This window comes from Pseudomonas citronellolis (assembly GCF_900112375.1).
GTDB lineage: Bacteria > Pseudomonadota > Gammaproteobacteria > Pseudomonadales > Pseudomonadaceae > Pseudomonas > Pseudomonas citronellolis.
Genome location: NZ_FOLS01000030.1, coordinates 29708 through 86825 on the forward strand (window position 1 = coordinate 29708; position 57118 = coordinate 86825).

At 67.9% G+C, this 57118-nt stretch carries 47 protein-coding genes (1 of these 47 only partly in view); 21 read left to right on the forward strand and 26 right to left on the reverse strand.

The features are described from left to right. Positions 1-483: 483 nt before the first annotated feature. From aldA to pedF, 8 genes are all read right to left on the reverse strand, one after another. Positions 484-1920, reverse strand: a complete 1437-nt coding sequence (gene aldA, locus BM060_RS24585; protein WP_074983969.1) for an aldehyde dehydrogenase — start codon at positions 1918-1920, stop codon at positions 484-486. A 23-nt stretch (positions 1921-1943) separates the two neighbouring features. Continuing rightward, positions 1944-4130, reverse strand: coding sequence for a PQQ-dependent dehydrogenase, methanol/ethanol family (locus BM060_RS24590; RefSeq protein WP_074983971.1), 2187 nt, complete (start codon positions 4128-4130; stop codon positions 1944-1946). Positions 4131-4786: 656 nt separating this feature from the next. Continuing rightward, positions 4787-6307: an acetaldehyde dehydrogenase ExaC gene (exaC, locus tag BM060_RS24595; RefSeq protein WP_043315552.1), complete on the reverse strand. Its 1521-nt coding sequence runs from the start codon at positions 6305-6307 to the stop codon at positions 4787-4789. 475 nt (positions 6308-6782) lie between these two features. After that, positions 6783-8561 carry a methanol/ethanol family PQQ-dependent dehydrogenase gene (locus BM060_RS24600; protein ID WP_074983974.1) on the reverse strand — a complete coding sequence of 593 codons (1779 nt, stop codon included), beginning with the start codon at positions 8559-8561 and terminating at the stop codon, positions 6783-6785. 382 nt (positions 8562-8943) lie between these two features. Continuing rightward, positions 8944-9873 (reverse strand): quinoprotein relay system zinc metallohydrolase 1, encoded by a 930-nt coding sequence (locus BM060_RS24605; protein ID WP_074983977.1) that lies wholly within the window; start codon positions 9871-9873, stop codon positions 8944-8946. Positions 9874-9900: 27 nt separating this feature from the next. After that, positions 9901-10647, reverse strand: a complete 747-nt coding sequence (locus BM060_RS24610; RefSeq protein WP_074983979.1) for a quinoprotein dehydrogenase-associated SoxYZ-like carrier — start codon at positions 10645-10647, stop codon at positions 9901-9903. A gap of 14 nt (positions 10648-10661) precedes the next feature. Next, positions 10662-11543 (reverse strand): substrate-binding periplasmic protein, encoded by an 882-nt coding sequence (locus BM060_RS24615; protein ID WP_074983981.1) that lies wholly within the window; start codon positions 11541-11543, stop codon positions 10662-10664. A gap of 7 nt (positions 11544-11550) precedes the next feature. Continuing rightward, positions 11551-11988 (reverse strand): cytochrome c-550 PedF, encoded by a 438-nt coding sequence (pedF, locus tag BM060_RS24620; RefSeq protein WP_009622924.1) that lies wholly within the window; start codon positions 11986-11988, stop codon positions 11551-11553. Between the two features lie 314 nt (positions 11989-12302). Between pedF and exaA the strand changes: the two genes are divergently transcribed. Further along, a complete protein-coding gene (gene exaA, locus BM060_RS24625) occupies positions 12303-14174 on the forward strand; it encodes a quinoprotein ethanol dehydrogenase (RefSeq protein ID WP_074983983.1) in 1872 nt (623 codons plus the stop codon). A 53-nt stretch (positions 14175-14227) separates the two neighbouring features. After that, positions 14228-14887 carry a pentapeptide repeat-containing protein gene (locus BM060_RS24630; protein ID WP_074983985.1) on the forward strand — a complete coding sequence of 220 codons (660 nt, stop codon included), beginning with the start codon at positions 14228-14230 and terminating at the stop codon, positions 14885-14887. Positions 14888-15062: 175 nt separating this feature from the next. Here the strand turns inward: BM060_RS24630 and BM060_RS32630 are convergent, their stop codons facing one another. The 3 genes from BM060_RS32630 to BM060_RS24640 form a co-directional block, all read right to left on the reverse strand. Continuing rightward, positions 15063-15350: a hypothetical protein gene (locus BM060_RS32630; protein WP_135500001.1), complete on the reverse strand. Its 288-nt coding sequence runs from the start codon at positions 15348-15350 to the stop codon at positions 15063-15065. Between the two features lie 12 nt (positions 15351-15362). Further along, positions 15363-16148 (reverse strand): hypothetical protein, encoded by a 786-nt coding sequence (locus BM060_RS32635; RefSeq protein WP_135500000.1) that lies wholly within the window; start codon positions 16146-16148, stop codon positions 15363-15365. Positions 16149-17518: 1370 nt separating this feature from the next. Continuing rightward, positions 17519-18211, reverse strand: coding sequence for a Crp/Fnr family transcriptional regulator (locus BM060_RS24640; RefSeq protein WP_074983987.1), 693 nt, complete (start codon positions 18209-18211; stop codon positions 17519-17521). Between the two features lie 109 nt (positions 18212-18320). Here BM060_RS24640 and BM060_RS24645 point away from each other — a divergent pair, with 109 nt between their 5' ends. From BM060_RS24645 to BM060_RS24675, 7 genes are all read left to right on the forward strand, one after another. Next, positions 18321-20438, forward strand: coding sequence for a TonB-dependent receptor (locus BM060_RS24645; protein WP_074984071.1), 2118 nt, complete (start codon positions 18321-18323; stop codon positions 20436-20438). Next, entirely contained in the window at positions 20438-21505 is a 1068-nt protein-coding gene (locus BM060_RS24650; protein WP_083426840.1) for an ABC transporter substrate-binding protein, read from the forward strand. The genes BM060_RS24645 and BM060_RS24650 overlap by 1 nt, the downstream gene beginning before the upstream one ends. Continuing rightward, positions 21502-22518 carry a FecCD family ABC transporter permease gene (locus BM060_RS24655; protein WP_074983990.1) on the forward strand — a complete coding sequence of 339 codons (1017 nt, stop codon included), beginning with the start codon at positions 21502-21504 and terminating at the stop codon, positions 22516-22518. The genes BM060_RS24650 and BM060_RS24655 overlap by 4 nt, the downstream gene beginning before the upstream one ends. Next, positions 22511-23287, forward strand: coding sequence for an ABC transporter ATP-binding protein (locus BM060_RS24660; RefSeq protein WP_074983992.1), 777 nt, complete (start codon positions 22511-22513; stop codon positions 23285-23287). Before BM060_RS24655 ends, BM060_RS24660 begins: the two co-directional genes overlap by 8 nt. Next, a complete protein-coding gene (locus BM060_RS24665) occupies positions 23284-23910 on the forward strand; it encodes a hypothetical protein (RefSeq protein WP_074983994.1) in 627 nt (208 codons plus the stop codon). The genes BM060_RS24660 and BM060_RS24665 overlap by 4 nt, the downstream gene beginning before the upstream one ends. 4 nt (positions 23911-23914) lie before the next feature. After that, complete coding sequence (locus tag BM060_RS24670; RefSeq protein ID WP_074983996.1) at positions 23915-24535, forward strand: hypothetical protein; 621 nt, start codon at positions 23915-23917, stop codon at positions 24533-24535. A 349-nt stretch (positions 24536-24884) separates the two neighbouring features. Beyond that, on the forward strand, positions 24885-25574 hold the full coding sequence (locus BM060_RS24675) for a GNAT family N-acetyltransferase (protein ID WP_074983999.1): 690 nt from the start codon (positions 24885-24887) through the stop codon (positions 25572-25574). 350 nt (positions 25575-25924) lie between these two features. Here BM060_RS24675 and BM060_RS24680 read toward each other — a convergent pair whose 3' ends face one another. The 5 genes from BM060_RS24680 to BM060_RS24700 form a co-directional block, all read right to left on the reverse strand. Next, positions 25925-28396 carry a TonB-dependent siderophore receptor gene (locus BM060_RS24680; RefSeq protein ID WP_074984002.1) on the reverse strand — a complete coding sequence of 824 codons (2472 nt, stop codon included), beginning with the start codon at positions 28394-28396 and terminating at the stop codon, positions 25925-25927. 107 nt (positions 28397-28503) lie between these two features. Next, a complete protein-coding gene (locus BM060_RS24685; protein WP_074984004.1) occupies positions 28504-29457 on the reverse strand; it encodes a FecR domain-containing protein in 954 nt (317 codons plus the stop codon). After that, the gene (locus BM060_RS24690; protein WP_074984006.1) at positions 29454-29984 is read right to left on the reverse strand and encodes a sigma-70 family RNA polymerase sigma factor; all 531 of its coding nucleotides are present in this window, start codon (positions 29982-29984) and stop codon (positions 29454-29456) included. Before BM060_RS24690 ends, BM060_RS24685 begins: the two co-directional genes overlap by 4 nt. Positions 29985-30466: 482 nt before the next feature. Further along, on the reverse strand, positions 30467-31207 hold the full coding sequence (locus tag BM060_RS24695) for an SDR family oxidoreductase (protein ID WP_135499998.1): 741 nt from the start codon (positions 31205-31207) through the stop codon (positions 30467-30469). A 40-nt stretch (positions 31208-31247) separates the two neighbouring features. Then, on the reverse strand, positions 31248-31541 hold the full coding sequence (locus BM060_RS24700; protein WP_074984009.1) for a hypothetical protein: 294 nt from the start codon (positions 31539-31541) through the stop codon (positions 31248-31250). Positions 31542-32126: 585 nt separating this feature from the next. Here BM060_RS24700 and BM060_RS24705 point away from each other — a divergent pair. Further along, on the forward strand, positions 32127-32366 hold the full coding sequence (locus BM060_RS24705) for a hypothetical protein (RefSeq protein ID WP_074984011.1): 240 nt from the start codon (positions 32127-32129) through the stop codon (positions 32364-32366). 221 nt (positions 32367-32587) lie between these two features. Here BM060_RS24705 and BM060_RS24710 read toward each other — a convergent pair whose 3' ends face one another. After that, positions 32588-33514 (reverse strand): LysR family transcriptional regulator, encoded by a 927-nt coding sequence (locus tag BM060_RS24710; protein ID WP_074984014.1) that lies wholly within the window; start codon positions 33512-33514, stop codon positions 32588-32590. A 101-nt stretch (positions 33515-33615) separates the two neighbouring features. Here BM060_RS24710 and BM060_RS24715 point away from each other — a divergent pair, with 101 nt between their 5' ends. Then, on the forward strand, positions 33616-34917 hold the full coding sequence (locus BM060_RS24715) for an MFS transporter (RefSeq protein WP_245323043.1): 1302 nt from the start codon (positions 33616-33618) through the stop codon (positions 34915-34917). A 29-nt stretch (positions 34918-34946) separates the two neighbouring features. Continuing rightward, a complete protein-coding gene (locus BM060_RS24720) occupies positions 34947-35876 on the forward strand; it encodes a carbon-nitrogen hydrolase family protein (RefSeq protein ID WP_074984020.1) in 930 nt (309 codons plus the stop codon). 311 nt (positions 35877-36187) lie between these two features. On the opposite strand, the gene BM060_RS24725 is transcribed toward BM060_RS24720, so the two are convergent. The 3 genes from BM060_RS24725 to BM060_RS33045 are packed head-to-tail and all read right to left on the reverse strand — an operon-like array spanning position 36188 to position 38259. Then, positions 36188-36844, reverse strand: a complete 657-nt coding sequence (locus tag BM060_RS24725) for a response regulator transcription factor (protein WP_061562022.1) — start codon at positions 36842-36844, stop codon at positions 36188-36190. Between the two features lie 14 nt (positions 36845-36858). Next, the gene (locus BM060_RS24730) at positions 36859-38109 is read right to left on the reverse strand and encodes a sensor histidine kinase (protein WP_074984022.1); all 1251 of its coding nucleotides are present in this window, start codon (positions 38107-38109) and stop codon (positions 36859-36861) included. Between the two features lie 9 nt (positions 38110-38118). Then, positions 38119-38259 carry a hypothetical protein gene (locus BM060_RS33045; RefSeq protein WP_009622964.1) on the reverse strand — a complete coding sequence of 47 codons (141 nt, stop codon included), beginning with the start codon at positions 38257-38259 and terminating at the stop codon, positions 38119-38121. Between the two features lie 158 nt (positions 38260-38417). Between BM060_RS33045 and BM060_RS24735 the strand changes: the two genes are divergently transcribed. The 7 genes from BM060_RS24735 to BM060_RS24765 all read left to right on the forward strand — a co-directional run bounded on the left by BM060_RS24735 (position 38418) and on the right by BM060_RS24765 (position 44396). Beyond that, positions 38418-39623: an ABC transporter substrate-binding protein gene (locus BM060_RS24735; protein WP_074984024.1), complete on the forward strand. Its 1206-nt coding sequence runs from the start codon at positions 38418-38420 to the stop codon at positions 39621-39623. Positions 39624-39637: 14 nt separating this feature from the next. After that, entirely contained in the window at positions 39638-40624 is a 987-nt protein-coding gene (locus BM060_RS24740; RefSeq protein ID WP_074984027.1) for a YVTN family beta-propeller repeat protein, read from the forward strand. Next, complete coding sequence (locus BM060_RS24745; RefSeq protein WP_074984029.1) at positions 40621-41352, forward strand: ABC transporter ATP-binding protein; 732 nt, start codon at positions 40621-40623, stop codon at positions 41350-41352. Before BM060_RS24740 ends, BM060_RS24745 begins: the two co-directional genes overlap by 4 nt. After that, positions 41349-42164: an ABC transporter permease gene (locus BM060_RS24750; RefSeq protein WP_074984032.1), complete on the forward strand. Its 816-nt coding sequence runs from the start codon at positions 41349-41351 to the stop codon at positions 42162-42164. Before BM060_RS24745 ends, BM060_RS24750 begins: the two co-directional genes overlap by 4 nt. Positions 42165-42268: 104 nt before the next feature. After that, entirely contained in the window at positions 42269-42805 is a 537-nt protein-coding gene (locus tag BM060_RS24755; RefSeq protein WP_074984034.1) for a PQQ-dependent catabolism-associated CXXCW motif protein, read from the forward strand. A gap of 55 nt (positions 42806-42860) precedes the next feature. After that, entirely contained in the window at positions 42861-43526 is a 666-nt protein-coding gene (gene agmR, locus BM060_RS24760) for a response regulator AgmR (RefSeq protein ID WP_058070436.1), read from the forward strand. A gap of 9 nt (positions 43527-43535) precedes the next feature. Then, positions 43536-44396: a DMT family transporter gene (locus BM060_RS24765; protein ID WP_074984037.1), complete on the forward strand. Its 861-nt coding sequence runs from the start codon at positions 43536-43538 to the stop codon at positions 44394-44396. A gap of 417 nt (positions 44397-44813) precedes the next feature. Here BM060_RS24765 and nahK read toward each other — a convergent pair whose 3' ends face one another. The 5 genes from nahK to BM060_RS24790 form a co-directional block, all read right to left on the reverse strand. Beyond that, positions 44814-47441 carry a hybrid sensor histidine kinase/response regulator NahK/ErcS' gene (gene nahK, locus BM060_RS24770; RefSeq protein WP_083426841.1) on the reverse strand — a complete coding sequence of 876 codons (2628 nt, stop codon included), beginning with the start codon at positions 47439-47441 and terminating at the stop codon, positions 44814-44816. After that, on the reverse strand, positions 47374-48534 hold the full coding sequence (nosP, locus tag BM060_RS24775; protein ID WP_043316467.1) for a nitric oxide-sensing protein NosP: 1161 nt from the start codon (positions 48532-48534) through the stop codon (positions 47374-47376). Before nosP ends, nahK begins: the two co-directional genes overlap by 68 nt. Before the next feature lie 653 nt (positions 48535-49187). Beyond that, positions 49188-50384 (reverse strand): porin, encoded by a 1197-nt coding sequence (locus tag BM060_RS24780; protein WP_043316469.1) that lies wholly within the window; start codon positions 50382-50384, stop codon positions 49188-49190. Between the two features lie 289 nt (positions 50385-50673). Continuing rightward, positions 50674-52962 (reverse strand): pyrroloquinoline quinone biosynthesis protein PqqF, encoded by a 2289-nt coding sequence (pqqF, locus tag BM060_RS24785; protein WP_074984039.1) that lies wholly within the window; start codon positions 52960-52962, stop codon positions 50674-50676. Between the two features lie 70 nt (positions 52963-53032). Next, entirely contained in the window at positions 53033-53257 is a 225-nt protein-coding gene (locus tag BM060_RS24790; protein ID WP_058070440.1) for a hypothetical protein, read from the reverse strand. A gap of 220 nt (positions 53258-53477) precedes the next feature. Here BM060_RS24790 and BM060_RS24795 point away from each other — a divergent pair, with 220 nt between their 5' ends. Then, the gene (locus BM060_RS24795; protein WP_074984081.1) at positions 53478-53888 is read left to right on the forward strand and encodes a MerR family transcriptional regulator; all 411 of its coding nucleotides are present in this window, start codon (positions 53478-53480) and stop codon (positions 53886-53888) included. Next, the gene (locus tag BM060_RS24800) at positions 53888-54637 is read left to right on the forward strand and encodes an SDR family NAD(P)-dependent oxidoreductase (RefSeq protein WP_074984041.1); all 750 of its coding nucleotides are present in this window, start codon (positions 53888-53890) and stop codon (positions 54635-54637) included. Before BM060_RS24795 ends, BM060_RS24800 begins: the two co-directional genes overlap by 1 nt. On the opposite strand, the gene BM060_RS24805 is transcribed toward BM060_RS24800, so the two are convergent. After that, positions 54623-57118: the 3' portion of a trifunctional serine/threonine-protein kinase/ATP-binding protein/sensor histidine kinase gene (locus BM060_RS24805; RefSeq protein ID WP_074984043.1), read on the reverse strand. The gene runs 2631 nt beyond the window's last position; only the last 2496 of its 5127 coding nucleotides appear in the window; the start codon falls outside the window, past its right edge; it ends in the stop codon at positions 54623-54625. The genes BM060_RS24800 and BM060_RS24805 overlap by 15 nt on opposite strands.

Genomic DNA, 57118 nt, shown 5'->3' on the forward strand with positions numbered 1-57118 from the left:
GCACCGCGTTTGTTCGCGAGCAAGCTCGCTCCTACGAAGAGCACCTCGGCGCAGTCCCGTAGGATGGATTGAGCGAAGCGATACCCATCGCCACGACTCTGCGCTCGGACTCTCGCGGGCATGGCCCGTTTCCCACATCACCGGCTGGCGGCGTTTTTCGTAGGAGCGAGCTTGCTCGCGAACCGCATGACACCGTGTTTGTTCGCGAGCAAGCTCGCTCCTACGAAGAGCAACTCGGCACAGTCCCGTAGGATGGGTTGAGCGAAGTGATACCCATCGCCACGACTCTGCGCTCGGGCTGTCACAGGCATGGCCCGTTTCCCACATCACCGACTGGCGGCGTTTTTTGTAGGAGCGAGCTTGCTCGCGAACCGCATGACACCGTGTTTGTTCGCGAGCAAGCTCGCTCCTACGAAGAGCAGTTCGGCGCAGGGAAAAAGGGGCGGCGCGCGCCTGGCAAGCACGCGCCGCCCAAGGAGGCACCTATTCCTGCACGTACACCACGTGGGTATGGGTGTACTCGTACAGCCCGTGCTTGCCGTCGGCGCCGCCGATGCCGGACTTGCGCGTGCCGGCGTGGAAGCCCTGCATGGCCTCGAAGTTCTCGCGGTTGATGTACGTCTCGCCGAAGTCCAGCTCGCGGCTGGCCTTGAGCGCGGCGCCCAGGTCGCGGGTGTAGATGGACGAGGTCAGGCCGTACTCGCTGGCGTTGGCCTGCGCGATGGCCTCGTCCAGGTCGTCCACCACCTGGATCGGCAGCACCGGGCCGAAGATTTCCTTGCGCATGATCTCCATCTCGCCCGAGCAGCCGGCCAGCACCGTGGGCTGGTAGTGGAAGCCACGGCCGAGGTCGGCCACGGCGCCGCCGGTGATCACCTGGGCGCCCTGGCCCTGGGCCGTGCGGACCATCTGCGCGACCTTGTCCAGGCCGGCCTGGTTGACCAGCGGGCCCATGTCCAGATCGGCCTGGGTGCCCGGGTCGCCATAGCGGGTGGCGGCCATGGCGGCGGCGACCTTCTCGATGAAGGCGTCGGCCACCCGGCGCTGCACGTACACGCGCTCGGCGCAGTTGCACACCTGCCCGCTGTTGATCACCCGCGAGGCCTTGATGGCGTTCACCGCCAGGTCCAGGTCGGCGTCGGCCAGGACGATGGCCGGCGCCTTGCCGCCCAGCTCCAGGTTCAGCTTGGTGATGTTCGGCGCCGCCGCGGCCATGATCCGCGAGCCGGTGGCCACCGAGCCGGTGAAGCTGATCAGGTCCACCCCAGCGTGGCCGGTCAGCGCCTGCCCGGCCCCGCCGCCGGTGCCGCCGACCACGTTGAACACGCCGCGCGGCAGGTCGGTCTCGGCCACCAGGGCGGCGAACTCGAAGCAGTTGATCGGGGTTTCCTCGCTGGGCTTGACGACGATGGTGTTGCCGGTCAGCAGCGCCGGCGCCATCTTCCGCGCGATGAGGAAGAACGGGAAGTTCCACGGCAGGATGCCGGCCACCACGCCCAGCGGCTTGCGCAGCAGGAAGATGTGCTCGCCGGCGCGGTCGCTGGTCAGCACCTCGCCTTCCAGGCGCCTCGCCCACTCGGCCATGTAGTCCAGGTAGTCGGCGGTGAAGGCCACTTCCACCTCGGCCAGCGCCGGCACCTTGCCCTGCTCGGCGGTGATGATGCGCGCCAGGCGCTCGGCGTTGGCGCGGACCTTCCCGGCGATGCGCCGCAGGTAGCCGGCGCGCTCGATGGCGGGCTTGGCCGCCCAGCCCTTCTGGGCCATGCGCGCCGCGCCCAAGGCGGCGTCCACCTGCTCGGCGCTGGCCTCGGGGACGCGCGCCAGCAGCTCGCCGTTGGCCGGGTTGCGCACCTCGATCAGCGCCTCGCCGGCGACGAAGCGGTTGTCGATGTAGTGCTGGTAGGTCGTGACGTCGGTCATCGGGGTTCTCCTGTGGGGGTCGATCACTTGCCGGCGGTCTTCTGCGCGGCGGCCAGCTGTTCCTGGAGGTCGTAGGCGCGCTTGATCAGGTACTGGTGCACCGCCTCGGCCTGCTGCAGGTCGAGGTGGCCCTGGAACGACGGCATGCCGTCGGGGATGCGCCCGCCGTAGACGATGCCGAGGAAGCGCTGGTGGTTCTCGGCGCTGAGGGTGCGCAGGTCGGGCAGTACGCCGCCGCTGATGGCGTTGATGCCGTGGCACTGCGAGCAGCTGGCGTTGAACAGCTCACGGCCCTGGTCGATCTGCGCGGTGGTGCCGGTCAGCTTCGGCGGCTCGGGCTTGCGTCCGGCCCACTTGTACTTGGCCTCGGGCAGCCTGGCGCTGCCGCCGAGCTTGTAGGTCAGCACCTGGGCGTTGGGCTTGACCCCGGCGCGCAGCGACAGGGCGCCGGCGAAGGTGGAGAAGGCGCCGCCCCAGCCGGCCATGAAGGTCACGTACTGCTCGCCGTCCACCTCGTAGGTCACCGGCGCGGCCATCACCCCGGTGTTGGCCGGCGATTCCCAGAGCTTCTTCCCGCTGTCGGCGGCGTAGGCCACCACGCGGCCGTCGGCGGTGCCCTCGAACACCAGGTTGCCGGCGGTGCTCAGGGTGCCGCCGTTGAAGATGGTGCTGTAGGGCACTTCCCAGGCGGCCTTCTGCTTGAGCGGGTCCCAGGCGATCAGCTTGCCGGACCAGCTGTCGGCGACCTTGCGCAGGCCCTCCGGGTCCTCGGGCATCATCCCGGTGTTGACGTCCAGCTGGTAGATGCTCTTGAACTTCGAGCGCGGCGGCGCGCCCTCCACGTCCTGGTAGTAGGCCGACATGATGTGCGCCGGGATGTACACCAGGCCGGTGGCCGGGTTGTAGGACATCGGCTGCCAGTCGTGGGCGCCCCAGAACGCCGGCTGGATCAGCAGCGCCTTGCGCTCGGGGTCCTTCCAGTAGGCCGCGGCCTTGTCGTCGACGATGGGCCGGCCGGTCTTCATGTCGATGCCCTTGGCCCAGTTCACCGGGATGATGTTCTTCGCCGAGAGCAGCTCGCCGGTGGCGCGGTCGATGACGTAGAAGAAGCCGTTCTTCGGCGACTGCATCAGCACCTTGCGCACCTTCCCGTCGATGGGCAGGTCGGCCAGCATGATGTGCGCGGTGGCGGTGAAGTCCCAGGCGTCGCCCGGGGTGGTCTGGTAGTGCCAGACGTACTCGCCGTTGTCCGGGTTGATGGCGACGATGGACGAGAGGAACAGGTTGTCGCCCTTGCCCTCGCTGCGGATGCGCGGGTTCCACGAGGAGGCGTTGCCCACGCCGATGTACAGCAGGTTCAGCTCGGGGTCGTAGGACATGGAGTCCCACACGGTGCCGCCACCGCCCTGCTCGGGGTACTTGTCGCCGAACCAGGTCTTGCTGGCGATCTCCATGGCCTTGTTCTCCGGCGCCTGCTTGGGGTCGCCGGGCACGGTGAAGAAGCGCCAGTCCTGCTTGCCGGTCTCGGCGTCGTAGGCGGTGATGTAGCCGCGCACGCCGAACTCGGCGCCGCCGTTGCCGATGATCACCTTGCCCTTCACGATGCGCGGCGCGCCGGTGATGGTGATGCTGCGCGAGGGGTCGGTGCGGGTGTCGACGCTCCACACGCGCTTGCCGGTCCTGGCGTCGATGGCCTCCAGGCGGCCATCCAGCACGCCGACGTAGACCTTGCCCTTCCACACCGCCACGCCGCGGTTCACCGCGTCGCAGCAGGCCTCGCCGGCGCGGCTGCGGTCGGACTGCGGGTCGTACTTCCACAGCAGCTTGCCGTTGCGCGCGTCCAGCGCGTAGACGATGGAGAACGGCCCGGTGGTGTACATCACCCCGTCGACCACGATGGGCGTGGCCTCCACGCCGCGGTCGATGTCCAGCTTGTAGCTCCAGGCCAGGCCGAGCTTGTCGACGTTGCCCTGGTCGATCTGCTTGAGCGGGCTGTAGCGCTGCTCGTCGTAGGTGCGCCCGGTGCTCATCCAGTTGCCCGGCTCCTGGTCGGCGGCGGCGATGCGCGCGCCATCGACGTCGGCCGGGGCATCGGCGGCATGCAGGGGTGGGCAGAGGCCGGCCAGCAGGGCGGCGGCGAGTGCGCTGCGGCGCAGGCGCGCGGTGGGATGCGGGTGGGCGTCAGGCAAGGTGAGGCCGGTCGAGCTCATGGAGGGTCTCCGATTCTTGTTGGTGCCACGGATCGGACGCCGTGGCTTGGAGAGGGCTTGAGCAATGGCTGTGCCAAGGGGCGGGGGAATGGCTGTGGGGCAGGAATGGTGGGGGTTTCGGGGGGATCGGTGGTGGTGGCTGGAGGTGGGTGGGGCGCTACAGGTGTTGCGGGTGGGTGGGGCAGGTGTTGCGGGGGTGGGACGGTTTTTTTGGGGGTGGTGCCTCCCGGATATCGTGGTGTTCGCGTCCGGCTCCGCTCCCTCTCCCCAGCCCTCTCCCTGAAGGGAGAGGGGGCTTGTCCGTGCCGAGAGAAGGCATGGTTTCAGCCGGCAACTCGGTACAAGCCGGCTAACGCGGAAACATCAGCACACGCCGAATGGTCCCCTCTCCCTTCAGGGAGAGGGTTAGGGAGAGGGAACGGCCTCAGCACTTGCACCACTGCAACCGGGAGGCCCTTTAGAAACAAAAAAACGCGGCCAAAGCCGCGCTCGACAGCCCCGCCGCGCCCGGAAGTGGGAGGGGCGCACGGGTCGCCCACGCTCGGGCGCATCGAAAAAAGGTGGCCCGGTGGAGCGCCGGGCGCGGGTGTTGAACACGCTTGCCGGAACCAGCCCGCGCCCCGGATGGGGACGGGCGCGCGGGCGGCCGGTCTACCTCAGAAGAACCCCAGCGGGTTGACGTCGTAGCTCACCAGCAGGTTCTTGGTCTGCTGGTAGTGGTCGAGCATCATCTTGTGCGTCTCGCGGCCGACGCCGGACTTCTTGTAGCCACCGAACGCGGCGTGCGCCGGGTACAGGTGGTAGCAGTTGGTCCATACGCGGCCGGCCTTGATGCCGCGGCCCATGCGCCAGGCGCGGTTGATGTCGCGGGTCCAGACGCCGGCGCCCAGGCCGAACTCGGTGTCGTTGGCAATCGCCAGGGCCTCGGCCTCGTCCTTGAAGGTGGTCACGCCGACCACCGGGCCGAAGATTTCCTCCTGGAACACGCGCATGCCGTTGTGGCCCTTCAGCAGCGTGGGCTGGATGTAGTAGCCGCTGGCGAGGTCGCCGGACAGGCGCTCGCTCTGGCCGCCGGCCAGCAGCTGGGCGCCTTCGTTCTGGGCGATGTCCAGGTACGACAGGATCTTCTCGTACTGCTGCTGCGAGGCCTGGGCGCCGACCATGGTCTCGGTGTCCAGCGGGTTGCCGCGCTTGATCTGGGCGATCTTCTTCTGCACCTCGGCCATGAACGGCTCGAAGATCGACTCCTGCACCAGCGCCCGCGACGGGCAGGTGCACACCTCGCCCTGGTTGAAGAAGGCCAGCACCAGGCCCTCGGCGGCCTTCTCGATGAAGCTCGGCTCGGCGCGCATGATGTCGTCGAAGAAGATGTTCGGGCTCTTGCCGCCCAGCTCCACGGTGGACGGGATGATGTTCTCCGCCGCGCAGTGGAGGATGTGCGCGCCCACCGGGGTGGAGCCGGTGAAGGCGATCTTGGCGATGCGCTTGCTGGTGGCCAGCGCCTGCCCCGCTTCCTTGCCGAAGCCCTGGACGATGTTCAGCACGCCCGGCGGCAGCAGGTCGTTGACGATCTCGGCCAGCAGCATGATCGACAGAGGCGTCTGCTCGGCCGGCTTGAGCACCACGCAGTTGCCGGCGGCCAGGGCCGGGGCGAGTTTCCAGGCGGCCATCAGCAGCGGGAAGTTCCACGGGATGATCTGCCCGACCACGCCCAGCGGCTCGTGGATGTGGTAGGCCACGGTGCTGTCGTTGATCTCGGCGGCGCCGCCTTCCTGGGCGCGGATGCAGCCGGCGAAGTAGCGGAAGTGGTCGGCGGCCAGGGGCACGTCGGCGTTCAGCGTCTCGCGCACGGCCTTGCCGTTGTCCCAGGTCTCGGCCACGGCCAGTTGTTCCAGGTGCTGCTCGATGCGGTCGGCGATCTTCAGCAGGACCAGCGAGCGCTCCTGCACCGAAGTGCGGCCCCAGGCATCGGCGGCGGCATGGGCGGCGTCCAGCGCGCGCTCCACGTCCTCGGCGGTGGAACGGGGGAATTCGGCGATCGGCTGGCCGTTCACCGGGGAAGTGTTGGTGAAGTACTGGCCGAGCACCGGCGGCACGAACTCACCGCCAATGTAGTTGCCGTAGCGCGGCTTGAGGGTGACGACGGCACCGGGGGTTCCGGGTGGGGCGTAGATCATGGCGAAGCTCTCCTGTGGCGTCCCGGCGCACCAAGCCCGGGCCTTGCGGCGATCTTAGGCAGCGCCCGCGCCGGCCAGGAATGCGCCCATGGGCGTGGGGGGGTAGTTATTTGGTAGTAGAGGGGGGTGTTCGTGGGGGCGAGCTTGCTTGCGAATGGAGTCTGCCGGCGATTCCAGTGCAGGCTCGAATCTCGCCCCCTCTCCCCAGCCCTCTCCCTGAAGGGAGAGGGGGCTTGTCCGTGCCGAGAGAGGACTTGGTGTCAGCCGGCCACTCGGTGCAAGCCGGCTAACGCCGAAGCATCAGCGCACGCCGAACGGTCCCCTCTCCCTTCAGGGAGAGGGTTAGGGAGAGGGAACGGCGTCCGTGCTTGCACCACAGCCGCCGGGAGACACCGTTCGCGAGCAAGCTCGCTCCTACGAAAAGCAAAAAGCAAAGGGCCGGCACCAGCCAGCCCCCTGCCCTACCCCTGCGAACTCAACGCTTGCTCACCAGGTCCTTCGGCAGCTTGAAGGTCCAGATCATCCCGCCCTGGTCCAGGTCCTTGATGCGCTTGGCCACCTCGCCGCCCCACAGCGGCACGGCGCCGCCCCAGCCGGAGAGCACGGTGACGTACTGCTCGCCGTCCATCTCCCAGGTGATCGGCGAGGCGATCACGCCCGAGCCGGTGTTGAACTCGTAGAGCTTCTTGCCGCTCTTGGCGTCGAAGGCCATCAGGTAGCCCTCGGGGTTGCCGGTGAACACCAGGTTGCCGTGGGTGGCCAGCACGCCGCCCCACAGCGGCGCGTAGTTCTCGTAGCGCCACACCTGCTTGCCGGTCTTCGGGTCGATGGCGCGCAGCACGCCGATGTACTTCTCGTTCAGCGGCTTGATGGTGAAGCCGGCGCCCAGGTAGGCCGCGCCCTTCTTGTAGGTCACGTGCTCGTTCCACATGTCCATGCCCCACTCGTTGGAGGGCACGTAGAACAGGCCGGTGTCCTGGCTGTAGGCCATGGGCATCCAGTTCTTGCCGCCAAGGAAGGACGGCGAGACGAACACCGAGTTGCCCTTGGCGCCCTCGCCCGGCGCGCCGGGGCGGTGGGCGTCGTCGTAGATCGGCCGGCCGTTCGGGTCCAGGCCCTTGGCCCAGGTGACCTTGTCGACGAAGGGGAAGCCGCGGATGAACTTGCCGTTGGTGCGGTCCAGCACGTAGAAGAAGCCGTTGCGGTCGGCGGTGGCCGCGGCCTTGATGGTCTTGCCGGCATCCTTGTAGTCGAAGGACACCAGCTCGTTCACGCCGTCGAAGTCCCAGCCGTCGTGGGGGGTGGTCTGGAAGTGCCACTTGATCGAGCCGTCCTCCGGGTTCAGCGCCAGGCGCGAGGAGGAGAACAGGTTGTCGCCCGGGCGCAGGTGCGAGTTCCACGGCGACGGGTTGCCGGTGCCGATGAACAGCGAGTCGGTGCTCGGGTCGTAGTAGCCGCCCAGCCAGGGCGCGGCGCCGCCGGTCTTCCACAGGTCGCCCGGCCAGGTCTTGCCGGCCTCGCCGCCGGAGATGCCGTTCTCGATGGCCTTGCCGTCCTTGTACACGTAGCCCATGTGGCCTTCGACGGTCGGGCGGCTCCACAGCAGCTCGCCGTTAGTGGGGTCGTACGCCTCGATCTTGCCGACCACGCCGAACTCGCCGCCGGCCACCCCGGTGATCAGCTTGCCCTTGGCGATCAGCGGCGCGGCGGAGATGGAGTAGCCGGCCTTGTAGTCGGCCACGGTCTTCTTCCACACCACCTTGCCGGTGTCCTTGTTCAGCGCCACCAGCTTGGCGTCCAGGGTGCCGAAGATCACCAGGTCGCCGTACAGCGCCACGCCGCGGTTGATCACGTCGCAGCAGGGCATGATGCCGTCGGGCAGGCGCGCGTCGTACTGCCAGAGCTTGCGCCCGGTGCGCGCGTCCACGGCGAACACCCGCGAGTAGGAGGCGCTGACGTACATCACCCCGTCCTTGACCAGCGGCTGGGCCTGCTGGCCGCGCTGCTTCTCGCCGCCGAACGACAGCGCCCACACCGGGCGCAGTTCCTTGACGTTGCCGCTGTTGAGGGTCTTCAGCGGGCTGAAGCGCTGGCCCTGCTGGTTGATGCCGTTGACCACGATCTGGTCGGTGCGCTTGGCGCTGTCGCTGATGTCCTGGTCGGTAACCGCGGCCTGGGCGCCCAGGCTGGCCAGGGCGAGTGCGGCGAAGAGCGCGCTGCGCGCGAAGGAAGGGGTGGGACCTGCATGTCTCATTGCGGCTACCTCTGCGGATTTGTTGTTGTACCCGGGAAGTTTTCCCGGTCTGCCGCAGATTCTTGGCCCGGTGCGGTGGGCCAACAATTGACCGCTTTGCCGAATTCCCTAGTTCCTTGGTAGCAATACCCGGCTTTGTGATCGCTGTTTTCTGGATTCCCGCGAACGCGGGAACCCAATAGACAACTCCGTGACGTGCGGAAGACCTGTAGGAGCGGGCCCTGCCCGCGATTCGCGCGCAGGGCGCGCTCCTACATGGGAACGGCCACGCGGCCCGTTACAGGTGAACACGGCCTTTCGTAGGAGCGAGCTTGCTCGCGAACATGCCCCGCTGCGGAATCGGTTCGCGAGCGAGCTCGCTCCTACGAAGAGCCGGGGCGGCTCACTGCTGGTCGATACGCGGCAACGCCTGCTGTTCGTAGCGCGGGTACAGGTGGGTGACGCTGCGGATCAGCTCGTAGCGCGTCAGGCTGATGCCGGCGAAGCGTTCGGGGATGGGGGTGCGCAGCAAGTCGTTCATGTCCGCGCCTTCGCGGGTGCCTTCGCGCATCACGCTGTCGAGCCAGCCGAGGTAGTCGCGCATCTGGGCGAAGGGCCTGGCGTCGGTGGCGATGGGCCCGTGGCCGGGGACGATCAGCTTCCAGGGCAGCGCCTGCAGGGTATCGAGATCGGCCAGCCAGACATCCAGCCCCGGGCTGTTGGGCGTGGTCAAAGCGCGCTCGTAGAACACCAGGTCACCGGCGAACAACACCCCGCTGGTCTCGTCGAGGATCGCCAGGTCCGCCCCGGTGTGCCCGCGCAGGCCGAGCAGACGGAAACGGTGCGTGCCGACCTGCAGCTCGCCCGGCTCCACCGTCTGCGTCGGCAGCACCACCTCGGTGCCGCGCATCCAGTCGCCCACCAGGCGGTACATGTTCTCCGCCATGGCGTTGCCCTGCTCCTTCAGCAGCTTGCTGGTGCCGGCCAGGGCGCCGATGGGCACGTCGGCGAAGGCCTGGTTGCCCAGCACGTGGTCGGGGTGGTGGTGGGTCAGCAGCACCTGCTTCACAGGCTTGCCGGTGGTCTGCTGGATCACCGCGCGCAGCGCCTCGCCGTAGCGCCGCGAGGGGCCGGTGTCGATCACCAGGATGCCGTCGCCGGTGTCGACGAAGGCGACGTTGACGATGTTGCCGCCGTTGTCCTTGGCGAAGTTGTCGGTGCTGCCCTCCACCAGCCAGGTGCCCTCGGCGATCTGCCGGGGTTGCAGGTGGTACTGCAGGTCGGCGAGGACCTGGGTGCAGAGCAGCAGCAGGAAGGTCAGCAGGTAACGCATGGGCACCTCGCGGGCGGGCCGGCCGCCTCAGAGGGCGGCCTCGAATTCGTTGCCGTTGTTGTCGTGCAGGAACAGCTTCGCGTGGGGGTGGCCGCGCAGTTCGAAGCTGAAGCTGGGGTTCTCGCTCACCGCCGGGAACAGGTCCAGGCGCGCCAGCACCTCGCCCTCGGGCGTGCGCAGCTCGGCGTGGTCGAGGTAGAACTCGGGGATGCCGCCGACCAGGCCGTTGTCCATCGGGTGGTCCACCTTCAGCCGCAGCCGGGTGTTCGGCCCGCGCGAGAAAGCCCCGCCATGCACCTGGCCCAGGCGCTGTTCCCAGCCGGCCTGGGCGCGCACCACGCTGGGCGCGGTGCAGCCGCCGCCGGCGGCGTCGATCCAGGCCGAGCCCACGTGCCACACGCCATCTTCACCACGCAGCGCGGCGCGGATGGCGGTGGCCTGCTCGATGCGGATGCGCACCGCCAGCAGCGCCTCCAGGTCCTTGCCCGGGTAGAGCGTCAGCACGTGGGGGATGGGGTTCAGCTCGGCCCACAGCACCAGGCGCTCGAAGCGCCCGGGCAGTTGCCGCGCGTCCACCTCCACCGGCACCTGCCGCGCGTCCTCGGCGAAGGGCGGCACGCCCAGCTTCACCCGCTCGTCGAAGACGAAGGGCTCGCCGCCGAGCAGGCGTTTGTGGTGGTAGTCCCACATCACCGAGGGCACCGGGTCGCCCTCCACCGCCGCGGCCAGCAGCGGCAGGCCGCACAGGCCCAACAGCAGGCTACGTCTATGCATCCCTCCTCCTCGTGCTATTGCACGTCCTGGTACAGCCCCGGCAACTCGTAGCGCACGCCGTAGCCGGCGTAGAGCCTGGCCAGCTCGCCGCTGCGCACCAGTTCCTCCAGCTCGCCGTCGAGGGCGTTGGACAGTTGGCGGTTGCTCTCGTGCACCGCCATGCCGATGTCCCAGTCCGGCTGGCCGAGGCTGGGGTAGGTATTCTCGGCGTTCTTCAGCTGGTCGTCGTGGGCCTGGGCGCGCATCCAGTCCAGCTCGCCGCGCAGCGCCATCACCGCGTCCACCTTGCCGGCGCGCATGGCGTCGAAGGCCACCTGGGTGCTGGGGAAGTGCACGGTCATGGCGCTGAGCTGGCCGCCCAGCACCGAGGTCAGGTAGAACGAGGGCACGCTGTCCAGTTCCACGCCGATGCGGTGCTCGCGGAACGCCGCGATGGTGTCCACCTGCGGCAGCCGGCGGGCGTCGTTGACCACCTGCCAGCGCTCGCGCTGGTAGGGGCCGAACATCACCACCTGGTCGTTGGCCAGCTCGCCGACGTCGTTGCGCTTGTTCGAATAGTCGCGGTCGTAGGGCACCCGCAGCATCACGTCGGCGACCACGCCCGGGCGCAGGTAGTGGCCCTTCCAGATGAAGTTGCGCAGGTCGTCGTCCAGGCGCTCGCCAGGAATCACCCAGAGGAACTCCGCGCGCAGCCCCAGGCCCTGGGCCAGGCGCGTGGCCAGGTCGACGTCGATGCCGTGGGGCTGGCCGTCCTGCATGAAGCTGTAGGGCGGGAAGTTCTGGTAGACCGCCACCCGCAACACGCCGGAAGCGACCATGTCTTCGTAGGGCCGGACCTTGGCCTCGGCCTGCCCCAGCAACAGGAGCAGGCCGCACAGCAGGCTGAGCAGGCGCATGGCGGCGTCACTCGTCCACGTGGACGCTTTCCAGGTAGCTGCGGATGGCCCACAGGCCTTCCTGGCTGATGAAGTCGGCCATCTTCGGCATGTACACGGCGCCGTCGCGCACCGCGCCGTTGATCACCCGCTCCTTGAACCACTCGTCGCCCTCGGCGCCCAGGTCGAGCTTGCGCAGGTCGGGGGCGATGCCGCCGGACTTGGCCTCCAGGCCATGGCAGCGCGCGCAGTTCTGGTTGTAGGCGGAGGAGCCGATCTCCACCGCCAGCTTGTGGTTGGCGTAGGGCTCGCGGTACGGGTTGGTGTCGCGCCACTCCTTGCCCAGGGGCTCCAGGCCCTTGGTATCCACCGCTTGCGGGGTCACGTTGCCATGGGCCAGGGCCAGGGCCGAGACGCTGAGGCCGGCCAGCACCAGCAGGCCGCGCAAGGAGTTCTTCTTGTTCATCACTTCATTCCTCTGGGGGTAGGACAAGGCACGGGCGCCACCGGGGGCGCTCCTCGACCATGTTAGGAAGCCCCGCCCCCGCCCCGAATGCTGCTTTGGATGCCCCCGCCTACTCCCTTCGTACTAGGGCGCAGGGCTGCCGCTCCAGGGCCTTCGGCAGCAAGCCCAAGTCATGCCCCGACCGGGAACTTGTCCCGGCCGATGCGGGAGCTTTTCCGTTTCCGCCACGGCCGCCGGCTCCCACCATGGAACCGCCGCGGCCCGAGCAGCGGCCCACCGTTTCTCGACCCAACATCAAAAACGGGAACCCGAAGATGACAACAAGAACCTCCCTCGCCTCTGCCGGCCCCCTGCGCCTCGCCCTGCACAGTCTGACCCTCGCCATCGCCCTGGGCGCCAGCGGCGCGGCGCTGGCCAAGGACGTCAGCTGGGACGACATCGCCAACGACCACAAGACCACCAGCGACGTGCTGCAGTACGGCATGGGCACCAACGCCCAGCGCTGGAGCCCGCTCAAGCAGGTCAACGCCGACAACGTGTTCAAGCTGACGCCGGCCTGGTCCTACTCCTTCGGCGACGAGAAGCAGCGCGGCCAGGAATCCCAGGCCATCGTCAGCGACGGGGTGATCTACGTCACCGCCTCCTACTCGCGGCTGTTCGCCCTCGACGCCAAGACCGGCAAGCGCCTGTGGACCTACAACCACCGCCTGCCCGACGACATCCGCCCGTGCTGCGACGTGGTCAACCGCGGCGCCGCCATCTACGGCGACAAGATCTTCTTCGGCACCCTCGACGCCTCGGTCGTGGCGCTGAACAAGAACACCGGCAAGGTGGTATGGAAGAAGAAGTTCGGCGAACACGGCGCCGGCTACACCATGACCGGCGCGCCGACCATCGTGAAGGACCAGAAGACCGGCAAGGTGCTGCTCATCCACGGCAGCTCGGGCGACGAGTTCGGCGTGGTCGGCCGCCTGTTCGCCCGCGACCCGGACACCGGCGAGGAAATCTGGATGCGGCCCTTCATCGAAGGCCACATGGGCCGCCTCAACGGCAAGGACAGCAGCGTCACCGGCAACGTCAAGGCGCCATCCTGGCCGGACGACCCCAGCTCGCCCACCGGCAAGGTCGAATCCTGGAACCACGGCGGCGGCGCGCCCTGGCAGAGCGCCAGCTTCGACGCCGAGACCAACACCATCATCGTCGGCGCCGGCAACCCCGGCCCGTGGAACACCTGGGCGCGCACCGCCAAGGGCGGCAACCCGCACGACTACGACAGCCTGTACACCTCAGGGCAAGTGGGCGTGGACCCGAGCACCGGCGAGGTGAAGTGGTTCTACCAGCACACCCCGAACGACGCCTGGGACTTCTCCGGCAACAACGAACTGGTGCTGTTCGACTACAAGGCCAAGGACGGCAAGATCGTCAAGGCCACCGCCCACGCCGACCGCAACGGCTTCTTCTACGTGGTCGACCGCAGCAACGGCAAGCTGCAGAACGCCTTCCCCTTCGTCGACAACATCACCTGGGCCAGCCACATCGACCTGAAGACCGGCCGCCCGGTCGAGCGTGAAGGCCAGCGCCCGCCGCTGCCGGAACCGGGGCAGAAGCACGGCAAGGCGGTGGAAGTCTCGCCGCCCTTCCTCGGCGGCAAGAACTGGAACCCCATGGCCTACAGCCAGGACACCGGCCTGTTCTACGTGCCGGCCAACCACTGGAAGGAGGACTACTGGACCGAGGAAGTCAGCTACACCAAGGGCAGCGCTTACCTGGGCATGGGCTTCCGCATCAAGCGCATGTACGACGACCACGTCGGCAGCCTGCGCGCCATGGACCCCACCAGCGGCAAGGTGGTGTGGGAACACAAGGAGCACCTGCCGCTGTGGGCCGGCGTGCTGGCCACCGCCGGCAACCTGGTGTTCACCGGCACCGGCGACGGCTTCCTCAAGGCCTTCGACGCGAAGAACGGCAAGGAACTGTGGAAGTTCCAGACCGGCAGCGGCATCGTCTCCCCGCCCATCACCTGGGAACAGGACGGCGAGCAGTACATCGGCGTGACCGTCGGCTACGGCGGCGCCGTGCCGCTGTGGGGCGGCGACATGGCCGACCTGACGCGCCCGGTGGCCCAGGGCGGATCCTTCTGGGTGTTCAAGCTGCCCAGCTGGGACAACAAGACCGCCAGCCGCTGAGCCCACCGACCGCGCCCCCTGGGGCGCGGTTTTCCATGCCCCGGGAGAAAGCCATGAAAACCACCACCCTGCTCGCCGCCCTGCTGCTGGCCGGCCTGGCCCACGCCAGCGACGAATCCGTCGACACCGACAACGACGCCACCGTCATCGCCCACTGCCGCATCGCCCCCGGCAGCCAATGCCCCGGCGCCGACCTGCGCGGCGCCGATCTGAAAGGCCAGGACCTCAGCCACATGAACCTCGCCGGCGCGGACCTTTCAGGCGCCGACCTGCGCCACGCCACCCTCGACCTGGCCAACCTGGAAAAAGCCAACCTGCGCGGCGCCAACCTCACCCGCGCCAGCCTGCAACAAGCCAACCTGCGCGCCGCCGACCTCTCCGGCGCCAGCCTGGTGGCCATCCAGGCCTGGGGCCTGTTCGCCCAGGGCGCCCAATGGCAAGGCGCCGACCTGACCGCCGCCTACCTCGAATTCGCCCGCCTGAGCGGCGGCAAACTGCACCAGGCCAACCTGCGCGCGGCGGATTTGGAGATGACCTGGTTGTCCCGCGCGGACCTCAAGGGAGCGGATTTGCGCGATGCGAATCTGCAGGAAGTGAAGCTGGCGGAGGCGAATCTGGAGGATGCGGATTTGCGGGGGAGCAAGCCGAGGTTCGGGAATTTCCAGGGGACGAATATGCAGGGGTGCAAGGGGTGTCCCGGCGGCTGGGATTGAGTACCTGGCACGGGGTGGCATGAACTGTAGGAGCGAGCTTGCTCGCGAATGGGATGTCCCGGGTAACGCGTAGGGCGCATAACACCCCAAGCGTTATCCGCCATCAGCCCCTGTACCGAGGCCACCGGCGGATAACCGCGAACGGTTATGCGCCCTACGAACCTAAAATGACATTTCACATTATATACAATGGCTTAAGGTAAAACGCTCCAGTAGGACTGCTCCCAACAATATTATTTCGATCATCCGGACTTAGAAAAGCCTCTCTGTCGCGATCAATATAGATACTTTCATAGACACCTTCATTTAAAAATCTTATACACTGCGCAGTGTCGTAATCCTTGTACGCACCATCACCGTTATACAACTCAGGGTGTACAAACAGACGCTGCTCGCCGCTCCCCGGTGCCCCACCCCTAGCGTCTTCCATAACTGCTGCATCCTTATCGTTCGCGTTACTCATAACATCTACCCCTTAGCATTTAGGTTTAAATGCAAACCCAACCAAACTCTCAACATCCTCTTGCAACATAGAAGCCTCCCCCTCCTTACCTCCATCTCCGAGCAGGCTGCAGTATTTGGCCTCTTCTCCAGACGCAGCAAAAGCCATTAAGCTCATCAATTTTTGAGACTTTATATCGCCCCCTCTACGGGGCTCTAATCTAGCGTCCAATTTCAAAATAGAAGCGCTCCTGGCTTTATTTATCTCGCGATAAACTGACACTCCATCCGATAGCAAGTCATAAGCCAGTGAGTAGTCAATATCCCTGCTCAAGAATTTGGAATAGCTTCTATAGGTAATTTTTGTCGCGATCTGCCTGGAATCCACCTCCATTTCGATAGGCCCGTTAAGGAAATCAATTGCAGACACAAAGCCAAAGCCTGGCTTGTAGAACCTTACTGTTTTGTGTTCCCCACCACTCGATCCACAAAACATAATATATTTCTGCATCTGCCCTGTTTCTGCGTATCGAACAGCCTTTACAGGAATATCTATTCTCTTAACTGGATAAGCGCCTTCCGTACACCCAGGTGACTGGCCATAATGAGTGAATGACAACAACTTTCCAGAGCTGTCTATAACTCTGACCTCTCCAGCATTGAGCATGAGAGCATTGTTACTATCGTTAACGGGCACGGAGCTGAATTCATATGTGACCCCGTCATCAGTTAATTTATAGCTACTCTCCCCTTGAGCGACTGAAACTCCAAGACCGAGAAAACCACTCATCACGACGCCAAGTGTCCACTTGCTGCTCATGCAACCACCTCTAAATTAGATATGACCACGCTGATTGACAGCTACGCCTATAGATAATTTCAGGACGAACCAAAGAGTGATTTCTCACTAGACGAATCCCAAGAGGGATTTTTCACTAGAGACGTGGTCGAACGCCTACCTTTCACCGCATGAGTGGCCGCCAGAGCAGAGCCTGCGCGCTCCTTGCGTCTTTGTAACAAATGGAAAAAGGGATAGATTTATTTTCCCGATTCTCAATGCCCGCTATTGGCAGATAACTGTCTGCCGCGAGGGGCTACCTTGGGTTGGAAGCCACCGTCACCAACGACTGCAATGCAAACCGCCTGTGCGGTCAGCCCTCCTTATCCTCCCTTTCAATTGACAGCCCCACGACAACTCCCTAACGTGGCCCGGCCGCCCAACAGGGCGGTTCGGGATTGGCGTCCCGACCCTGGATTCAGGTGCCTGAGCGAGTGTTCGGGCACTTAGCATGGCTACACCTGTGTTATGGGCGGGCCGTGCGGGGCATCTTCGGATGCGCCGGAACTCTAGGCCGGTACGCCAACCTGTACGGTCCGCCCTCCCTGCAGCCCAAGTTCCCATCCCCTCAAGAACACCGCCCCGTCGGAGCTTTACGACGCCGCCCAATCCCGCCAATCGGCCCTGGTCAACCTGCTGCGCCTGCTGGCCGGCGCGCCGGACCTGGGGGCGCCCGGCGAGGATGTGCTGGATGGCACTTTCAGTTCGCTGGAGTACCTGGCGGCCGATGCAGAGCGGTTGTATGCCTCGGCTGAGAAGGGCGGCCGGGCGTAGGGAACGTGATGCGAAGCGTCAGCCGCTGGTGGTGGGTGGCGCTTCGCTTCATATCGGTCCTGTAGGAGCAACTGGCCAGGCGGCACCGAGGCGCTCTTCGTAGGAGCGAGCTTGCTCGCGAATGGTGCCTCCCGGGGGTCGTTGGTGTTTGGATGAACCCCGTCCCCTCTCCCCAACCCTCTCCCTGAAGGGAGAGGGGGCCGTTCGGAGCGTTTGGCAAGCTCAGTGTCATCCTGATACGCCTAGCCGCGAACGCGGAAATCCAATAGACAGCCCCACACCTTGCCTCTTTGTAGGAGCGCGCCCTGCGCGCGAAATCGCGGGCAGGGCCCGCTCCTACAGGTTGACGCCGAACCTCCCGGCCATGCCGGACAGCCCCTCTCCCGCTTGCGGGAGAGGGGGCCGTTTGGAGCATTTGGCGAACTCAGTGTCATCCTGGTACGCCTAGCTATCCTCGTCATTCCCGCGAACGGCAGCCTCACACCGTGCCTCTTGTAGGAGCGCGCCCTGCGCGCGAATCGCGGACAAAGTCCGCTCCAGGTTGACGCCGAACCTCCCGGCCACGCCGGACAGCTCCCTCAACTCCGCGCCTGCGCCTCCAGCGCCTCGATCTCGGCGATCCGCCATTGCCGCCTTTTGCCCTCCAGCACACCCTGCCGCTGCCATTCGGCCAGCAGGCGGTTCAGGGTTTCTGCGCGCACGCCCAGCTTGGCGGCCAGTTGGCGCTGGCTCAGCGGCAGTTCGATGCTCTGCCCGGGGCGGCGTGGCAGGCGCAGCAGGTAGGTCGCCAGGCGTTGCGGCGCGTTGAAGCCGGCGAGGCTGTCGACGTCGTCGATCCTCGAACTCAGCGCCTGGCCGGCTATGTCCAGCATGTCCAGCGCCAGGGGCGGGTGTTCCAGGCAGGCGCGGCGCAGGTTCTCCCGGTGCAGGCGGCACAGCAGGCTGGGCATGGCCGCGCGGGTGCCCACCGGGTATTGGCGCTGCGGCATGAACATCACGATGGGCGCCAGCAACTGGCCGCGGCCCACGTGCTGGATCACCCGCTCCTCGCCGTCCATGCCGTAGCGCAGGGTGTCGATGCGGCCCTCCAGCACCACGTACCAGAACAGCGCCGGCTGGCCCTGGTTGAACACCGCCGCGCCCTCCTCCAGCGCGCACAGGCTGGCGTCCACCAGCAGGCTTTCGCGCAGCGCCTCCGGCTGCGCGCCCAGCAGCGGGTGGCCGGCGAGCAGTTCGCGGGCCAGCGCCAGACCATTCTTGACATTTCTCATTTGATACAAGCCCGCAAAGGTGGATTATTCGCAAATGATAATTCATGTCATTTACAGCGTGCAGCTCTTTTGCTAAGGGCGCACACCATCCTTGGGGGAGGCATTGATCGTGGTTCTGAAGTCCTATCGTGCAGTGTTGCTGGCACCGGCCCTGAGCGGCCTGTTCACCCTGAGCCCGCTGGCCCAGGCGGAAGACAATAAAGAGCTGGAAAGCCTGACGGTGACCGCCACCCGCTCCTCGGCGGCGGCCGAGGATTCGCCGCGCACCCTGACCGTGATCAGCGGCGAGCAGGTCCGCGAGCGCGTCGGCAGCGGCGGCATCCAGAGCCTGCTGGCGGAAATCCCCGGCATCGAGTTCGCCCGCAGCGGCGGCCTTGGCGGCCAGCTGGTGGTACGCGGCTTCAACAGCAACTCGGGGCGCTCGATCCTGGCCATCGACGGCGACCGCTACCGCGGCCGCAGCACCCTGGAATTCAACATGATCGACCCGGACTCGATCGAACGCATCGAGATCATCCGCGGCCCCGCCTCGGCGCTCTATGGCTCCGACGCCATGAACGGCGTGGTCAACATCGTCACCCGGCGGGCCAAGGTCGACCCATCGCAGAGCTTCGAACTGACGCCGAAGCTGCGCGCCCTGGAATGGAACAGCAGCAACAGCATGTTCGGCGGGCGCGCCGAGATGGTCGGTGGCGGCAACGGCTTCGACGTGCTGCTGGGCGTCAACCAGCGCAGCGCCAGCGACTACTCCACCCCCATCGGCGACGCCAGCAACAGCGGCTACAGCTCGCTCGGCGGCGACTTCGCCATCGGCTACAGCCCCGACAGCGACTCGCGCTGGGAACTCTCCGGGCGCTACCAGCGGGTGGTCAGCAAGCGCGCCGGCGGCCTCGGCGCGGCGCCGGGCGAGCCCTTCATGGACGTGCGCGAAGACCCGATCACCGAGCGCTACCTGCGCCTGGGCTACCAGAACTACAACGTCGGCGCCTGGGCCGACAGCCTGGACAGCAGCCTCTACGTGCGCGACTTCGAGACCGACATCTACCAGCGCAACAGCACCGCCGCCACGGTCGACGCCTTCGCCCACATCAAGGTCTACACCCCCACCGTCTGGGGCGGCCACCTGACCGCCATGAAGCAGCTGGGCGAACACAACCTCAGCTACGGCGGCGACTTCTTCAACGAGCGCTTCGACGGCCGCGAGAACAACGCCCGGCGCTACAACCGCAGCACCGGCGCGCTGCTCTCCGACAGCGGCTGGAATCAGATGGAGCGCGACTCCGAGCAGACCAACCTGGGCCTGTTCGTCAACGACGACTGGCGCTTCGACGAGCGCTGGTCGTTCACCGGCGCGCTGCGCGGCGACGTGGTCGACGTGGACATCGGCGACACCTTCGCCGGCGAGGCCGCGAGCCTGGCCAACGCCTACCGCGGCAACACCGACCAGCGCCACTACGCCGTCACCGGCAGCCTGGGCGCTGTGTACCGGCTGACCCCGGCCTGGCACCTGGTGGGCAACCTCAGCCGCGGCTTCCGCGCGCCCTCGGGCAACGAGCTGACCATCTCCAGCACCGCCGGCACCCAGCCGACGCTGCCCTCGCCGGACCTCGACCCGGAAACCAACGTCACCGCCGAGGCCGGCGTGCGCTGGTACGGCGAGCGCAGCCAGCTGAACCTCACCGCCTACCAGAGCAAGTACAAGGACCTGATCAGCCTGGTGCGCCTGGACTCCACCCTCTACCAGCGGCAGAACGTGTCCAAGGCCACCATCCGCGGCCTGGAGCTGGACGGCCGCACGCAACTGGCCGAGCGCTGGAGCCTGGGCTACGCCGCCACCCTGACCCGCGGCCGCGACGACAAGACCGACCAGGACCTGCCCTACATCGCCCCGCTCACCGGCAACCTCAAGCTGCGCTACGACACCGGCCACTGGTACGGCGAGGGTGTGGTGCGCGCCTACCAGGGCAAGCACCACATCGACGAGAAGCAGGAACGCGAGACCTCCAGCTACGCCATGGTCGACCTGTACGCCGGCATCGACCTGGACCGCGTGCTCGGCAACGGCTGGCAGGACTGGAAGCTAATGGGCGGGGTGGAAAACCTGTTCGACCGCGTGGGCCGCAACCCCACGGTGGCGGAGAACCTGGCCTACCCCAACGACCTGGTGGGCAACCCGCTGGTGGAGCCGGGCCGCGCCCTGGTGGTCAAGCTGTCGGTGGACTACTGATGCGGCGCCCCATCGCACTGCTGCTGGCCCTGCTCGGCGCCGCCCCGGCGCTGGCCGCCCAGGTCGTCGACCAGAGCGGCCGCAGCGTGGAACTGCCGGCGCGGGTCGAGCACCTGGTGGCCATCCCCATCCCGCTGGCGTCGATGATCATGGCCGTGGACGGCGGCCCGCAACGCCTGGCCGGGATGAACTCGGCCAGCCGCGCCGACTTCGAGCACGGCCTGCTCGGGCGCATGTATCCGCAGGCGCGGCAGGTGCCCTCGCAGGTGGCCGGCGAAGGCTTCGTGCCCAACGTCGAGGCGCTGGCCGCCACCGGCGCGGACCTGGTGTTCCAGTGGGGCGACCGCGGCGACGACATCGTCCGCCCGATCAGCGCGCTGGGCATCCCGGTGATCACCCTGCGCTACGGCGACAGCGCCCTGGCCGCCGGCTGGCTGCGGCTGGTCGGCGCCGCCCTCGGCAAGCCCGAGCGCGGCGAACGCCTGGCGCAGTGGTTCGAGGCGCGGCGCCAGGCCATCGCCATGCGTGCAGCGAGCATCCCCGCGGCGCAGCGGCCGCGGGTGCTCTACCTGCAGCGCACGCGCTCGGGGCTGATCGCCGCCGGCGCCGGCACCAGCATGGACGGCGACATCCGCCTGGCCGGGGGCAGCAACGTCGCCGCCGGCATCCCCGGCTTCGCCCCGGTGGACGTCGAGCAGTTGCTGGTGTGGGACCCGCAGGTGGTGCTGCTGAACAACTTCGAACCGGGCCTGGCCCCGGCCGAACTCTATGGCGACAGCCGCCTCGCCGGCCTGGCCGCGGTGCGCGAGCGGCGCGTCTACAGCTACCCCCACGGCGGCTTCCGCTGGGACCCGCCGAGCCAGGAAACGCCCCTGGCGCTGGACTGGCTGGCCAGCCTGTTCCACCCCGAACGGGCCGAACCCGGCCTGCGCCAGCGCATCACCGAGGCCTACCAGTTGCTCTACGGCTACGCCATGAGCCCGGCCGACCTCGACGACCTGCTCAAGCTCGCCGGCAACGGCGACAGCGCCCACTACCGCGCGCTGTTCGCCGGGGAGGCCCGATGAACCTGCGCCAACGCCTGGCCACGCCGCTGTTGCTGCTCGCCCTGCTGCTGGCCGCGGTGCTCGCCCTGGGTGCCGGGCGCTACGCCATCGAGCCCTGGACCGTGCTGCGCATCCTCTTCGCGCCGCTGTTCGGCGAAGGCGACTGGAACGCCATGCAGCAACGCGTGGTGGAAGGCGTGCGCCTGCCGCGGGTGCTGCTGGCGGCGGTGGTCGGCGCCGGCCTGGCCGGGGCCGGGGCGGCGCTGCAGGCGCTGTTCCGCAACCCGCTGGCCGAGCCGCAACTGCTCGGCGTGTCGTCCGGCGCGGCGTTCGGCGGCGTGCTGGCCTTCCTGCTCGCCGGCGACGGCTGGCCGGTGGTCACCGGCGCGCTGGTCTGGGGCCTGCTGGCGCTGCTGGCGGTCTACTGGCTGGCCGGCGGGCGCGGCAGCCGTGGCAGCAGTACGGTGCTGCTGGTGCTGGCCGGCATCGTGGTCAGCGCCGTGTTCGCCTCCGGCGTGTCGCTGATCAAGCTGGTGGCCGACCCGCAGAACCAGCTGCCGGCCATCGTCTTCTGGCTGATGGGCAGCCTGTCCGCGGCCGACACCGGCAAGCTGCTGATCGCCCTGCCCTGCATCGGCCTCAGCCTGGCCGTGCTCTACGGCCTGCGCTTCCACCTGATGGCGCTGTCGGTCGGCGACAGCGACGCGCGCAGCCTCGGCGTGCCGGTGCAGCGCGTGCGCCTGCTGGCCCTGCTCGCCGTCGGCGTGATCGCCGCCTCCAGCGTGGCGGTGTGCGGCGTGGTCGGCTGGGTCGGCCTGGTGGTGCCGCACCTGGTGCGCATGGGCTGCGGCAGCGACCACCGCGGCTTCCTGCTCAACACCGCGCTGGCCGGCGCCACCTACCTGATCCTGGTGGACACCCTGGCGCGCACCCTCACCCAGCTGGAAGTGCCCCTGGGCGTGCTCACCGCACTGCTCGGCGCACCGCTGTTCGCCTTCCTCATCCGCCGCCTGGGGGGAACCCTGCATGGCTGAAATCGCCCTGCGTTGCCACGACCTGTACCACGCCTACGACAGCCGCCCGCTGTTGCGCGGCCTCGACCTTGCGCTGCCGCGCGGCGCCCTTTGCGCGCTGCTGGGCGGCAACGGCGCCGGCAAGTCCACCCTGCTGAAAATCCTGGCCGGCAGCCTCGCGCCCAGCCGTGGCCACGTCGAACGCCGCGGCCGCCTGGGCTTCGTGCCCCAGGAAGTGCACCCGGCGCTGCCGATGAGCGCCCTGGAGATGGTCCTGCTCGGGCGCTCCGCGAGCATCTCCCTGTTGCGCGCCGCCGGCCGCGACGACTACGCCGCCGCCCACCGCGCCCTGGAGCGCGTGGAGGCGGCGCACCTGGCGGACCGCGCCTTCGCCTCGCTGTCCGGCGGCGAGCGCCAACTGGTGCTGCTGGCCCGCGCCCTGGCCGCCGAGGCCGACATCCTGCTGCTGGACGAACCCACCGCGGCCATGGACTGGCACAACCAGGCCCTGACCCTGCGCCTGCTGGCGGAACTGGCCGGCGCCGGCATCACCCTGGTGTTCAGCACCCACGCCCCGCAACACGCGCTGGAGTTCGCCAGCCACGCCCTGCTGCTGTTCAGCGAAGGCGCCCATGCCTTCGGCGAACCGGCGCAGGTGATGGACGAAACGGCGCTGTCGCGCCTGTACCGCATCCCCGTACGCCGGGTCCGCCTGGACGAGCTGCCGCAGAGCGGCACGGCGGTCCCGATCTTTTCCCAACTCCCACAGGAGAACCGTGAACAGCCATGAGCAGCATCCTCCACATCCGCGCCGTCTCCCATGAACTGCCGGCCTTCGCCGCGCGCCTGGAAGCGCTCGGCATCGACTCCCTGTCGCTGCGCCAGATGACCGACGAGCACTTCGCCGGGCGCAGCGCCATCCTCGTCGAGGGCCACGTCGACCAGCGCGCCCTCCTCGCCCACCGCGAAGCCCTGCGCCGCCACCTGGACGCCGGCGGCACCCTGGTGTTCAACGGCCACCTGGTCTACCCGATCTTCGACGGCCTGGCGGACTTCGTCGTGGCGCCACGGCGCGGCGTGAAGGAGCTGGAAGTGGAACGCGTGAACCCGCACCCGGTGTTCGACGGCGTGGACTGCCACGACCTCAGCTACCGCCGCGGCGTGGCCGGCTTCTACGCCCGCGGCGCCAACCCGCCGCCGCCCGGCGCCGTGGTGCTGCACCGCCTGCGCGTCGACGGCTCGCCCATCGACTGGGTATGGCAGCGGCCGGATGGCGGCCAGGTGTTCATGCACAGCGGCAACAACCTGTGGATGTACATCAACGACGACACCAGCGCGGCGCGCATCGCCCCGCAGCTGCTGGACTGGGTGCGCGCCGGCGCGCCCGCCGCCATCTACCAGGAACAGGAGTGAAAGCATGCGAATCGCCTTCGTCGACGGTGGCACCTACTACCACCACGCCACCTACAACGACCCGCAGCTGCGCCCCTACTTCCACAGCAACCTCTACGCCCCGGAGCTGCCCGGCGCCGACCTCGACGACATCGACTGCCTGTACGTCGCCAGCCGGCAGAACCCCGAGGACCTGATAGCCGCGCAAGACACCATCGCCGCCTTCCTCGCCGCCGGAAAGCTGGTGGTGGCCCTGGGCGAAAGCCGCGCCGACCTGTGGCTGCAAGGCGTGCGCTGGCGCCCCTGCGAAACCAACTTCTGGTGGTGGCTGCAACCTGGCGCCGACTCCGGCCTGCGCCTGGGCGCCGCCGACCACGGCCTGTTCGCCCACCTCGACCTGGCCGCCGCCACCTGGCACCGCCACGGCGAACTGCAGCCGCCGGAAGGCGCGATCTCCCTGGTGAACACCGTGGACGGCGGCTCGGTGCTCTACGACGACAGCGTCACCACGGCGGGGCGGATGATCGTCTCCACCCTGGACCCGTGCTACCACCACGGTAGCTACTTCATGCCGGCGACCACGCGCTTCCTGCATGGGTTCCTGCCATGGTTGAAGGCGGGGGCCAAGGTCAGACGGGAGGGTTGAGGCGACTGTCTCGCCGACTGCTCCGAGGTGCTCTTCGTAGGAGCGAGCTTGCTCGCGAATGAACCCCCGCGGCGGAATCTGTTCGCGAGCAAGCTCGCTCCTACGAGAAGCCAGAAGCCGTGCCCGCCCCACCACACCCACGCCATTCCCCCTGTAGGAGCGCGCCCTGCGCGCGAATCGCGGGCAGGGCCCGCTCCTACGACGGACCGGGCGTAGGGCGGATAACTCTTCGCGTTATCCGCCCTACGCGCTGAACTCCGCCGACGGCGGCAACGCTCGGCACGCATGGGCGCTACAATGGCGCCCGCGCCGATCTCCCCCGATCGGGCACGCCCGGAGCCAGCTTCAGATGTTCACCCTCGTAACCCTGGACGCACCGCCGCCCGAGTCCCTGAAGAATCAGGTTCTGCAAATGGTGGTGGACTACTTCAGCGACATCAGCCCGGTGCCGCTGACGCCCAGCAACCCGCTCTATCAGCTGTACCAGTACGTGATCGGCTACGAGGTGCACCTGTATCTGCAGGCCATGGACCGCGCCGTGGACAGCAGCGCGCGGTTGGTCCTGGCGCTGGACGACGAGGATCCCTCCCAGGTCTTGGGTTTTGCCCTGTACCTGCCGAGCCAGGATGATGCCCAGGCCTGCACGCTGGCCTACCTGGCCGTCACGGCCAGCCATCGCCGGCACGGCATCGCGCGGGCCATGCTGCGACAGGTGGCCGACCATCGGCCCCACGTCGAACTCGCCTGCACGGCGAGCAAGGTGCCGGCCTTCGAGTCGATGGGCTTTAAGGTCCTGGCCGCACAAGGGCCGCACGTACTGCTCAACACCCGCGATCACCGCTCCGACGGCATGGTCGCGGTGCAGGACCTGGCCCCGATCTACCAATCCAAGGAAGTGCGGCAGATCCACGCCTACCTGGTGCAGCAACACGGCCGGAAGGCCATGGCCGATGCCGAGAAAAAACGCGACCGCCTGCTTGACCAGATGGCCCATCAGGCCCAGGTGCTGGTGAAAGAGCGCTTCCCCACGCTGCACTGACAGCCAGCGGAAACGGATTCGGCTTTGAGTGTCTGCTAACGGCCCAGGCTGTGTGAAAACCTCCGGATCGGTCCAGTTGGTTAAAAAACAACCTGGATTTCGCGTTTCTACGCGGATTCTGGCTTGTGGCTGAACAGCCAAGCCTTTTCAGATTTCACGTAGGAACGCGCTCTTCGAAGAGCCGCTCGGGTTTTCACACAGCCTGGGCCGAAAGCAGACCTCGGTAATCGTCAGCTTCCGCCCCCATGGCAGCCATACCGCCGCGATGCCAAGCGCTAAGCCGGCTGATGCCAGGCGTCCATAGGCCTCCTGTGCTTCTCCACACGGTCAGGCCTGCGCCCGCGGCCGCTTCAAAAACTGTACTTCACCGACAACATCAGATTCCGCGGCTCCCCATACACATTGCTCGGCACCGTGACAGACGAACTCAAGGAGTTGTAGTACTTCTTGTCGAACGCATTGTTCAGGTTCAACTGCGCATCGATATGGGCAGTCGGCTTGAACCCCAGCATGAAGTCCACCAGCGTGTAGGCGTCCTGCTCGATCATGTAGGTGGTGCCTTTGTTGTAGATGCGGTTCTGCCGGTACAGGGAACTACCAATGCGCCATTGGTCGAGCGCGCCTGGCAGGGTGTAGGTGGTGCTCATCTTGAACAGGTGTCGCGGGATGTCGGTATCGAACAGGCGTCCTTCGTTGGCCTTGTTCGCATCCTTGCGGTATTTGGCTTCGGTGAAGGTGTAGCCGGCGCCCAGCTGCCAGTTGGGCGTAAGCTGCCCTTGCAGTTCCAGTTCGATGCCTTTGCTGCGCACCTCGCCGGCCGCCTCGTAGCAGGAAGTGGTGGGATAGCTGGGGCAAAGGCTCTGGTCGGTGATGGCCTTGGCGCGGTTTTCCTGGTCCAGTTGGAAGATGGCGGCCGAAGCGTTCAGCGCGCCGTCGAAATACTCGCCCTTGATGCCCAGCTCGTAGTTCTTGCCGGTGATGGGTTCGATGACCGAGCCTGAGGTGTCGAAGTAACTCTGCGGCTTGAAGATGTCGGTGTAGCTGACATACACCGAGTGATGCGCGTCCAGGTCATAGATCAGGCCGGCGTACTTGGTGACGTGGCGGTTGACCTTGAGTTCGGTCTCGGTGCCTTTGTAGGGGGCGCTGGTATCGTTTTCGTACCAGTCCAGGCGGCTGCCCAGAATCAGTTTCAGTGGGTCGGCCAGGCTCAGGCGGGTGGTGGCGTAAACGCTGTTGAGCTTGGCGTTGGTGTTCTGCCAGCCGTATTTGGTCTGGCTGGCGATTTTCGGGGTGTCGCCGTTCCAGTTGTAGATATCGATATTGCTGTGCAGCAGCACGTTTACCGGCACGTCGCCATTGAACACCACGCGGCGATGGCTGGCACCGAACACCAGTTCGTGGTCGCGGTCCATCAGGCGGAACGGGCCGCTGGCGTAGGCATCGAAGCTGTTCTGGCTTTCCCGATAGTGGCCGGCGCCGACGTATTGGTCATAGGTCTGGGTGGCGGTGCGCCCCAGTATGTAGGTGCCCAGCATGTCCAGGTCGGCCCAGGTCTTGGTGGCCGACAGGTTGAGTTTCCAGCCGTTGTCCAGGGCGTGTTCGATGGCGGCATATGCGGAGGTGCTGGTCTTGTTCCAGTACTCCCAGTCATTGCTCAGGGAAGTGGAGCGCGACAGCTTCAGGTCGCTGCCGTCGAAGCCCACCGGCAGGCCGGTCCAGCCGTTGCCGTTGTAGTCGTCCTGCTGGCGCGAAGCGCTGAACGTCAGGGTGGTGCTGTCGTTCAGGTCGGCCTCTACGATCCCGTAGAACAGGTTCCGCTGGTTATCCAGCGAGTCGCGGAAGCTGCCCTGGGTCTGGTAGGCGGTAACCAGGCGACCGCGCACAGCACCGTTGTCGGTCAGCGGGCCGGACAGGTCGACGTCGGTGCGGTAGCGGTCCCAGGTGCCGGCGCTGCCCTGGATGCTGGCCTGGAACGTTGGCGTAGGACGTTTGCGAACCAGGTTGATGGCCGCGGCCGGGTTTCCGGCGCCCTGCATCAGGCCGGTGGCGCCGCGCACCACCTCCACCCGGTCGTACATGGCCATGTCTGCGGAAAGCAGGTCCTGGGACAGCTGGGAACTGTCGAGGCTGGTGGGCAGGCCGTCGTACATGATGTTGTCGAGCGCAAAGCCGCGGGCGTAGTAGGTGGAACGCTCCGGCCCCGTGCGCCGGATGACCATGCCCGGGGTGTTCTGCACGACGTCGTTGAGGTCGGCCAGGGCCTGGTCGTCGAGGCGCTGGCGAGTCATCACCGTGACCGACTGCGGCGTTTCACGCAGCGAGAGGTTCAGCTTGGTGGCGGTCTGCATGGCACCGGTCGTATAGGAGCCCGTTCCCTCGGTCAGGCCATCCTGGCGAACGCCCATGATTTCGCTGCTGTCCATCTTCAGTGGCTGCTCGGCCTCGGCTACCGGACGCAGAACATAGAGGCCGTCGCCCTGCCGTGAGGCGCGCAGCCCAGTCCCCTCGAGCAGCCGGCTCAGGCCGGTGTCGACGTCGGCATCGCCGCTCAGGCCTCGACTCCTCAGCCCCTGCACCCGCTGCGGCTGCAGCGGCAGTGTGATGCCCGCCTGGCTCGCGAACTCCGCCAGCGCAGCGCCCAGCGGGCCGGGGGCTATCTCGAAGTGGCGTTGCCGACTGGCCTGATCGACGGTGTCGGCCTGCGCGCAGGCGACGAAGCCGATCGAACCCAGGCACAGCCCGAGCGCAGCGGCGCGCAATGCCTGGGCGAGTTCGCTGGGTCGTGCTGCGCGGCGCGAAGCGAAGGGGTGAAGCTGCATGAATGACTCCCTGTGTCGAGCATGTTTTTTCGTTGTGTGCTCGGGTGACACGCGAGAGACGAAAAAGACGACAGAAAGAATTCGGCAGCGCCAATCAGCTGGGCCGATCAGCTGGAAATGGGCGCGATGGTGACCCAGTAACGGGTGCGATAGCGGATTTCCACCGGCAGCACCTGGGTCAACGCATGGAGCGCCTGGTCGGTATCGTGCAGTTGAAACGCTCCGGAGACTTCCAGCTGCGCAACCTCGGGGTCGCAGCGCAACAGGCCGGGTCGGTATCGCCCCAGTTCGGCGGCGAAGCTTGCCAGGCTCATACGCTCAGCCTTGATCACGCCGCGGGTCCAATCGGCGATGCGCGCATCGAGCGGCTCGACGTCGCCCACATGCCGGGCATTGAATCTCGCCTGTTCACCGGCCTTCAGCAGCTGGGATTCTCCAGCCCGCGAGTTCAGCTTCACCGCGCCTTCGAGCACCGCAACCTGGCTGTCCTCGGGCCATTGCCGCACCAGGAAGCGCGTGCCGATGGGTTCGACCTCGCCCTGGGCAGTTTCCACAATGAAGGGTCTGCCGGCGGGGTCCTTGGCGGTGATGATCAGCACCTCGCCTGCAACCAGCCGTACCCGCCGGCTCGCACCGTCGAAGGCCACATCGACGGCACTGTCGGTATTGAGATGAATCTGCGTGCCGTCGGCCAGAGACATCTGGCGCTGCTCGCCTACCCCGCTGCGAACATCGGCATTGAGCTGCTGCCAGGACTGCGTACGGCGAATCAGCAAGGCTGCAGGCGCCGTTGCCAGCAGCAGCGCGAGCAACTTGAGGGCCTGTCGGCGCGTAGCGGCGTGGGAACGATCCAGCGTTTCAAGCCCCAGCTGAGGCGGGATCAGCCCCAGTCGCTGGTTGAAGCCTTCCGCCAACTGCCAGGCGCGCTCGTGCTCCGGGTCGGCTGCGCGCCAGCGCTCGCAATCGCGACGTTGCGCCTCGCTGACGCGCGGCCCCTGAAGGCGCACATACCAGCGCGCGGCCTGGCGAGCGATATCACGGTCGATGGGTTGCGCGCTCACGGGTGCTCCGGCACTTCCGCCGCCAGCACGATGCACTCTTCGAAAGCCAGCGCGAGATAGCGCTGAACGCTACGTACGCTCACGCCCAACCGCTGGGCGATGGCATCCTGGGTGAGCCCTTCGAGCTGGTACAGGAGGAACGCCTGACGTGCCTTGCTCGGCAGCCGAGCCAGTACCGCATCGACCTCGTGCAGGGCTTCGAGCACCAGAGCCTGATGTTCCAGTGAAGGCGTGCACGCCTCCGGCAGGCTGGCCAGGACTTCCAGATACGCCTGCTCCAGCGAGCGCCGACGGTAGAGATTGATCACCAGCCGCCGTGCGATGGTCAGCAGGTAGGCTCGCGGCGTCGCGATGGGCTGCTGCAGCGCAGCGGGCGAAACGAGCAAGCGGACGAAGGTATCCTGGGCCAGGTCGGCCGCATCGCAGCGGTTGCCCAATCGACGATTGAGCCATCCGCGCAGCCATCCGTGGTGGTCCTGGTACAGCCGGCCGAGCAGCTGATCCTCTGTAGCGGCAGTAGCGTGCATGGAGTGGCATTCCATCATATGCGAATGACTCGCATTATATTTTTATGCCACCTCTTCCATCAAGGCATTCGGGCCGGGATCAGCGCGCCTTATCGTGGATGCCCGCCATGGGGGCCGTGTGGGGCATCTTCGGATGCGCCGGTCCGAGTCCGGTACGCCACCTGCACAGCCCGCCCTGGTGCCGTAAGAGCGACTCTCTTACCGGCCGTGCGGGGGCTCTTCGTAGGATCGAGGGGGGACGCCTGGTTCTTGCTCGCGAATGAGCCCGCAGCGGAGCCTGTTCGCGAGCAAGCTCGCTCCTACGAGAAGCCGTGCCCACCGGTATGGTGTCCGTGCAAGACAGGTTTATTTTCAGCACTCTAGTCTCGTCCATCCGGACAGCTTTAGAGCAGAAGGAATAAATCTGTTCCTCTTCCACAATGGGGCGTCTGCGTCATTGCCGTTCAAGCCCTTGAGCGTCGCAGCCCCCGGCGTTTCTGGCGTTACAGGGCATAGCCGCCATCCAGCGTCAGGCTCGCCCCGGTCATGTGGGCCGCTGCCGGGCTGGCGAGGTACGCGACCAGGCCGGCGATCTCCATGGGCTGGGCGACGCGTCCGAGTGGGACGAGTTCCGCCAGCGCGTCCAGGTGCGATTGCGTCATGTCGGTCGCGGTCGGGCCGGGCTGGATATTGTTGACGGTGATCCGGCGCGCCGCGAGATCCAGCGCGAGCCCTTGCACCAGGCGCGCAACGGCGGCCTTGGTCATCGCATACACCGCGCCTTCGACCGAAGTGCGCCCAGAGGCCGAATTGCTGCCGATGGTGATCACTCGCCCGCCGTCGCGCATGCTGGCCACGGCGGCCTGGATCGAGAGAATGACGCCACGGATGTTCACGTCGAGCATCAGGTCGAGGTCCTCGACGCCAAGGGCATCGATGCGGGCGAGCCGCAGCACGCCGGCATTGACCACCGCCACGTCGATCGCGCCAAAGCGCTCGACCGCCGCCGCCACCGCATTCCGGATGGCAGCGGCATCCTTGCTGTCGGCCTGGATCGCAAGGGCACGGCCGCCACCCGCCTCGATCTCGTCGGTCAGCGCTTTGGCGCTGGCCGGCCGGGACACGTAGGTCAGCGCCACCGAGAAACCGTCGGCGGCGAGTTGCCTCGCCGCTGCCGCGCCGATGCCCCGGGAGCCACCAAAAACAATGGCGACCTTGTCATTCCCTGCTTCGTCTCGCTTCATCGCCTCACCTTCATTGACTGAAAACGTGAAAGCCCGGGAATCAGACGGTTGCCGATTCATGGGACGACGCCACGCGCTTGCCCAACGGCGTCCGGCTGTAGCCATCTGCGGCAATGGTCTGTTGCGCAGGCGCTGCCGTGTTCACGCGCATGCCCAGGGGCGTCCTGCTGAAGCCATCTTCCGCCAGTTGCGGGGTTGCGCCTTCTTCAGCCAGGGGCGTCAGTTGGAAACAGACGGTGCCGTGGGAGCAGCGTGCTTCGGCCGCATTCGCATGCACCGCCACGCCGGCCAGCGAAAAGGTAATGGCGGTCACGAGAGTCTTCAGAGTGTTCATGGCATTGTTCCTCAAGGGTTAGGGGGAACAGTCCATCGGAGTGGGAAAGAGCGCTCTGGAGGAGCGCTGGCTCTACCGCGCACCGATGTCCTGTTGGAGTGAATTAAAAGCCCTTGGGGTATCTGCGCCGTGTCGAGAAAAGGCGTGGCCATCTCTGCGAATGTCAAAACGGTCTGCGGACACACTGGAATACAAAGCGCCTCCGAGAAAGTGCGGATGAGCAGGCACCGAGCTTCCGTCGTCATTGCCGGGCGGGCGCGAAAGTAGTCATTCACCTATGGCTGCCATGCAGGTCAACTGCGCTTCCCGCCACGCGCCTTGCCACACCCAATTGACAGCCTCGCGGCAACTCCCTAACGTTGCTCAGCCGCTCAACAGAGCGGTGCGGGATTGGCGTCCCGGAATTCTGGAAGGTGTCTGGGGTCAATCTCCGGCACCTTGCATGGCTGTACCCATGTTATGGGCGGGCCGTGCGGGGCATCTTCGGATGCGCCGGTTCCCAGATTCCGGTACGCCAACCTGTACGGTCCGCCCTCCCCGATTGGCGTCGGGAGGCGGAAGACTGAATCAATCTGGGAGATTTTCATGAGCCTTTCTGCCCAAGTTCTACCCCATCCCCTCAAGCACGCTGCCCCATCGGACTTCTACGACGCTGCCCAATCCCGTCAATCCGCCCTGATCAATCTGCTGCGCCTGCTGGCCGGCGCGCCGGACCTGGGAGCGCCTGCCGAGGATGTGTTGGACGGCACCTTCAGCGCACTGGAGTACCTGGCGGCCGATGCCGAGCGGTTGTATGCCGCAGCTGAGGAGCATGGGCGGGCGTAGGGCGCATAACCGTTCGCGGTTATCCGCCGTCGGCCGTGCCACCGAGGCGTCCGGCGTGGCCGGTGAATCCAATCGCGGACAGAGTCCGCTCCTACGACCGTGCCTCCCTGGTGCCATAGTGCCGGCCGCGCCGGGGCGCTCTTCGTAGGAGCGCGCCCTGCGCGCGATATCGCGGGCAGGGCCCGCTACAGGTTGATGCCGAATGGACGGCCCTCTCGCGGCTAGCCGAGCTTCTGCGCCAGTTCGCCGATGAACTGGCGCAGCCATTCGTGGTGCGGTTTGCTGTGCTTGGCGATGTCCCAGACCATGAAGCAGCGGAAGGACGGCACCGGCAGCGGCGCCGGGCTTACGCGCAGCTGGGTCATGGCCGCGTAGCTCTCGGCGGCGAAGGTCGGGAGCGTGGCGATGGCTTCGCTGCTCGTCAGCGTGGTCAAGGCGCCGCTGAAGTGGGTGAAGGAGGCGATGACGCGGCGGGCGTGGCCGGCGGACTCGAACATGTCGTCGATGAAGCCGCGGCGGCCGTCGTAGGAGATGCGCACGTGGTCGGCGGCGAAGTACTCCTCCAGGCCGATGGGTGCGTCCGCCGCGCCGGCGCGCGGGCGGAACAGGCAGGAGTACGAGGAGGAGAACAGCACCTGGGACGAGTAGCTGGTGTTGAAGTCCTTCGGCTCGCTGCAGATCACCAGGTCCATGTCCGGGTCCTGCAGCGACTGCTTCCACAGCGAGCTGTTGCTCTGGTGGAAGGCGAAAGTCACGCCCAGGCCCTGCTCCGCTACCGCGTTGACGATGCGCGGGGCGAGATAGGACTCGATGTCGTCGGACAGGCCGATGTTGAACAGGTAGCTGGAATCGCGCGGGGAGAACTCCGGCTCGGCGCCCAGCACGCCGGAGATGGAAGTCAGCGCCTCGGCGATCTTCGGCGCCAGTTCCATGGCCTTGCGCGTGGGCTGCATGCCGGAGGCGGTGCGGATGAACAGTTCGTCGCCGAAGTGCTCGCGCAGCCGGCGCAGCGCCGCGCTCACCGCGCCCTGGGTCACGTGCAGCATCGCCGAGGCGCGGGTGGCGCTGCGCTCGGTCATCAGGCAGTGGAAGGTGAGCAGAAGGTTGAGGTCGATCCGCGAGATATTACGTACGTTAATCCGGCTCATATTTGCTAATCGTTTGCCCCGTGCCCGAGGAGATTCCTAGTCTGGCGTCCACAACAACATAACAAGCGCTGGAGAATTCTGTGGACGCGATTGAGCAAAGCATGGGTGCAGGCGGCATCCGGACCAAGGGCGGGCAGTCGGATATCCGCAAGCGGGCCATCGCGGTCGGCATCGGCAATTTCATGGAATGGTTCGACTTCGCCATCTACGGCTACTTCGCCGCGGTGATCGGCATGCTGTTCTTCCCCTCCAGCGCACCGGGCGTGTCGCTGCTCTCGTCGCTGGCGGTGTTCGCCGTCGGCTTCCTCTCCAGGCCTTTCGGCGCGTTGATCCTCGGGCCCATCGGCGACCGCTTCGGCCGCCGCGCGGTGCTGATCATCACCGTGTTCGGCATGGGCGTGTGCACCACCATCATAGGCCTGCTGCCCTCCTACGAGGTGATCGGCATCGCCGCGCCCATCCTGCTCATCGCCATGCGTTTCATCCAGGGCATGATGGTCGACGGCGAGTGGTCCAGCGCCGGCATCTACATCGTCGAGAGCGCCCCGTCCAACCGCCGCGCCACCGCCGCCAGCGTGATCACCGGCACGGCGGGGCTGGCCTTCCTGTTCGGCACCTTCACCGCCGCGAGCATCGCCTCGGCGCTGGACGACCAGCAGTTGGCGGCCTGGGGCTGGCGCCTGCCGTTCGTGGCGTCCATCGTGATGACCGGCATCGCCGTGTTCATCCGCCGCAAGCTGGGCGACACCCCGGTTTACGAGGAGATGGTCCGCCAGCGCGACTCGCACAAGGCACAAGCCCCGAGCCGCGCCGTGCGCCTCCGCGCCTTCGTCACCACCTTCGCCTTCTCCGCGCTGTTCGGCGTCTCGCTCTACTACTTCATCACCTACGCCAACAACCACCTGGTCTCCACCGTCGGCCTGCCGCGCAGCAGCGCGCTGTGGCTGTGCAGCGCGGCACTGGTGGTCTATGTGATCGTCAACCCGCTGATCGGCCAACTCAGCGACCGCATCGGCCGGCGCAAGCTGCTGCTGGGCGCTGCCGCCGCGCTGACGCTGCTGGCCTATCCGATCTTCCTGCTGCTCAACAGCGGCAACCCACTGGCGATTCTCGCCGGGCTGATCGTGATGGGCGTGCTGGTGGCGATCACCGCGGTGATGGACGTGGTGCTGCTGGTGGAAGTCTTCCCGGCCTCGATCCGCTCCACCGGCGCGGCCCTGGGCCACAACCTGGCGCTGGCGATCCTCGCCGGGCCTGGGCCCTTCATCGCCGCCGCGCTGATTCGCCAGACCGGCGACGCGAACCTGCCCGCGGCCTATCTGGCGGCGGTCTCCCTGGTGTGTCTGGTGGTGCTGTGGAAGACCCTGCCGGAAACCCGCGACAACGACATCAGCCGTTTCTAAGCCTTTCAACAGACAGTCAGGAGCCCCCAATGACCCGTGTAGCAATCATCCAGGCCGCCTCCGTTCCCTACGAGCCGATGGCCAGCGTCGAGAAGGCCTGCGGCATCCTCCGCCGCGTGGCGGAACAGGGCGCGAAGCTGGCGGTGTTCCCCGAGGCCTTCATCGGCGGCTACCCCAAGGGAGTGGCTTTCGGCAGCGTGGTGGGCAACCGCAGCGCCGCGGGGCGCGAGCTGTACCAGCGCTACGTCGAGGGCGCCGTGGCGCTGGACGGCCCGGAACTGGCGGTGCTCGCCGAGTGCGTGGAGCAGACCGGGGTGACCGTGGTGGTGGGCATCATCGAGCGTTTCGGCCGCACCTTGTATTGCACCGCCGTGACATTGACGCCGGGGCGCGGCATCGCCGGCTACCACCGCAAGCTGATGCCCACCGGGCAGGAACGGCTGATCTGGGGCTTTGGCGACGGTTCCACCATCGAGCCGGTGGACACCGAGTTCGGCGTGCTGGGCAGCGTGATCTGCTGGGAGAACTACATGCCGGCGCTGCGCCAGGCCATGTACGCCCAGGGCGTGCAGCTGTATTGCGCGCCCACCGCGGATGACCGCCCGTCCTGGGCCAGCTCGATGGTGCATATCGCCCTGGAAGGCCGGGTGTTCGTGCTCTCAGCCTGCCAGGCGATCCGCCTGGGCGAGTACCCGCAGCAGCACCGCGAGGCGTTCGGCCTGGACTTCCAGGAGGACGAGTACGTGATGCGCGGCGGCAGCATGATCGTCAGCCCGCAGGGCGAAGTGCTGGCCGGCCCGGTGTTCGACTGCGAGACCGAACTCTACGCCGACCTCGACATGGCCCAGCTGAGCAAGGGCAACCTCGATTTCGATGCCTGCGGCCACTACGCGCGGCCGGATGTGTTCGAGTTGAAGGTGAATACCGCACCGCTGCGGCCGGTGACTTTCGAGCCTTGAGGGCGACCGTTGCAGGGGGCGTGGCCGCGGATCGCGGACGAAGTCTGCGGGCACGGCTTCTCGTAGGAGCGAGCTTGCTCGCGAATGAACCCCGCAGCGGGGTCTGTTCGCGAGCAAGCTCGCTCCTACGAAGAGCACCCCGGCGCGGCCTGCAAGAAAGCCGCTCCTACGGCAACAGGGAGGCACGGTTGTAGGAGCGGACCTTGTCCGCGATAGCCAGACGTATCAGAGCGGATCGCGGATGAGATCCGCTCCTACGCTGCGCCACCCACACCATTCCCCTGCGCGCGAATCGCAGAAAAGCCCAACCCCTACCCCGCCAGCGCCTCGCCGCTCACACGCAGCACCCCGCTATCGATCGCCAGGTGCACCAGCTCCGCGTGGGAACTCACCTGCAGCTTCTGCTTCAGCAGCGTCACATGGTTGGACACCGTCTTGGCGCTCACGCACAGGTGTTCGGCCACCTGCCTTGCCGGCAGGCCGCGGGCGAGCATGACGAAGATTTCGAATTCGCGGCGGGTCAGGCCGTGCAGGCGCGGGTCGCCCTCTTCCAGGCCCCTGGGCTGGCAGGCCAGGCGGGTGGCCAGGGGTTGTTCGATGTAGAGCTGGCCGGCCAGTACGCGGCGCACCGCTTCGAGCAGCACCGCCGGGGCCGCGCCCTTGGTCACGTAGCCGGCGGCGCCGGCGTCCAGGGCCTGGCGCACCAGGGGCAGTTCGTCGTGCATGCTGAAGAACAGCACGCGCAGCTGCGGCAAGCGCTGGCGCAGGCGGCGGGTGACTTCCAGGCCGCTGATGCCGGGCAGGCCGATGTCGAGGATGACCAGCGCGGGAATCTCGCGTTGCACCGCCTGCAGCGCTTCCTCGCCGTCGCCCGCTTCCACCACGTCCGCTTCCGGCAGCAGGCCGCGCAGCAGGGCGGCTATGCCTTCGCGCACCACGAAATGGTCGTCCACCAGCAGGATTTTCATCGCTTTCTCTCCTCTCATGCCGCCACTGGCAGCGGCACCCGCAGGCGCAGCGCCAGGCCCAGGCCGGGCTGGCTGCGCAGTTGCAGTTCGCCGCCCAGGCAGCGGGCGCGCTCGCGCATGGAGCGCAGGCCGATGCCGGCGCGCGGCGGGCCGTCGCTGCCGCGGCCGTCGTCGCGCACGGCCAGGTACAGGTGGCCGCCGCGGGTTTGCAGGCGCACCCACACGCGGGTGGCGCCGGCGTGGCGGGCGACGTTGGTCAGCGCCTCTTGCAGCAGGCGGTACAGGTGCGCCTTGGCCGCGTCGCCCAGGGGCGGCAGGCTGTCGGGCAGGCGCAGGGTGCAGGCGATGCCCTGGCTGGCCTGCCAGTCCTCGACGTAGGCGCGCACCGCTTCGTCCAGCGCCAGGTGCTCCAGCACCACCGGGTAGAGGTCGCGGATCAGCGCGCGGAAGCTGTCGTTCAGGCCGCGGCAGTGCTGGTCCATGCGTTCCAGGGTGGGCTGCGCGGCGGGTTGGTCGTGCAGGCTGTGCAGCAGGAAGAGTTGCGCGCGGATGCCGGCCAGGTATTGGCCGATGTCGTCGTGCAGGGCCTGGGCCAGTTCCTGACGCTCGCGCTCCTGCACGGCGAGCAGCGAGCGGGTCAGTTCGGCGTTTTCCTGGCAGGCGCGTTCCAGGGCCTCGGCCATGCCGTTGAAGCGCCCGGCCAGGCGTTGCGCTTCGGGCAGCGAATGGCCGGGCAGGCGCACCTGCAGGCGGCCCTGGGCGATTTCGCCGAACGCGGCCTGCAGTTGTTCCACCACCCGCAGCCCGCCGCGCACCGCCCAGCGGATCGCCAGCAGGCTGACCGCCAGGGCCACGCCGAACAGCGCCAGCAGTTGCACCAGGGAGTCGCGGACTTCGTCGATTTCGTCGCGCGGGTCCACGCTCAGTTGCACGCGGCGGCCGTCTGCCAGTTGCAGCGGCGCGGCGTGGTAGACGTCCGGGTACAGGCGCGCCGCCAGCCATTCGTCGAGCCAGCCGCGCGGCGCCGGCGGCGGCTGGTCGAGCCAGTGCACGCGCACGTGGCGCAGGCCGCCGGTGAGGCTCTGGTCGAGGCTGGCCGGGTCGCGCAGCGCCGCCTCGCGCAGGTATTCCACCACGGCGCGGGCGGCGTCCAGTTCGCGGCGCACGTCCTCGTCGCCCTGGTGCAGCAGCACGGCCACGCACAGCGCGGCGACCAGGGCGAAGAACAGCCCGACCAGCAGGTTGATCCGCCACAGCGCCGACATGGCCGCGCCCTAGGGCCCCACGCGGCAGGGCTGGCCGGCGACGCAGGCGCTGGGCACGCCGGGGCGGGTGTGCAGGCTGTACATGAAATCGAAGCCCAGCAGGCTGAGGATCAGCAGGATGGGCAGTACCAGGGTGACGGCGATACGCATGGCTCGGCTCCCGTTGTCTTTGTTGTTGTAGGGCCATGCTAGGGCGCGGCCGTCGGCGGCGATCTACTACCTTGGTATTGCCCCGGCGGTACTTTCTGCATATTTCCCAGGCCCTGGCGCGTTCCTATGCTGGCGACACAACAACAATGGAGTCGCCCATGCGCCAGTTCGCCCTGCACGGCGTGGCCTACCTGCTGGCGGTCGCCTGCGCTGCCCTGCTCTGCCTGAACGCGCGTGCCGAGGATGCCCCGGCCGAGCTGCAGGTGCGCATCGCCTACCTCGGCTACACGCCCGACCCCGGCCCGCTGCTGTCCAATATCATCCCTGAACCCACCGACGCCGGCCTGCGCGGCGCCGAGCTGGCCATCGACGACAGCAACACCACCGGGCGCTTCCTCAAGCAGCGCTACAGCCTGGTCAGCGCCACCAGCGCCGATGCCCAGCAACTGCTGGCCGAGGCGCGCAAGCTGCACGACGACGGCCTGCGCCTGTTCGTGGTCAACGCCCCGGCCGAGAGCCTGCGCCAACTGGCCGCCGCGCTGCCGGACAGCCTGCTGTTCAACGCCGGCGCCGCCGACGACGAGCTGCGCGCCGACCAGTGCCCGGCCAACGTGCTGCACACCCTGCCCAGCCGGCTGATGCTGACCGACGCCCTCACCCAGCTCCTGGTGCTGCGCAAGTGGACGCACTGGCTGTTGATCATCGGCCAGCGTCCCGAGGACCAGGCCTACGCCGCCGCCCTGCGCCGCTCGGCCAAGCGCTTCGGGGCCAAGATAGTCGAGGAGAAGGCCTTCACCTTCGCCAACGACCAGCGCCGCAGCGCCCAGGCCGACATGCCGCTGTTCACCCAGGCCGGCGACGACTACGACGTGGTGCTGGTGGCCGACGAGCACGGCGACTTCGGCGAGTACGTGCCCTACAACACCTGGCTGCCGCGCCCGGTGGCCGGCACCCAGGGCCTGGTCGCCACGGGCTGGCACAAGACCGTGGAAACCTTCGGCGCCGCGCAGCTGCAGAAGCGCTTCGAAGCCCAGGCCAAGCGCTGGATGAACGACCGCGACTTCGCCGCCTGGGTCGCCGTGCGCAGCGTGGCCAGCGCCATGACGCGCCTGCGCAACGCCGAGCCGCAGGCCATCCGCGCCCTGGCGCTGTCGCCGGACCTGCCGCTGGATGGCTTCAAGGGCTACAAGCTCAGCTACCGTCCCTGGGACGGCCAGCTGCGCCAACCCATTCCCCTGGTGCAGCCGCGCGCGCTGGTCAGCACCTCGCCGCAGGAAGGCTTCCTGCACCCCGCAAGCGAACTCGACAGCCTCGGCCTGGATGCCCCGGAAAGCCGTTGCCGCCTCGCCGACGCCAAGCCCTGACCTGGAGATACGCCATGTTCCGCGCCGCCATTTTCCCAGCCACCCTGGCCCCTTCCCTGCTGGCCGCCGCCCTGTGCCTGGCGCCGCCGGCCTTCGCCGCCAAGGCCTACGTGTCCAACGAGAAGGACAACAACATCAGCGTCATCGACCTGGACAGCATGACCGTCACCGGCACCCTGGAGACCGGCAAGCGCCCCCGCGGCCTGGCGCTGTCCCACGACAATAAGCTGCTGTACATCTGCGCCAGCGACTCCGACACCGTGCAGGTGATGGACCTGGCCAGCGGCAAGATCGTCAAGCAGCTGCCCTCCGGCGCCGACCCCGAGCAGTTCGCCCTGCACCCCAACGACCGCTGGCTGTACGTCTCCAACGAGGACGACGCGCTGGTGACGGTGGTCGACACCCAGACCGCCCAGGTGCTCGGCCAGATCGACGTGGGCGTGGAGCCCGAGGGCATGGCGGTGAGCCCGGACGGCAAGTGGGCGGTGAACACCAGCGAGACCACCAACATGCTGCACTGGATCGACACCGCCACGCAGAAGCTGGTGGACAGCACCCTGGTGGACCAGCGCCCGCGCCACGCGGAGTTCAACAAGGACGGCAGCCAGGTCTGGGTGTCGGCGGAGATCGGCGGCAGCGTCAGCGTGGTGGACGTGGCCAGCCGCAAGATCCTCAAGAGCCTGCGCTTCGCCATCAAGGGCGTGCACCCGGACAAGATCCAGCCCGTGGGGGTGAAGCTGAGCAGCGACGGCAAGTACGCCTTCGTCGCCCTGGGCCCGGCCAACCACATTGCGGTGGTGGATGCGAAGACCTTCGAGGTGCTCGACTACCTGCTGGTGGGCCGCCGCGTGTGGCACCTGGCGTTCAACCCGGACGAGAGCCTGCTGCTGGCCACCAACGGCGTCAGCGGCGACGTCTCGGTGATCGACGTGAAGGACCTCAAGGTGACCCGCTCGATCAAGGTCGGGCGCTACCCCTGGGGCGTGGTGGTGACGCCATGAACGCCCTGCGGGTGGCGGGCCTGGGCTTCGCCTACGGCGCGCGCAAGGCGCTGGACGGCATCGACTTCACCCTGCCGGCCGGGCGATTCACCGCCCTGCTGGGGCCCAACGGCGCCGGCAAGTCCACGCTGATCGCCCTGCTCACGCGCCTGTACGACCTGCAACAGGGCGAGATCGAGGTGTGCGGCTGCAGCCTGGCCCGCCAGCCGCGCCTGGCCCTGCGCCAGCTGGGCGTGGTGTTCCAGCAGAGCACCCTGGACCTGGACCTGAGCGTGGAGCAGAACCTGCGCTACCACGCCGCCCTGCACGGCCTGCCGCGGGCCCTGGCGGCCGACCGCATCGAGCAGGAACTGGCCCGCCAGCAGTTGCAGGAGCGCCGCCGCGACAAGGTGCGCACCTTGAACGGCGGCCACCGCCGCCGCGTGGAGATCGCCCGCGCATTGCTGCACCGCCCGCGCCTGCTGCTGCTCGACGAGGCCAGCGTGGGGCTGGACCCGGCGGCGCGCCAGGCGCTGAACGAACACGTGCGCCAGCTGTGCCGCGACGAGGGCCTGGCGGTGCTGTGGACCACCCATTTGCTGGACGAAGTGCGCGGCGACGACCAGTTGCTGGTGCTCGACCGCGGCCGCCTGGTGGCCCAGGGCGAGGCGGCCCAGGTCAGCGCCGCCGACGATGGCGACCTGCCCCGCGCCTTCGCCCGCCTCACCCGCCTGGAAGCCTGCGCATGAACTACGACACCCTCGGCTTCGGCCCGGCCGCCTACTGGCAGTGCCTGCGCGGCATCGTGGTGCGCGAGTGGCTGCGCTTCGTGCTGCAGCGCTCGCGCTTCCTCAGCGCCCTGGTGCGCCCGCTGCTGTGGCTGCTGGTGTTCGCCGCCGGCTTTCGCGCCGCGCTGGGCATCTCGATCATCGAGCCCTACGACACCTACGTGACCTACGAGACCTACATCGTCCCCGGGCTGTGCTGCATGATCCTGCTGTTCAACGGCATGCAGGGCTCGCTGTCGATGGTCTACGACCGCGAGATGGGCAGCATGCGCGTGCTGCTCACCAGCCCGCTGCCGCGCGCCTTCCTGCTGGCCGGCAAGCTGCTGGCCACGGCGCTGGTGTCGCTGCTGCAGGTATACGCCTTCCTCGCCATCGCCTGGCTCTACGGCGTGCAGCCGCCGGCCTGGGGGCTGCTCGCGGCGCTGCCGGCGCTGCTGCTGGCGGCGTTGCTGCTGAGCGCCCTGGGCCTGCTGCTGTCGAACGCCATCCGCCAGCTGGAGAACTTCGCCGGGGTGATGAACTTCGTGATCTTCCCGCTGTTCTTCCTGTCCTCGGCGCTGTACCCACTGTGGAAGATGCGCGAGGCCAGCGTGGGGCTGTACTGGCTGTGCGCGCTCAACCCCTTCAGCCACGCCGTGGAGCTGGTGCGCTTCGCCCTGTACCAGCGCTTCAACCCGCTGGCGCTGGCGGTGTGCCTGGGGCTGACGCTGCTGTTCGCCGGCCTTGCGCTGCTCACCTTCAACCCGCAGCACGCGGCGCTGCGCAAGGGCTGAAATCTCCTACTTTGGTACTGGATCAACCCTCCGGACGTCGAATTTCCAAAGCAGCGCCCCTGGCATGTAATGGCGGGCAGAAGAATAAATATCGAGATGCCACCATGCCCCGCCTAGCCCCTGCCCTGCTCTGCGCGCTGCTGGGCCTGCCGCTGGCCCATGCGGACGAAGCGCTGTTCTCCAGCGACGGCTACCGCACCAGCCAGTACCGCAGCCCGACCCCGGCCAGCGCCGACCACGCCACCACCCTGGACACCGACGCCCTGCAGGCGCTGCTCAAGCGCGAGCCGCGCACGCGCCTGGTGGACGTGTATCGCCGTACCTGGCTCAACGGCCAGTTCGTGGCCAACGAGCCGCACCGCAACCTGCCCGGCAGCCTGTGGCTGGCCAACACCGGCGACGGCTTGCTGAGCGCGCCCTGGCAGGCCTACTTCCGCGAGAACCTGCGGCAGCTGAGCGAGGGCGACCCGATGCGCCCGCTGGTGTTCTACTGCCGCTCGGACTGCTGGGCCAGCTGGAACGCGGTCCGGCGCGCCCATGCGCTGGGCTATTCCAGGCTCTACTGGTACCGTGACGGAATAGACGCCTGGGAACAGGCCGGCCTGCCCCTGCAGGACGCCCAGCCGCACCCTTTCCCCTGAGCACACCCGGCAACGGCTAGCCGCCGCCCATAACGACAACAACGAGGTGTAGGCCATGTACAAGATCCTGATCGCCGACGATCACCCGCTGTTCCGCGAGGCCATCCACAACGTCATCGCCGACGGCTTCCCCGGCAGCGAGGTGATGGAGACCGCCGACCTCGACAGCGCCCTGGGCCTGACCCAGGAGCACGACGACCTGGACCTGATCCTGCTCGACCTGAACATGCCCGGCATGCACGGCCTGAGCGGCCTGATGAACCTGCGCAACGAGGCGCCGACCATCCCGGTGGTGATCGTCTCGGCCGAGCAGGACAAGCAGGTGGTGCTGCAGGCCATCACCTACGGCGCGGTGGGCTTCATCACCAAGTCCTCGCCGCGGGCGCAGATGACCGAGGCCATCGAGCAGATCCTCAACGGCAACGTCTACCTGCCCTCGGACATCATCCGCACGCAGAAGGCCTCGCCGCGGCGCAGCGGCCACGAGGAGCACGGCATCCCGCCGGAGCTGCTGCAGGCGCTGACGCGCAAGCAACTGCTGGTGCTCGAACGCATGACCAAGGGCGAGTCGAACAAGCAGATCGCCTACAACCTGGAGATCGCCGAGACCACGGTGAAGGCCCACGTCTCGGCGATCCTGCGCAAGCTCAAGGTGCACAACCGCGTGCAGGCCATTCTCAGCGCCGGCGACATCGACTTCGCCGCCTACCTGCGCCGCTAGGGAGAGTCCATGCCCGCTTCACGCACCCTGTTCCTGACCGCCGTCGCCATGCTGGCCTTCGCCGGCAATTCCCTGCTCTGCCGCCTGGCCCTGAAGGCCACCCAACTGGACGCGGTGAGTTTCACCGGCATCCGCATCCTCTCCGGCGCGCTGATGCTCGGCCTGCTGCTGCGCCTGCGCGGCCGGGCCAGCCAAGCCAAGGGCAACTGGCGCGCGGCGGCGGCGCTGTTCGTCTACGCCGCGGCCTTCTCCTACGCCTACGTGCAGCTGGACGCCGGCACAGGCGCGCTGCTGCTGTTCGGCGCGGTGCAGGTGACCATGCTGGTGGTCGGCCTGCTGCGCGGCGAACGCCTGGCCGGCCAGGCCCTGCTGGGCTTCGCCCTGGCCCTGGGCGGGCTGCTGGTGCAACTGCTACCCGGCGCCGGCGCCCCGCCGCTGACTGGGGCGCTGCTGATGCTGCTGTCCGGCGTGGCCTGGGGGCTGTATTCGCTGCTGGGGCGTAATGCGGGTGATCCGCTGGCGGTGACGACGGGTAACTTCGTTCGTGGTATTGCCTTCGCTGCCGTGCTGGCCCTGGTGTTCCATGGCCAGTTGCGGGGAGATGTGCCGGGAGTGGTCTACGCGGTGCTGTCCGGGGCGCTGGCTTCGGGGATTGGCTATGCCATCTGGTACGCGGCGCTGCCGGGGCTGTCGGCGATCCAGGCGGCGTCGGTGCAGTTGAGTGTGCCGGTGCTGGCGGCGTTGTCCGGGGCGCTGGTGCTGGGGGAGCACATCAGCTTGCGGTTGGTGCTGGTGTCTTGTGCGGTGTTGGGGGGGATTGCGCTGATACTGCGGGCCAAGGTGCGTGTGCCGGCTGCCCAGCGGGCTTGAGCACTGGCTGGCTTTTCTTTGCCGGTGACTCCGCTCCCTCACCCTAACCCTCTCCCAGAGGGAGAGGGGACCGTTCGGCGTGCAGTGTGATTTCGGCGCTCGCCGGCCACACCGAGTTGCCGATCTGATCACCACATACCCGTCATCGCAACCGCATGGGTTTCGCAAGCTCAACCCATCCTACGAAAAGCGCATCGGCGCAGCCGGCAAGATAGTTTCCGGTGTTCTCCCTGTAGGAGCGGACTCCGTCCGCGATGTGCATCAGGTTCGGACCAGGGTGAATTGCGGATAAATCCGCTCTTACAAGGCGCAGGAAAAGCCGTGTCGTAGGATGGTGTTGAGCGGAGCGATACCCATCACCACGACTGCGCGCGAAAATCGCGGGCAGGGCCCGCTCCTACAGGTACGGCGCCAGCTTCAACCGGTGCGATCCATCAAATGACACAACGCCGTCTTCAGCTTCATCGGCCTCACCGGCTTGTGCATCAGCGTATGCCCCAGCTCCCGCACCTGCTGCTTGAGTTCGTTGCTGTAGTTGGCCGTGATCATCAGCGCCGGCAGCGGCGTGCCGCGGCGGGCGTTGATCGAGGCCACGGCGTCCACCCCGTTGCAGCCGTCGTCCAGGTGGTAGTCGGCTATCAGCAGGTCGGCCTCGGCGTGGAAGTTGTCCACCTGGCGCGCCAGGTCTTCTTCCGATAGCGCCGTGACCACCCGGCAGCCCCAGGCTTCCAGCAGGGTGCGCATGCCGGCGCAGATGGCCGCGTCGTTGTCCAGCACCCACACCCGCGAGCCGCGCAGGCGTTCCACCAGGTGTTCGGCCTGCTGCGCCGGCTCCGGGCGGGCGCGCACCGCACCGCGCGCCAGCGGAACCTCGATGGCGAAGCGCGAGCCCTTGCCGGGCACCGAGCCGACCTGGATGCGGTGGCCGAGCATGCGCGCGATCTTCTCGACGATCGCCAGCCCCAGGCCCAGGCCGCGGTCCTGGTGGGAGCGCTGGGTGTCGCCGCGCTTGAACTCCTGGAAAATCTCGCCGAGCTTGTCCGCCGGGATGCCCATGCCGGTGTCCCAGACCTCGATCCACAGGCTCTGCCGGCGCCGCCGGCAGCCCAGCAGCACGCGGCCGCTGGGCGTGTAGCGGATGGCGTTGGACAGCAGGTTGCGCAGGATCCGCGCGAGCAGCTGCAGGTCGCTGCGCACCTGGGCGTCGCAGGCCACGTAGTCCAGGCGCAGGCCTTCGCTGGCGGCGATCTGGCGGTATTCGGCGGCGAGGTTGCCGAGCAGCTCACCGACCTCGAAGGGCGCGATGTCCGGCTTGATCACCCCGGCGTCGAGCTTGGAGATGTCCACCAGGGTGCCCAGCAGGTTCTCCACGTCTTCCAGCGAGTGGCTGATGTTGCGCACCAGGCCATCACCCTCGCCGCGCTCCTGCAGGGCGCTGGTGAACAGCCGTGCGGCGTTCAGCGGCTGCAGCAGGTCGTGGCTGACCGCGGCGAGGAACTTGGTCTTCGACAGGTTGGCCTGCTCGGCCTCGCGCTTGGCCTCGCGCAGGCGCGCCTGCACCTGGCTGCGCTCGTCGATCTCGCGCTTGAGCTGGTCGTTCAGGCTGGTCAGCTCGGCGGTGCGCTCGCGCACCCGCTGCTCCAGGTTCTGGTAGGCCTGGTGCAAGGCCTCGGCGGTGCGCCGGCGCTCGGTGATGTCGCGGATCAGCACGAACAGCCCGGCGACCTGGCCGTCGGCCTGGCGGTTGGGCACGTAGGAGCGCTGCATGTAGCGCTCCTGCCCGGCCAGGTTGGTCTCGGCGATCTCGAAGGTCACGCTCTCGCCCGACAGCGCCCGCTCGAAGTACGGCTCCAGGCGCCGGCAGTGCTCGGCGCCGTGCACCTCGCGCAGGTTGCGTCCGAGCATCGCGCCGCTGGGCCAGCGGTACCACTGCTCGTAGACCTTGTTGGTGAACTCGTAGACCAGGTCGGCGTTGAGGTAGGCGATCAGCGCCGGCACCTGGTCGGTGATCAGGCGGATCCAGCGTTCGCTCTCGCGCAGCGCCTCGGCGTGGCGGTAGCGCTCGGTGATGTCGGTGAAGGTGTTGACGAAGCCGCCGGTGGGCAGCGCGTGGGTGCGGATTTCCAGCATGCGGCCGTCGAACAGGCGCTGCTCCAGGGCCGCCAGGGGCGCGCCGTCGTCGCCGCGGCTGCGCGGGGTGAGCAGCGGCAGGCCGCTCTCGCCCATGACGTCGGCGAAGGGCCGGTGCGCACCGATCGGCGCCAGCCCGCAGAGCTCCAGGAAGCGCCGGTTCCACAGCTCCAGCGCGCCCTCGGCGCCAACCATGGCCACGCCCTGGGACAGGTTGTCCACGGCGCGCTGCAGCAGGTGCGACTTCTGCGCCACCGCCTGCTCGCGGCGCGCGGTCTCGCTGAGCTTGATCTCGGTGATGTCGGTGTAGAGCACCACCAGGCCGCCGTCGCGGGTCGGCCGCTCGCTCATGCGCACCCAGCGGTCGTCGCGCAGGCGGTAGAGGGTGTGTTCGTCGTCGTTGCTGCGCTGTTCCTCGACTATCAGCCCGCTGCTCTGCGCCAGGCGGCGCACCTCGGCCAGCCGGGTGCCGGCGCCCAGGCGCGCGCGGGTGGGCGCCCAGAGCGCGCGGAAGCGTTCGTTGAACAGCACGATGCGCTGCTGCGGGTCGAACAGCACGAAGGCGTCGGAGATGCTTTCGATGGCGTCCAGCAGGTGCTGGTGGGCGGTCTCGGCGCGCAGGCGGGCGTCGCTGAGCAGCTGGTTGCTGGACTTCAGCTCGGCCATGGCCTGGCTCAAGGCGTCGGTGCGCTCGCGCACCTGCTCGGCCAGCACCACCGAGTGCTGAAAGGCCCCGTAGGCGCCGTCGCCGCGCGAGGCGCTGGATTCGATGCGCTCGATCAGCGCGGTGTTGATGCGCTGCAGCTTGAGCTTGTCGCGCTCGAGTTCGTCGATGCGCGCCAGCAGCTCAGCCGGCGCCGCCACGGGGACGGCCAATGGCGACGCCGGTGAAGGTCTGGTTGATGTGCATGCCATTGAATTGCTCTCCGTAGGTGTTGAAGCCGATCACCTGCTGGTGGCGGAGAAAAGCGGCGGTGGCTGCGCTGTCGCCCGCCACTTCCAGCTCCAGGCGGCGCAGGAAGCAGTCGCAGCCGATGGTCAGCAGCGGCGGGCCGAGGCGTTCGTGCAGGCGCGCGAACTGCGCCTGCAGGTTGGGCAGCAGCGGCCCGGTGCTCATGGCGGTGAGGACGATGCCGTTCTCCACCGCGCAGTAGAAAGTCAGACTGAAGTCGTCGTGCACCTGCTGGATGGAGCGCACGTAGTACTGGTCCTTGATGCGCACCGCCAGCGGGTGGCGGGAGAACAGCTCGAAGCTCAGTTCGTGGGGCTCCACGCCGACCAGCCGGGCGTATTCCAGGGCGGCGGGCTCGGCGTTGAGCTCCAGCACCCGGCGGCTGGCGCTGTCGGCGCGGGTCACCACCAGCTTCTCGCCGCGCGGCACCACGTGGTGGGTGGTGAACACCTCGAAGTCGAGCCAGGTGTTGAACAGCAGCACCACCGCCGCGCCGGTGTGGAACTGGCCCTGGTAGTAGACGTGGGTATGGGTGAGGTGGTTGTCGTCGCCGGCCGAGCCGCCGAAATGCGGAATGGCGCCGAGCGCAGCACTGAGCGCCGCCAGCACCACTTCCTCGCGGCTGGACAGGCCGTCGAGCAGGGTCAGGGCGAAGCTGTGGTCCTTGATCGGCGCCAGCTCGCTGCTGCGGCAGTCGGCCACCAGGGCCTCCACCAGCTGCTGCGCGTCGATCAGGCTGAAGCGTTCCATCTCGTCGATCAGCGCGCTGGCCACGGCGAAGCTGCGCACGTCGAAGCCCACCGCGCTGACGCAGCCGCGGCCGTAGCCCTGGGGGGTAATCTCGCCGGCGGTGGTGCAGCCGACCAGCTCGATGCCGCCGAAGTACTGCTCCAGCGCGGCGGCCAGGGCCGGCAGGTCGTACTCGGCGGAGCAGAAGAACAGCACGAAGCCCAGGTGCGGGTGGATCAACTGGCGCGCCAGGTCCTGGGCCACCGCCTCCGCATCGCGGGCGCTGGACATGCCCCTGACTACCCCTTCGCCCTGCCCTTCCTGCATACGCCTGCCTCAACGCCGGTTGACCACGGGGGCATTCTACGAAGGCGCCCGGCGCGGCCCCATGCTACTTGGGTGCTGGCGGGGACCTCCGAAAGGCGTAGGGGCGGGCTGGAGGTTCCGGCGCATTTCGCGGGCAAGATCCGCTTACCGTACAAGCGGCCCGGCTTCCGTAGGATGGGTTGAGCGAAGCGATACCCATCGCCAGGGTCCGATGGGTATCGCAAGCTCAACCCATCCTACGAAAAGCACCTCGGCGCAGTCGGCAAGACAGTTGCTGCCCATTTCCTTTGTAGGAGCGCGCCCTGCGCGCGATTCGCGGGCAGGGCCCGCTCCTACAATGAACAGCGGAGTCAGGTTCAGCTGCGGAGCGGGGGTTGGAGTCAGTAACCCGCTCCCCAGCCCTCTCCCTGAAGGGAGAGGGGGCTAGTCCGTGCCGAGAATGGATTTGGTGTCAGCCGGCAACTTCGTGCTAGCCGGCTGACTCCGAAATACCCGAGCACTCCGAACGGTCCCCTCTCCCTTCAGGGCGGGGCGCGCAGCCGAGGGTTAGGGAGAGGGCGCTCTTCAGAGCAACACCATCCCCCCACAAAAAAACGGCGGGCCGACGCCACCGCCGCCCCGCCCAATTACTGCCAAAGGAGCTCTGAGGATTATTACCAGTTCAATACCGCGCCAACCGCAAAGGTGTCGGTGTCCTCGCTCACCAGCGAGCCCTTGCGGCCGTCGATCTCGTACTGGTTGTACTCGGCCACCAGCTTGAGGTTGTCGTTGATGGTGCGGAAGTAGGCGATGCCGCGGGTGGAGTAGTCCGCCGCGCTGCCCAGGCCGTTGCCGTCGTCCTCGGTCTTGCCGTAGGACAGCGCCAGGCGGTTCTTGCCCCAGGTGTAGGAGCCCTGCAGCAGCATGCCGCGGCTGTCCACCTCGCGCAGCGCGGCTTCGCCGGCGTTGTTGGTGAAGAACGGGTTAATGCCCTTGGCGGTGAAGCCCGAGCCGGTCAGCGACACGCCGCCGAACTTGGCCTGGATGCCGTAGCCCAGGCCCTTGGAGGTGACGTCGTCGACCTGGTCATTGGTGTTCTTCGAGGTCTGGTAGGCGCCGTTGACCCAGCTGTAGATCTGCGCGCCGCCCAGGTCGAACTGGTAGCTGATCTCGCTCTCGTAGCGCGGGTTGTCCTGGTAGGCCTTGTCGTCCAGGCCGTCGCTGGCGTCCTTGTCGATCTGGTTGGTGTCGATCGGGTCCATGATGCCCACCGCCACGCGCAGGCCGTCCACCAGGTTGTTGTTGCGGTAGGTGATCTGCGAGGTGGGGAACGGGTACGGGTAGCCGGTGCCGATGTTGCCGAAGGACACGCCCTTGCCGTCCACCAGGCCGAGGGTGTCGCTGGCGTTGCCGAAGCCGGCCAGCAGTTCGTCGAGGAAGATGTTCGAGCGCGAGAACAGGCCGAAGTCCTTGCCGATCAGCACCTCGCCCCAGTCGCCGGCCACGTTGCCGTAGAACTGCCGCACGTCGATGGCGGTGTCGGTGCCGTCCTGCTCGCTGTCGTTGATGGTCACCCAGAACGAGGAACGCCCGGTGAGGGTCAGGCCGTCGATCTTCTTGCCGAAGTTGAAGCCGATGTAGTTGGGCAGGAAGCCCATCTTCACCCGCGACTGGCGGCGGTCGTAGGTGTCGCCCTCGCGGTCCACGTCGCTGTTGACGTAGAAGGCGTTGAAGTAGCCGTCGGTGGAGAAGGTGGTGTCGTCCTTGTCGTACAGCTTGATGTCGGCGACGGCCGGCAGGCAGCCCAGGCTGCCCAGCGAGGCCAGGGCCAGGGGCAGGAAACGGCGAATGGCGGTGTTGTTCTTGTTCATGACGCGCTCCGCAGGGGATGGATGACCGTTCGGGGTCGTGGCGGAGGCGATTATCGAAACGCCCCGCGCGGCGCCATACGCTGCTTTGGGCGCGCTTCGACGCTGCTTGCGTGGGGCCTGCCGGAGCGCTGCGCAAGGCCATGGCACCAGGCCACCACAAGGCCCGGCGCCTTGGTCGCGGGGGTAGCGGCACCTTGGCAGCGGGCCTTGCGGCGCAGGACCAAAGTCGCAGGCGCACGTGCCCGGGGCGATACGCCCGGGCAGTAGCGGAAGGAGGTGTAGAAAGAGATCAGGCGCGGTGGGTCAGCAGCCAGCAGCCGCCCTGCTCATCCAGCAATGCGGCGTGAGCGGCCAGGAGGTCGGCGCGGGTGGTGCGGCGGGCGGCCTCGGCCACGCGTTGCGCGTGGTCAGCATCCACGCCGGCGAGCTGGTCGCGCCAGGCCGCGTTCTCGCTGGCCGGCTCGTTCGCCAGGCTGTGGGCGAGGTCATGCAGACGAGTGTCGGACAGTTCGCCCAGAGAGATGGCGGCGTCTTCCAGAAAGGTGCGCAGGTGGCCGAACAGCGCGTCCGGCTGCGCGTGCGGCGACTGCACGGCAAACAGTAGCCCGCGCCAACCGGCGACCTGGCGGAAGCCGCAGAACAGCGCGTAGCCCAGGTTCAGCTCGACGCGCAGGCGCCGGTAGAAGCCGCCCTCCAGCTCGCGTGCCAGCAGGCGCCAGGCGGTCTCCTGAGTCGCATCCCGCCCCGGCAGCGGGTAGAACAGCAGCAGCGCCGACTCGCCTTCGCCCGGCACCAGGCAGCGATGGAAGCCCGGAACCAATGCCGGCGGCAGCAGCGGCTCCGTCGCCAGCAGGCCGGGCACCTGGCTTGGCTGGGGCGTCTCGGCGTTGCGCACCAGCACATCCCAGCGCGCCGAGGACCAGTCCGGCAAAGCCGTACCCTCCCCCGCCAAATGGACCGGCAAGGCGTCGAGCAGACGGCGGATCGGCAGTTCGGCGGCCTTCTGCTGCCGCTCGCGCAACAGCAGGCGCTCCCCCTGGGCCAGCACTGCCGCGGGGGGCTCGGCCAGCAGCGCCAGGGCGCCGTCCAGGCAGCTTTCCAGGCGGTCGGCCGGGCCTTGCAGGCCCAGGGCCCAGTCGGCGCCCTCCTCGTCCAGGCGCAGACTCACGCCATTGCGCCGCGCCAGCCCGGCCAGCGGGCGCAGGCCGTGGCGCAAGGCGAGGAAGTGGCTATGGGACGGCGCGCTCGGGAAGCGCCAACGTAGATGAATCGCACCCGTTGCCGCCGTGCTGGCCGCAGGTGGCGCTGCAAAACGCCAGGGCTGCGGGGCAAAGGCCACGGGCTCGACCGGACTGCGCCCCAGGTGCAGGTCGAAGCCGGCTACGCAGGTGGGCTGGCCCGGCGCATCCGCCGCCACCAGCAGGCGGACCAGGCGCGAAGCATCCAGCGCCGCCAGCCATTGCGGCGAGACCGGCGCCGGCAGGCCCCGGGCACGCCGCTGCAGTTGTTCCAGGGGAGGCAGTTGCCGTGCTTCGTCCGCCACCAAGGCAACGCCGCCACCTTCGCGCAACGCCCGCAGCCAATCGAGGAAGGCCGCCTCGACCCGCGCGGCATCCCGCGCCTGCGCCAGTTCGAAGGTCGCCGCCAGCAGCGCCTGCCCCGGCGCGCGGTAGGCCACCCGCAAGCTCGCCGCATCGCACAGCCCGCGCTCGCCCAGCCAGGCCAGCAATCCACCCTCCGCCTCGTCGCCCAGCAGGTCGGCCAGGGCGTCGAAGGTCTGTTCGGCGACGGCATCCAGCTCGGCCACGGCGAAGCCCAGCACCAGGCGCGGCGCACCGGGCAGGCGCAAGTGCAGCCTGTCGCCGGCCAGCGGCGCCAGGGCCGGCGGCAGGTTGCGGACCGGCACTGGGCCAGCCAACCAATCCCCGCAGTGCCGGACGGCCAGGGCCTGCAACTCGTCGAGGGACTGCGGCCCCTGCAACCACAGCTGCACATTGCCGGGCCGGTAGAAGCCGCCATGGAAGTCCCGCAGCGCGCTCTGGAAATCCGCCGCCTCCACCGCCAGGCTGGCGCGCCGGCCGGCCACGAAGCGGCGCAGCGGATGCCCCTCGGCCACCCCGGCGGCCAGGGCCGCGTCGATCAGCGTGCCGGCATCGCGGGCGCGGGCGATGTATTCCGCCTCCAGCACCTCGCGCTCGCCGAGTTGCGCGCTAACTTCCAACCGCGGCCGGGCCAGCATGTCGAGCAGGCGCGCCAGGCCGCCGTCCAGCTCCGCGGCGGGCACTTCGAAGAAGTAGTCGGTAGTGCGCGCCCGGGTGCTGGCGTTCAGCCGCCCGCCCCGCGCCTGCACCCAGGGCATCAGCCGCTCGCCCGCGGCGAAGCGCGCGCCGCCGAGGAACAGCAGGTGTTCGAGGAAATGCGCGAGCCCGGGGTGCGCCCGCGGCTCGTCATGGCTGCCGGCCGCCACCCGCGCCAGGGCGGCGGCGCGGGTGGCCTGCGGATCGTGCACCAGGGTCAGCCCCAGGCCGTTGGCCAGGACGACCTGGCGGGCCTGCGGGGGCGCGGCGTTGCGGTTCATGGGCAATCCAGTGGTGTTCTGCCGCCACCTTACCCGCACGCCGGAGGAAGGGAATAGTGCTTTGGAGGGGTCAGGGGCCGCTGGCGCTGATGACGCCCGTGCGCACCTGCTCGGCCATGGCGATCAGCCGTTCGGCATCGCCCTGCAGGAACGCCGCCATGCGCACCAGGTGCACCGCCTGGGACGCCGGCAGCTGCTCGGCGGCCCGCCCCAGGTCGGTCGCCAGTCCCTCATGGCGGAAGGCCATGTTCAATAATTCGCGCCGCAGCCGCTGGCTCGCTTCGTTCAGGCCCATGACGCACCCTCGCTGGCAATCGAAAACTCCAGCATAGACGAGCCGGTTTCCGCGCCCCGCCGGCCGTCATACCCAGGTATGCCGGGCCTATACCCATGTGCATTTCTGGCCGCCGGGCCGCGTTCCTATAATCGCCACCCGAGGTCCCGCGCCGGGCAATGCAGGCGCTTGACCTTGACACTAGCGTCAAGCCCCTAGAGTTCCGCCGGTGGAGGTGAACATGCAGATTGGCGAACTGGCACTGCGTACCGGCGCGAGCACCCGCGCGCTTCGTCATTACGAAGCCCGGGCGCTGATCGCGTCGTCGCGGCTGGAAAACGGTTATCGCGACTACGCCCCGGCCATGGTGCAGCGCGTGCGCTGGATACGCGAACTGATCGAGTGCGGCTTCAGCACCCGGCAGATCCACGGCCTGTTGCACTACCTGGAAGAGGAGGAAGACAGCGAAGGCTTCCTCGCCTGCCTGCAGCGGCACGTGGAGAAGCTCCAGGCGCTGGACGCGCTCCAGGCCCGGCTCGCCGATCGCCGCGCGAAGCTGGCGGAGAAGATCGGGCGCTACCTGCCGCTGCCGGCCGGCCCTGCATGGCAATCCCCCACGCAAACTCACTCGGCAACGACGTTGGAGGAATGATGGGAAAGCTGAACGACAAGATCGCGCTCGTGACGGGCGGCAACAGCGGCATCGGCCTGGCCACCGCGCAGCGGTTCGCCCGGGAGGGCGCGACGGTGGTCATCACCGGGCGGCGCCGCCAGGTGCTGGACGAGGCCGTCGGGCAGATCGGCGGCAACGCCCTGGGCATCTGCGCCGACGCCAGCCGGCTGGCCGATATCGACGCGCTGTACCAGCGCATCGGCCAGCTGTACGGGCGGCTCGACGTGCTGGTCGCCAATGCCGGCGTCATCCGCCCCGCCGCGGGCGAACAGGTGGATGAGGCGCAATTCGACGAGCAGTTCGACATCAACGTCAAGGGCGTCTTCTACAGCATCCAGAAGGCCCTGCCGCTGCTGCGCGACGGCGGCTCCATCGTGCTGGTGTCGTCCATCGCCCACCTCAAGGCCCTCGACGCCCATGTGGTGTACGCCGCCACCAAGGCCGCCGTCCGCTCCTTCGCGCGCAGCTGGGCGGCGGAGCTCAGGCAGCGCAACATCCGCGTCAATTGCCTGAGCCCGGGGCCGGTGCTGACGCCGATCATCGGCAAGATGGGCATCGGCGACGAGCAGTTCGCCGCCTTCGAAAGGCAGGTGGCCGGCCAGATTCCCCTGGGCCGGCTCGGCCGCCCCGAGGAGCTGGCGAACGCCGCGCTGTTCCTCGCCTCGGACGACAGCAGCTTCATTACCGGCGTCGACCTGTGCGTGGACGGCGGCCTATCGCAGCTCTAGGGCCTGGCCCGGGCAGCCCCGCAGGTCGAAGCGGACCAGCGCGCCGCGCGGCGGGTTGGCCAAGGCCTGCAGCTGACCGCCATGGGCCTCGATGATCGAGCGGCAGATCGACAGGCCCATGCCCAGGCCGCTGGGCTTGGTGGTGTAGAAAGGCGCGAAGACCTGCCCGGCGTCCTGCGCGGCGAAGCCCGGCCCGGTGTCGCTGACGCTCACCCGCACGCCGCCTGCGCCATCCGGCGCCGTTTCGATGTCCAGCTGGCGCACGCCGTCGTCGACCTCGCCCATGGCCTCGATGGCGTTGATGATCAGGTTGAGCAGCACCTGCTGCAGCTCCACCCGGTCGCCCTCCACCGGCGGCAGGCCCTCGGCCAGCCGCGTGCGCACCGCGGCGCCGCCCTTGGCGGCCTGGCCGCGGGTGAACTCGACCATTTCCAGGATCGCCTCGTTGATGTCCAGCGCGGCCTTCTGCGACGGCGCCTTGCGCAGCAGCCCGCGGATGCGCTTGAGCACGTCCGCGGCGCGGTTGGCGTCCTTGACGATGCGCTCGAGCCCCTGCCCCACCTCGCCCAGGTCCGGCGGCTGCGCGCCCAGCCAGCGCTGCGCCGCGTAGGCGTTGGTGATGGTGGCGGCGATCGGCTGGTTGACCTCGTGGGCGATGGACGCGGTGAGCTGGCCCATGGTCGCCACGCGGTTGGCGTGGGCCAGTTCGCCCTGCACCTCGCGGTAGCGCCGCTCGCGCTCGGCGAGGTCGCGGTACAGCCGGGCGTTCTCCAGCGAGGCGGCGGCCTGCGAGGCCACCAGCTTGAGCACGGCGGTGCGCGCCGGGCTGAAGGCGCGGGCGGTCAGGTTGTTCTCCAGGTACAGGGCGCCGCTGAGCTGGCCCTGGTTCATCAGCGGCAGGCAGAGGATGGAGCGCGCCTGGCGGTTGCGCACGTAGGGCGAGCTGGCGAACGCCGCCTCGGCCAGGGCGTCGTCCAGCGCCAGGCTCTCGCCGGTGCGCAGCACCTGGTAGAGCAGCGCCTCCGGCAGCAGCGCTTCGCTCAGCGGCTCGTCGCGCAGTTGCAGGCGCGGCGCGTCGTCGTCGACCGTCACCTGCGCCACGATGCGCGGCCCGTCGGCGCCCTGGAGCACCAGCACGCCGCGTTCGGCGCCGGCCTGCTCGAGGGCCGTGCGCATGACGCTGTCCACCAGCCGCTCCAGCACGATTTCGCCGGAGGTGGTTTGCAGCACCTTGAGCACGGTGGCCAGGTCTAGCTGTTCCACCGGGGCGGCCATGGTGGCGATGGGGCCCGGCGCCGGCACCTGTTCGCCGAGGAAGGGATGCCGCGCCTCCAGCTGCCGCAGCTTGCCCTCGGCGCCCCAGCGCAGGTAACAAGCATGCGCACCCTGTAGGTAGACACGGGCCACCCTGTCGAGCCCGCGCGCGGCGTAGCAGGCGGCCGCCAGTTCGTTGGCCAGCGCCTCCACCTGGAGGAAGCCGTCGTCCTGGGCGGCGCGGATGGCCTGCTCGTAATGCAGCTCGGCATCGGCCACGCGGCCCTGCAGGCGGGCGAGTTCGGCCTCCAGCAGCAGGACGTGGCAAGTGAAGTTCGCCGGGCAGAGGTCGGCCCACACCCGCAGTTCGTCCCGGTGTGCGGCTATCACGTCCAGGTGGCTATCGTCCGGCGAGGCGGCATCGCACAGCGCGGCGTGGGCAAGCGCGTCGAAGAAGCAGTACTCGCCCTCCTCGATGAACGCGTGGGAGGTCCACAGCAACGGTTGAGCCTGGGCGGAAGCCTCCAGCGCCGCCGAGTAATCGCCGGCGAAGTAGCGCGCCTGCAACTTGCGGATCCAGTACCAGCAGCTGTACACCCGCGAGGCGCCGGCCAGGCGCGCCTCGGTCTCCGCCTCGCGGAAGCCGCCCTGGTCGAGGTGGCCGAAGCGCGGGGCCAGGCCGCGCAGGGTGCGGATCAGCGCGAGCTGGTTGTCGAGGAAGTCGATCACCAGGCCGAAGCCGACCTTGCCGGCGTAGGCCAGGCCGCGCTCCGCCTCGGCCTGCAGTTCGGGCAGCGGCTCGCCGCTGAACAGCAGGTTGGACACCAGGCTGTTGCAGGCGAAGGCGCCGAACGGCAGGTCGCCGGTGCGGTTGGCGCTGTCGAACACGCGGCGCAGCTGCTCTTCGCAGGCGCGCACCGGCTGCACCCAGCGCTGGGCGAACAGCGAGAACGACAGGTAGGTGCGCGCCTCGTAGCGTTCCAGGCGGCGGCGTTCGACGAGTTCGCAGCCGAGCCGGCCGAACTGGAAGCCGGCCTGGTAGTCGCCGAAGCGCCGTCCGGCGACCCGCGGGATGTTGGCGTAGGCCACGCAGGAGGCGTCGCCGTTGCCGTGCTCCAGGCTCAGGTTGATGGCCTTGCAGATGGTCAGGCAGGCCAGGTTGCCGTCGGTGTGCAGGGCCGGCGAGAACAGCGTGGTCAGCGCCTCGATGGTGGCCAGGGCGAGCGG

Bases quoted from the DNA above. Each gene is read 5' to 3' on its own strand.
- aldA (WP_074983969.1), bottom strand. From the start codon at position 1,920: ATGACCGACGTCACGACCTACCAGCACTACATCGACAACCGCTTCGTC.
- BM060_RS24590 (WP_074983971.1), bottom strand. From the start codon at position 4,130: ATGAGCTCGACCGGCCTCACCTTGCCTGACGCCCACCCGCATCCCACC.
- exaC (WP_043315552.1), bottom strand. From the start codon at position 6,307: ATGATCTACGCCCCACCCGGAACCCCCGGTGCCGTCGTCACCCTCAAG.
- BM060_RS24600 (WP_074983974.1), bottom strand. From the start codon at position 8,561: ATGAGACATGCAGGTCCCACCCCTTCCTTCGCGCGCAGCGCGCTCTTC.
- BM060_RS24605 (WP_074983977.1), bottom strand. From the start codon at position 9,873: ATGCGTTACCTGCTGACCTTCCTGCTGCTGCTCTGCACCCAGGTCCTC.
- BM060_RS24610 (WP_074983979.1), bottom strand. From the start codon at position 10,647: ATGCATAGACGTAGCCTGCTGTTGGGCCTGTGCGGCCTGCCGCTGCTG.
- BM060_RS24615 (WP_074983981.1), bottom strand. From the start codon at position 11,543: ATGCGCCTGCTCAGCCTGCTGTGCGGCCTGCTCCTGTTGCTGGGGCAG.
- pedF (WP_009622924.1), bottom strand. From the start codon at position 11,988: ATGAACAAGAAGAACTCCTTGCGCGGCCTGCTGGTGCTGGCCGGCCTC.
- exaA (WP_074983983.1), top strand. From the start codon at position 12,303: ATGACAACAAGAACCTCCCTCGCCTCTGCCGGCCCCCTGCGCCTCGCC.
- BM060_RS24630 (WP_074983985.1), top strand. From the start codon at position 14,228: ATGAAAACCACCACCCTGCTCGCCGCCCTGCTGCTGGCCGGCCTGGCC.
- BM060_RS32630 (WP_135500001.1), bottom strand. From the start codon at position 15,350: ATGAGTAACGCGAACGATAAGGATGCAGCAGTTATGGAAGACGCTAGG.
- BM060_RS32635 (WP_135500000.1), bottom strand. From the start codon at position 16,148: ATGAGCAGCAAGTGGACACTTGGCGTCGTGATGAGTGGTTTTCTCGGT.
- BM060_RS24640 (WP_074983987.1), bottom strand. From the start codon at position 18,211: ATGAGAAATGTCAAGAATGGTCTGGCGCTGGCCCGCGAACTGCTCGCC.
- BM060_RS24650 (WP_083426840.1), top strand. From the start codon at position 20,438: ATGCGGCGCCCCATCGCACTGCTGCTGGCCCTGCTCGGCGCCGCCCCG.
- BM060_RS24655 (WP_074983990.1), top strand. From the start codon at position 21,502: ATGAACCTGCGCCAACGCCTGGCCACGCCGCTGTTGCTGCTCGCCCTG.
- BM060_RS24660 (WP_074983992.1), top strand. From the start codon at position 22,511: ATGGCTGAAATCGCCCTGCGTTGCCACGACCTGTACCACGCCTACGAC.
- BM060_RS24665 (WP_074983994.1), top strand. From the start codon at position 23,284: ATGAGCAGCATCCTCCACATCCGCGCCGTCTCCCATGAACTGCCGGCC.
- BM060_RS24670 (WP_074983996.1), top strand. From the start codon at position 23,915: ATGCGAATCGCCTTCGTCGACGGTGGCACCTACTACCACCACGCCACC.
- BM060_RS24675 (WP_074983999.1), top strand. From the start codon at position 24,885: ATGTTCACCCTCGTAACCCTGGACGCACCGCCGCCCGAGTCCCTGAAG.
- BM060_RS24680 (WP_074984002.1), bottom strand. From the start codon at position 28,396: ATGCAGCTTCACCCCTTCGCTTCGCGCCGCGCAGCACGACCCAGCGAA.
- BM060_RS24690 (WP_074984006.1), bottom strand. From the start codon at position 29,984: ATGCACGCTACTGCCGCTACAGAGGATCAGCTGCTCGGCCGGCTGTAC.
- BM060_RS24695 (WP_135499998.1), bottom strand. From the start codon at position 31,207: ATGAAGCGAGACGAAGCAGGGAATGACAAGGTCGCCATTGTTTTTGGT.
- BM060_RS24700 (WP_074984009.1), bottom strand. From the start codon at position 31,541: ATGAACACTCTGAAGACTCTCGTGACCGCCATTACCTTTTCGCTGGCC.
- BM060_RS24705 (WP_074984011.1), top strand. From the start codon at position 32,127: ATGAGCCTTTCTGCCCAAGTTCTACCCCATCCCCTCAAGCACGCTGCC.
- BM060_RS24710 (WP_074984014.1), bottom strand. From the start codon at position 33,514: ATGAGCCGGATTAACGTACGTAATATCTCGCGGATCGACCTCAACCTT.
- BM060_RS24715 (WP_245323043.1), top strand. From the start codon at position 33,616: ATGGGTGCAGGCGGCATCCGGACCAAGGGCGGGCAGTCGGATATCCGC.
- BM060_RS24720 (WP_074984020.1), top strand. From the start codon at position 34,947: ATGACCCGTGTAGCAATCATCCAGGCCGCCTCCGTTCCCTACGAGCCG.
- BM060_RS24725 (WP_061562022.1), bottom strand. From the start codon at position 36,844: ATGAAAATCCTGCTGGTGGACGACCATTTCGTGGTGCGCGAAGGCATA.
- BM060_RS24730 (WP_074984022.1), bottom strand. From the start codon at position 38,109: ATGTCGGCGCTGTGGCGGATCAACCTGCTGGTCGGGCTGTTCTTCGCC.
- BM060_RS33045 (WP_009622964.1), bottom strand. From the start codon at position 38,259: ATGCGTATCGCCGTCACCCTGGTACTGCCCATCCTGCTGATCCTCAGC.
- BM060_RS24735 (WP_074984024.1), top strand. From the start codon at position 38,418: ATGCGCCAGTTCGCCCTGCACGGCGTGGCCTACCTGCTGGCGGTCGCC.
- BM060_RS24740 (WP_074984027.1), top strand. From the start codon at position 39,638: ATGTTCCGCGCCGCCATTTTCCCAGCCACCCTGGCCCCTTCCCTGCTG.
- BM060_RS24745 (WP_074984029.1), top strand. From the start codon at position 40,621: ATGAACGCCCTGCGGGTGGCGGGCCTGGGCTTCGCCTACGGCGCGCGC.
- BM060_RS24750 (WP_074984032.1), top strand. From the start codon at position 41,349: ATGAACTACGACACCCTCGGCTTCGGCCCGGCCGCCTACTGGCAGTGC.
- BM060_RS24755 (WP_074984034.1), top strand. From the start codon at position 42,269: ATGCCCCGCCTAGCCCCTGCCCTGCTCTGCGCGCTGCTGGGCCTGCCG.
- agmR (WP_058070436.1), top strand. From the start codon at position 42,861: ATGTACAAGATCCTGATCGCCGACGATCACCCGCTGTTCCGCGAGGCC.
- BM060_RS24765 (WP_074984037.1), top strand. From the start codon at position 43,536: ATGCCCGCTTCACGCACCCTGTTCCTGACCGCCGTCGCCATGCTGGCC.
- nahK (WP_083426841.1), bottom strand. From the start codon at position 47,441: ATGGCATGCACATCAACCAGACCTTCACCGGCGTCGCCATTGGCCGTC.
- nosP (WP_043316467.1), bottom strand. From the start codon at position 48,534: ATGCAGGAAGGGCAGGGCGAAGGGGTAGTCAGGGGCATGTCCAGCGCC.
- BM060_RS24780 (WP_043316469.1), bottom strand. From the start codon at position 50,384: ATGAACAAGAACAACACCGCCATTCGCCGTTTCCTGCCCCTGGCCCTG.
- pqqF (WP_074984039.1), bottom strand. From the start codon at position 52,962: ATGAACCGCAACGCCGCGCCCCCGCAGGCCCGCCAGGTCGTCCTGGCC.
- BM060_RS24790 (WP_058070440.1), bottom strand. From the start codon at position 53,257: ATGGGCCTGAACGAAGCGAGCCAGCGGCTGCGGCGCGAATTATTGAAC.
- BM060_RS24795 (WP_074984081.1), top strand. From the start codon at position 53,478: ATGCAGATTGGCGAACTGGCACTGCGTACCGGCGCGAGCACCCGCGCG.
- BM060_RS24800 (WP_074984041.1), top strand. From the start codon at position 53,888: ATGGGAAAGCTGAACGACAAGATCGCGCTCGTGACGGGCGGCAACAGC.